Origin of the sequence: Citrobacter sp. Cpo012, from assembly GCF_030333015.1 — a bacterium.
In the GTDB taxonomy this organism is placed as follows: Bacteria; Pseudomonadota; Gammaproteobacteria; order Enterobacterales; family Enterobacteriaceae; genus Citrobacter; species Citrobacter portucalensis.
In genome coordinates this window covers 57672-115342 of record NZ_JAOWGR010000041.1, presented here as the reverse complement: position 1 = coordinate 115342, position 57671 = coordinate 57672, and the positions used below count along the sequence as shown (strand labels likewise).

At 53.5% G+C, this 57671-nt stretch carries 44 protein-coding genes and 2 pseudogenes (2 of these 46 cut by a window edge); 21 read left to right on the top strand and 25 right to left on the bottom strand.

Features of this window, described 5'->3' with window-relative positions; genetic code table 11:
- From tssD to yhhY, 3 genes are all read right to left on the bottom strand, one after another.
- Window positions 1-353: the beginning of a type VI secretion system tube protein TssD gene (gene tssD / locus OGX90_RS16745; RefSeq protein WP_286624337.1), read on the bottom strand. 787 nt of this gene lie to the left of the window's left edge; the window shows 353 of its 1140 coding nt (coding positions 1-353); it begins with the start codon at window positions 351-353; its stop codon lies beyond the left edge, outside the window.
- 268 nt (window positions 354-621) lie between these two features.
- Entirely contained in the window at window positions 622-1506 is an 885-nt protein-coding gene (locus tag OGX90_RS16740; RefSeq protein WP_048236954.1) for a hypothetical protein, read from the bottom strand.
- 46 nt (window positions 1507-1552) lie between these two features.
- The gene (gene yhhY, locus OGX90_RS16735) at window positions 1553-2041 is read right to left on the bottom strand and encodes an N-acetyltransferase (RefSeq protein WP_008786353.1); all 489 of its coding nucleotides are present in this window, start codon (window positions 2039-2041) and stop codon (window positions 1553-1555) included.
- Between the two features lie 471 nt (window positions 2042-2512).
- On the opposite strand from yhhY, the gene OGX90_RS16730 reads away from it, so the two are divergent.
- From OGX90_RS16730 to gntU, 5 genes are all read left to right on the top strand, one after another.
- On the top strand, window positions 2513-3550 hold the full coding sequence (locus tag OGX90_RS16730; RefSeq protein ID WP_071446689.1) for an oxidoreductase: 1038 nt from the start codon (window positions 2513-2515) through the stop codon (window positions 3548-3550).
- Between the two features lie 123 nt (window positions 3551-3673).
- Window positions 3674-4369, top strand: a complete 696-nt coding sequence (gene yhhW, locus OGX90_RS16725) for a quercetin 2,3-dioxygenase (protein ID WP_003023472.1) — start codon at window positions 3674-3676, stop codon at window positions 4367-4369.
- A gap of 297 nt (window positions 4370-4666) precedes the next feature.
- Window positions 4667-5662 carry a gluconate operon transcriptional repressor GntR gene (gntR, locus tag OGX90_RS16720; RefSeq protein WP_008786351.1) on the top strand — a complete coding sequence of 332 codons (996 nt, stop codon included), beginning with the start codon at window positions 4667-4669 and terminating at the stop codon, window positions 5660-5662.
- A gap of 141 nt (window positions 5663-5803) precedes the next feature.
- Window positions 5804-6334, top strand: coding sequence for a gluconokinase (gntK, locus tag OGX90_RS16715; protein WP_003023475.1), 531 nt, complete (start codon window positions 5804-5806; stop codon window positions 6332-6334).
- On the top strand, window positions 6334-7674 hold the full coding sequence (gene gntU / locus OGX90_RS16710) for a gluconate transporter (protein WP_060682883.1): 1341 nt from the start codon (window positions 6334-6336) through the stop codon (window positions 7672-7674). Before gntK ends, gntU begins: the two co-directional genes overlap by 1 nt.
- Here the strand turns inward: gntU and OGX90_RS16705 are convergent.
- The 3 genes and pseudogenes from OGX90_RS16705 to yhgN form a co-directional block, all read right to left on the bottom strand.
- A pseudogene (locus OGX90_RS16705) lies at window positions 7597-7776 on the bottom strand (MarC family protein); the annotation flags it as partial. The gene gntU and the pseudogene OGX90_RS16705 overlap by 78 nt on opposite strands.
- Window positions 7770-8177 (bottom strand): hypothetical protein, encoded by a 408-nt coding sequence (locus tag OGX90_RS16700; RefSeq protein ID WP_286624441.1) that lies wholly within the window; start codon window positions 8175-8177, stop codon window positions 7770-7772. The gene OGX90_RS16700 and the pseudogene OGX90_RS16705, both read right to left, overlap by 7 nt.
- Before the next feature lie 498 nt (window positions 8178-8675).
- A complete protein-coding gene (yhgN, locus tag OGX90_RS16695; RefSeq protein ID WP_003023480.1) occupies window positions 8676-9269 on the bottom strand; it encodes an NAAT family transporter YhgN in 594 nt (197 codons plus the stop codon).
- 190 nt (window positions 9270-9459) lie between these two features.
- Between yhgN and asd the strand changes: the two genes are divergently transcribed.
- The 6 genes from asd to glgP all read left to right on the top strand — a co-directional run bounded on the left by asd (window position 9460) and on the right by glgP (window position 20209).
- A complete protein-coding gene (asd, locus tag OGX90_RS16690; RefSeq protein ID WP_286549248.1) occupies window positions 9460-10566 on the top strand; it encodes an aspartate-semialdehyde dehydrogenase in 1107 nt (368 codons plus the stop codon).
- Between the two features lie 273 nt (window positions 10567-10839).
- Window positions 10840-13023, top strand: a complete 2184-nt coding sequence (gene glgB, locus OGX90_RS16685) for a 1,4-alpha-glucan branching enzyme (protein ID WP_286624334.1) — start codon at window positions 10840-10842, stop codon at window positions 13021-13023.
- Entirely contained in the window at window positions 13023-14999 is a 1977-nt protein-coding gene (gene glgX / locus OGX90_RS16680; RefSeq protein ID WP_153687786.1) for a glycogen debranching protein GlgX, read from the top strand. Before glgB ends, glgX begins: the two co-directional genes overlap by 1 nt.
- A gap of 14 nt (window positions 15000-15013) precedes the next feature.
- A complete protein-coding gene (gene glgC / locus OGX90_RS16675) occupies window positions 15014-16309 on the top strand; it encodes a glucose-1-phosphate adenylyltransferase (RefSeq protein WP_003827621.1) in 1296 nt (431 codons plus the stop codon).
- On the top strand, window positions 16309-17742 hold the full coding sequence (gene glgA / locus OGX90_RS16670; protein ID WP_003827622.1) for a glycogen synthase GlgA: 1434 nt from the start codon (window positions 16309-16311) through the stop codon (window positions 17740-17742). The genes glgC and glgA overlap by 1 nt, the downstream gene beginning before the upstream one ends.
- Window positions 17743-17761: 19 nt before the next feature.
- Window positions 17762-20209 (top strand): glycogen phosphorylase, encoded by a 2448-nt coding sequence (glgP, locus tag OGX90_RS16665; RefSeq protein ID WP_258736591.1) that lies wholly within the window; start codon window positions 17762-17764, stop codon window positions 20207-20209.
- A 90-nt stretch (window positions 20210-20299) separates the two neighbouring features.
- On the opposite strand, the gene glpD is transcribed toward glgP, so the two are convergent.
- A complete protein-coding gene (glpD, locus tag OGX90_RS16660; RefSeq protein WP_008786343.1) occupies window positions 20300-21808 on the bottom strand; it encodes a glycerol-3-phosphate dehydrogenase in 1509 nt (502 codons plus the stop codon).
- Window positions 21809-22006: 198 nt separating this feature from the next.
- Here glpD and glpE point away from each other — a divergent pair, with 198 nt between their 5' ends.
- The 3 genes from glpE to OGX90_RS16645 all read left to right on the top strand — a co-directional run bounded on the left by glpE (window position 22007) and on the right by OGX90_RS16645 (window position 24046).
- Window positions 22007-22333 carry a thiosulfate sulfurtransferase GlpE gene (gene glpE / locus OGX90_RS16655; RefSeq protein WP_003827629.1) on the top strand — a complete coding sequence of 109 codons (327 nt, stop codon included), beginning with the start codon at window positions 22007-22009 and terminating at the stop codon, window positions 22331-22333.
- Window positions 22334-22408: 75 nt separating this feature from the next.
- Window positions 22409-23242 carry a rhomboid family intramembrane serine protease GlpG gene (glpG, locus tag OGX90_RS16650; protein WP_032945236.1) on the top strand — a complete coding sequence of 278 codons (834 nt, stop codon included), beginning with the start codon at window positions 22409-22411 and terminating at the stop codon, window positions 23240-23242.
- Window positions 23243-23287: 45 nt separating this feature from the next.
- Window positions 23288-24046 carry a DeoR/GlpR family transcriptional regulator gene (locus tag OGX90_RS16645; RefSeq protein ID WP_003023499.1) on the top strand — a complete coding sequence of 253 codons (759 nt, stop codon included), beginning with the start codon at window positions 23288-23290 and terminating at the stop codon, window positions 24044-24046.
- Between the two features lie 41 nt (window positions 24047-24087).
- On the opposite strand, the gene malT is transcribed toward OGX90_RS16645, so the two are convergent.
- Window positions 24088-26793 (bottom strand): HTH-type transcriptional regulator MalT, encoded by a 2706-nt coding sequence (malT, locus tag OGX90_RS16640; RefSeq protein WP_003827634.1) that lies wholly within the window; start codon window positions 26791-26793, stop codon window positions 24088-24090.
- 618 nt (window positions 26794-27411) lie between these two features.
- Between malT and malP the strand changes: the two genes are divergently transcribed.
- A complete protein-coding gene (gene malP, locus OGX90_RS16635) occupies window positions 27412-29805 on the top strand; it encodes a maltodextrin phosphorylase (protein WP_234691886.1) in 2394 nt (797 codons plus the stop codon).
- Window positions 29806-29814: 9 nt separating this feature from the next.
- Window positions 29815-31902, top strand: coding sequence for a 4-alpha-glucanotransferase (malQ, locus tag OGX90_RS16630; RefSeq protein ID WP_234691885.1), 2088 nt, complete (start codon window positions 29815-29817; stop codon window positions 31900-31902).
- 87 nt (window positions 31903-31989) lie between these two features.
- On the opposite strand, the gene gntT is transcribed toward malQ, so the two are convergent.
- The 3 genes from gntT to gntX all read right to left on the bottom strand — a co-directional run bounded on the left by gntT (window position 31990) and on the right by gntX (window position 35002).
- A complete protein-coding gene (gene gntT / locus OGX90_RS16625; RefSeq protein ID WP_003023507.1) occupies window positions 31990-33306 on the bottom strand; it encodes a gluconate transporter in 1317 nt (438 codons plus the stop codon).
- Between the two features lie 378 nt (window positions 33307-33684).
- Window positions 33685-34260, bottom strand: coding sequence for a Fe-S biogenesis protein NfuA (gene nfuA / locus OGX90_RS16620; protein WP_003023509.1), 576 nt, complete (start codon window positions 34258-34260; stop codon window positions 33685-33687).
- Between the two features lie 58 nt (window positions 34261-34318).
- Window positions 34319-35002 (bottom strand): DNA utilization protein GntX, encoded by a 684-nt coding sequence (gene gntX / locus OGX90_RS16615; protein WP_234691884.1) that lies wholly within the window; start codon window positions 35000-35002, stop codon window positions 34319-34321.
- A gap of 37 nt (window positions 35003-35039) precedes the next feature.
- Here gntX and bioH point away from each other — a divergent pair, with 37 nt between their 5' ends.
- Window positions 35040-35810, top strand: coding sequence for a pimeloyl-ACP methyl ester esterase BioH (gene bioH / locus OGX90_RS16610; protein WP_198802891.1), 771 nt, complete (start codon window positions 35040-35042; stop codon window positions 35808-35810).
- A gap of 44 nt (window positions 35811-35854) precedes the next feature.
- On the opposite strand, the pseudogene OGX90_RS16605 reads toward bioH, so the two are convergent.
- The 6 genes and pseudogenes from OGX90_RS16605 to greB form a co-directional block, all read right to left on the bottom strand.
- A pseudogene (locus OGX90_RS16605) lies at window positions 35855-36358 on the bottom strand (Rpn family recombination-promoting nuclease/putative transposase); the annotation flags it as partial.
- Between the two features lie 233 nt (window positions 36359-36591).
- Window positions 36592-36828: a [Fe-S]-dependent transcriptional repressor FeoC gene (feoC, locus tag OGX90_RS16600; RefSeq protein WP_003023516.1), complete on the bottom strand. Its 237-nt coding sequence runs from the start codon at window positions 36826-36828 to the stop codon at window positions 36592-36594.
- Between the two features lie 11 nt (window positions 36829-36839).
- On the bottom strand, window positions 36840-39158 hold the full coding sequence (gene feoB / locus OGX90_RS16595; protein WP_286624330.1) for a Fe(2+) transporter permease subunit FeoB: 2319 nt from the start codon (window positions 39156-39158) through the stop codon (window positions 36840-36842).
- An 18-nt stretch (window positions 39159-39176) separates the two neighbouring features.
- Window positions 39177-39404 (bottom strand): ferrous iron transporter A, encoded by a 228-nt coding sequence (gene feoA / locus OGX90_RS16590; protein ID WP_003023519.1) that lies wholly within the window; start codon window positions 39402-39404, stop codon window positions 39177-39179.
- Window positions 39405-39836: 432 nt separating this feature from the next.
- Complete coding sequence (locus OGX90_RS16585) at window positions 39837-42170, bottom strand: Tex family protein (protein ID WP_057067157.1); 2334 nt, start codon at window positions 42168-42170, stop codon at window positions 39837-39839.
- Between the two features lie 98 nt (window positions 42171-42268).
- On the bottom strand, window positions 42269-42742 hold the full coding sequence (gene greB, locus OGX90_RS16580; RefSeq protein ID WP_003023524.1) for a transcription elongation factor GreB: 474 nt from the start codon (window positions 42740-42742) through the stop codon (window positions 42269-42271).
- 225 nt (window positions 42743-42967) lie between these two features.
- On the opposite strand from greB, the gene ompR reads away from it, so the two are divergent.
- Complete coding sequence (gene ompR, locus OGX90_RS16575) at window positions 42968-43687, top strand: osmolarity response regulator transcription factor OmpR (protein WP_128551692.1); 720 nt, start codon at window positions 42968-42970, stop codon at window positions 43685-43687.
- Entirely contained in the window at window positions 43684-45036 is a 1353-nt protein-coding gene (gene envZ, locus OGX90_RS16570; RefSeq protein ID WP_286624324.1) for a two-component system sensor histidine kinase EnvZ, read from the top strand. Before ompR ends, envZ begins: the two co-directional genes overlap by 4 nt.
- Window positions 45037-45823: 787 nt before the next feature.
- Here the strand turns inward: envZ and nadS are convergent.
- The 3 genes from nadS to pckA form a co-directional block, all read right to left on the bottom strand.
- Entirely contained in the window at window positions 45824-46120 is a 297-nt protein-coding gene (gene nadS, locus OGX90_RS16565) for a NadS family protein (protein WP_048236945.1), read from the bottom strand.
- A gap of 52 nt (window positions 46121-46172) precedes the next feature.
- The gene (locus OGX90_RS16560) at window positions 46173-46490 is read right to left on the bottom strand and encodes a type II toxin-antitoxin system RelE/ParE family toxin (RefSeq protein ID WP_047408175.1); all 318 of its coding nucleotides are present in this window, start codon (window positions 46488-46490) and stop codon (window positions 46173-46175) included.
- Between the two features lie 122 nt (window positions 46491-46612).
- Complete coding sequence (gene pckA / locus OGX90_RS16555) at window positions 46613-48235, bottom strand: phosphoenolpyruvate carboxykinase (ATP) (protein ID WP_003023529.1); 1623 nt, start codon at window positions 48233-48235, stop codon at window positions 46613-46615.
- A 378-nt stretch (window positions 48236-48613) separates the two neighbouring features.
- Here pckA and OGX90_RS16550 point away from each other — a divergent pair, with 378 nt between their 5' ends.
- A complete protein-coding gene (locus OGX90_RS16550; protein WP_286624322.1) occupies window positions 48614-50332 on the top strand; it encodes a DUF4153 domain-containing protein in 1719 nt (572 codons plus the stop codon).
- 109 nt (window positions 50333-50441) lie between these two features.
- On the opposite strand, the gene hslO is transcribed toward OGX90_RS16550, so the two are convergent.
- From hslO to igaA, 4 genes are all read right to left on the bottom strand, one after another.
- Window positions 50442-51320 (bottom strand): Hsp33 family molecular chaperone HslO, encoded by an 879-nt coding sequence (gene hslO, locus OGX90_RS16545; protein ID WP_003023531.1) that lies wholly within the window; start codon window positions 51318-51320, stop codon window positions 50442-50444.
- Between the two features lie 24 nt (window positions 51321-51344).
- A complete protein-coding gene (gene hslR, locus OGX90_RS16540) occupies window positions 51345-51746 on the bottom strand; it encodes a ribosome-associated heat shock protein Hsp15 (RefSeq protein ID WP_003837900.1) in 402 nt (133 codons plus the stop codon).
- A gap of 10 nt (window positions 51747-51756) precedes the next feature.
- A complete protein-coding gene (gene yrfG, locus OGX90_RS16535; RefSeq protein ID WP_016157638.1) occupies window positions 51757-52425 on the bottom strand; it encodes a GMP/IMP nucleotidase in 669 nt (222 codons plus the stop codon).
- 62 nt (window positions 52426-52487) lie between these two features.
- Entirely contained in the window at window positions 52488-54623 is a 2136-nt protein-coding gene (igaA, locus tag OGX90_RS16530; RefSeq protein WP_032945218.1) for an intracellular growth attenuator protein IgaA, read from the bottom strand.
- Window positions 54624-54945: 322 nt separating this feature from the next.
- Here igaA and nudE point away from each other — a divergent pair, with 322 nt between their 5' ends.
- The gene (nudE, locus tag OGX90_RS16525) at window positions 54946-55506 is read left to right on the top strand and encodes an ADP compounds hydrolase NudE (RefSeq protein ID WP_048236942.1); all 561 of its coding nucleotides are present in this window, start codon (window positions 54946-54948) and stop codon (window positions 55504-55506) included.
- Between the two features lie 105 nt (window positions 55507-55611).
- On the opposite strand, the gene mrcA is transcribed toward nudE, so the two are convergent.
- Window positions 55612-57671, bottom strand: partial view of a peptidoglycan glycosyltransferase/peptidoglycan DD-transpeptidase MrcA gene (gene mrcA, locus OGX90_RS16520; RefSeq protein WP_003827669.1) — the 3' portion only. It continues 493 nt past the right edge of the window; only the last 2060 of its 2553 coding nucleotides appear in the window; the start codon falls outside the window, past its right edge; it ends in the stop codon at window positions 55612-55614.

The following is a 57671-nucleotide window of genomic DNA, read 5'->3' as shown; positions in this document are numbered from 1 at the left end:
AATTGGTGTTGAATGGCTGATAGAAATGCTCCCCGCAGTTGAATATAATAATATTTCTCCCATCTACCGAACCTATTGATGCGGTAGAAATAAAACTCCATATACAACTGCTCGTTGTTGTTAATAGCGTTTACAAACAATGGGGTGCTTTTATCTATCAGTTTGCAAAATTGCAGTCCGTGAAAATGTGAACCTCTGCCAGTACTGGTTATACTATTAGAGAGCGAAAAAGCAAAAATCTCGTCTTCGTGCCCTGATTGCCAGCGGTTACCCACAGATGCAACGGTTCCACATCCGTCAGAAATAGCACCCTGCTGCTGCCCTGAAACCATCAGATAGACGATATCACTCATGACATCCATATCCTTTTATTACTTACTGTCATAAAAACGGTAAATTGATTTTTGTTTTTATTACGCTTTCTGATGGCGTTCGTATATAGCAGAAATAAAACGTTTCACTTTAAATGAATTTTCTTGAGGGGAATCTGAATATAAATAGCTAAGGGCGTAATTTTTATTTATTTTATAATGGAGGATTATTGATGGGATTTTTATTGATGTTTATTAATCCATATCAACGGCCTACAGCGTTCTGAACGATGTAGGCCTGACCGGTAGGTTATGGCGCATATCGCTGCAGTGATTCGGACCAGCGGAATATTTGGCTGCTTTTATCCTGTAGGCTAACGCGCTCTAAGTCATAAAATCCGTGCGTCTTTGCCGAGCGCATTTTGAGAATGTACTTACTTTCGCTGATGTCGTGCTGCCTTGTGCCGTCTTTATTCCAGTCTCCAGCAATGTCCGAATAGTAATAAACAAGGTCAGAAAACACGTTGATTATCTTGCTGTCTTTGATGGTGTAGAGTTCCAGCACTTCATAAAATGCGCCGCCGCCGGAATACGCATCAGAGTATCCACCCCGCACCCCGAATGCCAGGGTATCGGGTGCTATCCGGTACGGTGCCAGATCCAGCTTTGTATAATAAGCCAGCGGTCTGACGGACTCATCATCGCTCTCTTTTTCAGCGGCTTTATTCCACTCTGAGAGCTGGTTTAACGGTTTTTCCGAGCGTGCAATCGGCGTTAGCTGTGGATTCTGCCAGGAAAAAACGCCGAGATATAATTTATTAGCGCGCCCGTTGCTGTAGTTTTCCGGGCAGGTGTTATCCGCGTATTTTTTTGCTTGCTCGGCGTCAGCCTTATTATCGGCAAAACAAGCAATGCCAATATATTTACCGTCTTTTCCCCAAGATTTAGCACCGGTCAGGATCAGGTTGTCAGGATCTTCATTCGGTGCAACCCAGGCAATCCACTGCTTTTCAGATAAGCCCTGAGGAAGCTCACCAAATCCTTTCGCAGGGGTTGCTCCTGCCATTTGCTCAGCAAAAATCTGTTTACCTTCAGGATGTTGGATGGCACTGGCTACGGAATCGAGATTTTGTACGGTAGTGGCAAAAGCAGGGGAGAGCGAGGCCAGCAAAACCAGGGGAAGAAACTTTTTCACTATTGCGTCCTTTCAATAAGCAGGGCGATAAGGCTCGCCCTTAAATTTATTTCACGCGCGCCATAAAGTAGGCATCAACATACTCACCGTTGCGCAGGCCGTATTTCTTACCGGTGCCTTCGATTTCAAAGCCGTACTTCTTATAGACTGCTACAGCAGGCTCATTATCAACAAATACTGTCAGCTCAATGCGCTCGACGCGCAGCCAGTTGTCGCACATGTCGATCATCGTACGAATCAGCGCGCTGGCAACGCCACGATTGTGCCACCTGCCATCCACGCAGATACCAAAATCGGCCACGTGGCTGCGGCGCGGGCGCTGCGCGACCTCAATACAGAGGTGCCCCACGACGATATCATCAATGCAGGCAACCAGCTGTTTGACACCGGCTTGCTCGGTTAGCCGCGCTTGCCACATTTCGAGAGAAGGATGAGGAACCTGTAGCGTGTTGTGGTACACCTCCGGCTGGGCGTGGATCTGACGAATTGCGTCGTAATCTTTCGGTTCAGCGTGGCGTATCACTATCTCACTCATTCCTTATCTCCTGCAGGGTTAATTGTGCATTTACACTCGCTGAGAAAGAAAAATCCGTCAACTGCATTTTTTTGCAAAAAGAAGTAGACAAGTGCGAATGAGAATGATTATTATTGCTCTGCGTTCAGGGGAACCCCTACGGAGAACCTGAAAGCACGACATTGCTCACATTGCTTCCAGTATTACTTTAGCCAGCTTTTGCTGGCTTTTTTTTTTGGCTGGGTTTCGGGCTAGTTTGCTTGCCAGCTTAATCCCGGGCTGTGCTCGCAATCCTCACGTACTCTGTGTACGCTCCGGTTGCTGCGCGCAGGCCGTGAATAATCTGCCTACGCCACTTACGCCCGATCTTTTGGCTGTATAATGCGGTAGGCCGGATAAGGCAACGCCGCATCCGGCACGATGACAGGATGGATTCAGTCTCCAGCCGCTTTGCGCTATGGTGTAGACAATCACCTTCAAAAGGATCGTCTCATGACCTTACACTGCGCATTTATTGGTTTTGGTAAAAGCACCACCCGCTACCATTTGCCGTACGTCCTAAACCGCAAAAATAGCTGGCACGTCGCGCACATTTTCCGCCGCAACGCCAGGCCGGAAGAGCAGGCGCCGCAGTATTCGCATATTCACTTCACCAGCGACCTCGACGAGATCTTAAACGATCCGCAGGTGAAACTGGTGATCGTCTGTACCCATGCTGATAGCCATTTTGAATATGCTAAACGCGCGCTGGAAGCGGGTAAAAATGTGCTGGTTGAGAAACCCTTCACGCCGACGCTTGCGCAAGCAAAAGAGCTGTTCGAACTGGCGCGAAGCAAAGGACTGACCGTTACGCCGTATCAGAATCGCCGTTTTGACTCCTGCTTCCTCACCGCGAAAAAAGCCATTGAGAGCGGCAAGCTCGGCAAGATTGTTGAGGTTGAAAGCCATTTCGATTACTACCGTCCTGAAGCAGAAACCAAGCCGGGACTGCCGCAGGACGGCGCGTTTTATGGTCTGGGCGTACACACCATGGATCAGATTATCTCGCTGTTCGGACGTCCCGATCATGTGGCCTATGACATCCGCAGCCTGCGCAACAAAGCGAACCCGGACGATACCTTTGAAGCGCAGCTGTTTTACGGCGACCTGAAAGCCATTGTTAAAACCAGTCATCTGGTGAAAATCGACTATCCGAAGTTTATCGTCCATGGCACCAAAGGCTCGTTTGTGAAGTACGGCATCGACCAGCAGGAAACCAGCCTGAAGGCCAATATCATGCCGGGTGAGCCAGGTTTCGCTGCTGATGATTCCATTGGGATGCTAGAGTACGTCAACGATGACGGCATCACGGTAAAAGAAGAGGTAAAGCCGGAAGTGGGGGATTACGGTCGCGTGTATGACGCGCTGTACCAGACGCTGACCACCGGTACGCCTAATTACGTCAAGGAATCTGAAGTTCTTACCAACCTGGAGATCCTCGAACGCGCCTTTGAACAGGCAACGCCTGCCACGATAACCCTCGCCAAATAGCCTGCACAGACTCCTCTGGGCTTGTTCATATTTTTTGAACAGAGGAGTCAATTTTCACCCTCTATGATCCCAGACGGATTGAGTCCACACTTACTCCATCGAAAACATCTGGGGGTGAACACAATGATCTACTTACGCAAAGCTAACGACCGTGGCCACGCTAATCATGGCTGGCTTGATTCATGGCATACCTTCTCTTTTGCCAACTACTATGACCCGAACTTTATGGGGTTCTCGGCACTGCGCGTGATTAACGATGACGTGATCGATGCAGGTCAGGGATTTGGTACTCACCCCCATAAAGACATGGAAATCCTGACTTACGTGCTGGAAGGCGCGGTAGAGCATCAGGACAGCATGGGCAATAAAGAGCAGGTTCCGGCCGGTGAGTTTCAGATTATGAGCGCCGGGACGGGGATCCGTCACTCGGAGTACAACCCGAGCAATACTGAGAAGCTGCATCTGTATCAGATCTGGATCATGCCGCAGGAGAACGGTATTACACCGCGCTATGAACAGCGTCGTTTCGATGCCGCTCAGGGTAAACAACTGGTGCTGTCGCCGGATGCCCGTGATGGTTCACTGAAAGTGTACCAGGATATGGAGCTGTACCGTTGGGCACTGGTCAAAGATGAGCAGTCGGTGCATCAGATTGCCGCGGAACGCCGCGTTTGGATCCAGGTGGTAAAAGGCAACGTGACGATTAACGGCACCAAAGCGACCACCAGCGACGGTCTGGCAATCTGGGATGAACAGGCAATTTCTATTCATGCCGACAGCGACAGTGAAGTGTTACTGTTTGACCTGCCGCCAGTCTAAAAATACACGTCATCCTTCAAGCCGCATCTGTGTTGGCTTTATTACTCGGCCCATCCATAGGCCTCGCCCCTTCGGGGCCGCTGTATGCAGCGTTCAAATCTGCTCCCGGCAGATTTGTCGCTCACCCCGGTCGCGTACTTAATGTACGCTCCCGGGGATTCACTGCGTCGCCGCCTTGATGCAACTCGAATGATTTTGTGTATTTATCACAATAAAAACTCCTTTTTTTCTCTGCAAAGGTTCACGCACGTCCGTGGTAAACTGGGGGAATCTATCCCTTTTTAACGCTTCAGGACGATGAAAAAGAAAAGACCCGTACTTCAGGATGTAGCCGACCGCGTGGGCGTGACCAAAATGACGGTCAGTCGCTTTTTGCGTAACCCGGAGCAGGTCTCCGTGGCGCTGCGGGGCAAAATTGCCGCTGCACTTGATGAGCTGGGTTATATTCCCAATCGCGCTCCTGATATCCTTTCTAACGCTACCAGCCGCGCTATCGGCGTGCTGTTACCGTCTCTCACTAACCAGGTTTTTGCTGAAGTGCTACGCGGCATTGAGGCCGTCACCGACGCCCATGGTTATCAAACGATGCTCGCGCACTACGGCTATAAGCCTGAGATGGAACAAGAGCGCCTGGAATCGATGCTGTCGTGGAATATCGATGGCCTGATCCTCACCGAACGTAGCCACACGCCCCGCACGCTGAAAATGATTGAAGTTGCCGGTATCCCGGTGGTTGAGCTGATGGACAGCCAGTCTCCGTGTCTGGATATCGCCGTCGGTTTCGACAACTTCGAAGCCGCGCGTCAGATGACTGCCGCTATTATCGCCCGCGGGCACCGTCATGTAGCCTATCTTGGCGCTCGTCTTGATGAACGTACTATCATCAAACAGAGAGGCTACGAGCAGGCAATGCGCGATGCCAACCTGGTGCCGTACAGCGTGATGGTGGAACAGTCTTCTTCCTACTCCTCCGGTATTGAACTCATCCGTCAGGCGCGGCGCGAATACCCGCAGCTCGACGGCGTTTTCTGTACCAACGATGACCTGGCGGTAGGGGCGGCTTTCGAATGCCAGCGTTTAGGGCTGAAAATCCCGGATGACATGGCTATTGCCGGATTCCACGGTCACGACATCGGGCAGGTGATGGAGCCGCGTCTGGCGAGTGTGCTCACGCCACGTGAACGGATGGGCAGCATTGGCGCAGAACGCCTGCTGGCGCGCATTCGTGGTGAAGCAGTCACGCCTAAAATGTTAGATTTAGGTTTCACCTTGTCACCGGGCGGATCTATTTAAGCCAACAAGTTTGAAGTAGCTCACACTTATACACTTCGAGCACGAATGGATATTGCTTCTCAATTTATCCGGCTGGACAATGTTACCGATAACAGTTACCCGTAACAATTTCCTGATTCTTGTACCAGTGGGGGCAACGCTTTGAGCACGACTAATCATGATCACCACGTTTACGTTCTGATGGGCGTATCGGGCAGCGGTAAATCTGCTGTCGCCAGCGAAGTGGCGCATCAACTGCAGGCCGCGTTTCTTGATGGCGATTTTCTCCATCCGCGCAGCAACATCATGAAAATGGCTTCCGGTGAGCCACTCAACGATGACGACCGTAAACCGTGGCTACAGGCGCTGAATGACGCCGCTTTTGCGATGCAGCGTACCAACAAGGTTTCGCTGATCGTCTGTTCTGCCTTGAAAAAAGTCTACCGCGACCAGTTGCGCGACGGTAACCCGAACCTCTCATTCATTTATCTGAAAGGGGATTTTGACGTTATCGAAAGCCGTCTGAAGGCGCGTAAAGGCCACTTCTTCAAAACGCAGATGCTGGTTACCCAGTTTGAAGCGCTGGAAGAACCGGGTGCGAATGAAAACGATGTACTGGTGGTCGATATCGATCAACCACTGGACGGTGTGGTCGCCAGCACCATTGAGGTTATTAACCAAGGCAGTAAGTAGTGAGCACATTAACGCTTGTTTTAACAGCAGTAGGGTCCGTTTTATTACTGCTGTTTTTAGTGATGAAGGCGCGTATGCACGCCTTCGTTGCTTTGATGGTGGTATCCATTGGTGCAGGTCTCTTTTCCGGTATGCCGCTCGATAAAATCGCGGCGACCATGGAAAAAGGGATGGGAGGCACGCTCGGTTTCCTGGCGATTGTGGTGGCGCTGGGGGCGATGTTCGGCAAGATTTTGCATGAGACCGGCGCGGTCGATCAGATTGCCGTCAAAATGCTGAAATCCTTCGGTCATAGCCGCGCACATTACGCGATTGGCCTGGCCGGTCTGATTTGCGCGCTGCCGCTGTTCTTTGAGGTGGCGATTGTGCTGCTGATTAGCGTAGCGTTCTCAATGGCGCGCCATACCGGTACTAACCTGGTTAAGTTGGTCATTCCGCTGTTTGCGGGCGTGGCGGCTGCCGCAGCGTTCCTGCTGCCGGGGCCTGCGCCGATGCTGCTGGCCTCTCAGATGCACGCCGACTTTGGCTGGATGATCCTGATTGGCCTGTGCGCCGCGATCCCGGGCATGATTATCGCCGGGCCGCTGTGGGGTAACTTCATCAGCCGTTACGTTGAGCTGCACGTACCGGAAGACATTTCCGAGCCGCATCTGGGCGAAGGCAAAATGCCCTCCTTTGGCTTCAGCTTATCGCTTATCCTGCTGCCGCTGGTGCTGGTTGGTCTGAAAACCATCGCCGCACGCTTTGTTCCGGTCGGTTCTTCAACCTACGAATGGTTCGAGTTTATCGGTCATCCGTTTACCGCGATTCTGGTTGCCTGTCTGGTGGCGATTTACGGTCTGGCGGTGCGCCAGGGCATGCCAAAAGACCGCGTGATGGAAATCTGCGGCCATGCGCTGCAGCCAGCGGGGATTATTCTGCTGGTGATTGGTGCGGGCGGCGTGTTCAAACAGGTACTGGTAGATTCCGGCGTTGGCCCTGCACTGGGCGAAGCGTTAACCGGTATGGGCTTGCCGATCGCTATCACCTGCTTCGTGCTGGCGGCGGCGGTGCGTATCATTCAGGGGTCCGCGACAGTGGCCTGCTTAACGGCGGTCGGTCTGGTGATGCCGGTGATTGAGCAACTGAACTACTCCGGTGCCCAGATGGCGGCGCTGTCTATCTGTATCGCGGGCGGCTCTATCGTGGTCAGCCACGTTAACGACGCCGGTTTCTGGTTGTTCGGTAAATTTACCGGCGCGACCGAAGCGCAAACGCTGAAGACCTGGACTATGATGGAAACCATCCTCGGTACGGTCGGCGCGATTGTCGGTATGATTGCCTTCCAGCTGTTGAGCTGATGGCATTGCCCGGTGGCGCTAGCGCTTACCGGGCCTGGAAACGAGCACATATCGACACCGTAGGCCGGGTAAGGCAAAGCCGCCACCCGGCTTTTTTACAGCACCATCACACCATCCTCGGTTTTCAACCAACGCGGCGCTTTTAACGTATCGGCGAAATAGCCTACCAAATCCTGCAGTAAATCGCCCGCCACGCGTTCCATCTCGTCAGACAGCGTTTTGCTCATCAGTAAATGCGTCAAAAGCTGGCAGTAACGCCCCATCTGATCTGGTTCGGGTTCAAAGAGGGGAGAGCGGGTCGGTAAGGTTTCTACCGGCAGGCTGGCCTGTAGATGCTGCGGTACAGGTTCCGTTAAGGTTGGTTGTAGTAGTGCCAGACAGGCCGACAGGCGCGCACAAATCGCCAGTTTTTCAACAGGGTCATGACATTCAACAAGCCCTTCGACAAAACGCTCACAGTTATCTGCCAGCTCGGTGAAGTCCGTGACATGGCTAAAGGGCAGGGTAAATAAAGAGTGTTAAAAGAGAGGGGTAGTAGCCATAGGGCAGCCTCCGATGAGTGATTTTCATCCACCACTGGAGAGGCTAATCTCACTGGAGGTGGAGCCGAACAGGGTTAGCCTTACCGGCCTCATCGGATACCGGCGCGTCTTGCGACGCCCCCGCCCGGTCCACCATTTGAGTGTACCTAAGCGTGCGACACAAAAATACTTGCGTCACCGATGAAGGAGTTCAGAAGGCTAATTCTGGCACCTGATTTTGCAGGTGCAGCGAGAAGATAATGCTTATCCGTGATGCTGACAAGAGGGCATTCCGGAAGGCGCTTCGCAGAAATGAAAATACGCTTTTTCAGAGACTTAAATGATTGAGGTGTTTCTCACAAACACATTCACGGCGCTGATTGCCCGGTGGCGCTAGCGCTTACCGGGCCTACAAACGAGCACATATCAACACCGTAGGCCGGGTAAGGCGAAGCCGACACCCGGCGTAAAGTGAGTGCGTTACCCCTTCATCCACATCCGCACGCCGTCGAGGAACATCTGGGTTGCCATCATCACCAGAATTAGCCCCATCAGGCGCTCCAGCGCGTTAACCCCTTTCTCGCCCAGCAGACGTAAAAACAGCGAAGACTGCAGCAAAATCACGAATGTACCGCCCCAGGCGATCAGCAGCGCAATCACCAGATGCCCCATCTGGTTTGGGTACTGATGCGACAACAGCATTAATGAGGCCAGGATTGTCGGACCGGCGACCAGCGGAATCGCCAGCGGTACGATAAATGGCTCTTCACCAGCCGGAAGCCCGGTGCTATTCCCGGTGGCGCTGGGGAAAATCATCTTAATGGCGATCAGGAACAAAATGATGCCCCCGGAGATCGATACGGTTTCTGCACGCAGGTTAAGAAATGCCAGAATTTTCTCGCCCGCAAACAGGAATATCAGCATCACCAACAGCGCAATGAACAGCTCGCGAATCATAATCGCGCGACGGCGTTTTGGTTCGGTATGTTTCAATACGGACATGAAAATGGGCAGATTTCCGAGCGGATCCATAATCAGGATCAATAAAACTGCCGCTGAAATGATTTCATTCATAACTCAAATTCCCTGATAATTACCGCGGACTTTCTGCTTGCTTGCGCAGCGGGATAAGTCGCATTACTGATGGCTTCGCTATCATTGATTAATTTCACTTGCGACTTTGGCTGCTTTTTGTATGGTGAAGGATAGGCCAGTAGGATACTGGTTAGCATACACAGCACACATCTCTGCAGGAAAAAACGCTATGAAAAATGTTGGTTTTATCGGCTGGCGCGGTATGGTCGGCTCTGTTCTCATGCAACGCATGGTTGAGGAGCGTGACTTCGACGCCATTCGCCCTGTTTTCTTTTCTACTTCCCAGCTCGGGCAGGTGGCACCGACGTTCGGTGGCACCGCGACCGGCACACTTCAGGACGCTTTTGATCTGGATGCGCTGAAGGCGCTCGATATCATCGTGACCTGTCAGGGCGGCGATTATACCAACGAAATCTATCCAAAGCTTCGTGAAAGCGGTTGGCAGGGTTACTGGATTGACGCAGCCTCTTCGCTGCGTATGAAAGACGATGCCATCATTATTCTCGATCCGGTTAACCAGGATGTCATCACCGACGGCCTGAACAAAGGCATTAAGACCTTTGTCGGCGGCAACTGTACCGTTAGCCTTATGCTGATGTCCCTCGGTGGCCTGTTTGCCAATGACCTGGTTGACTGGGTTTCCGTGGCGACCTATCAGGCGGCTTCCGGCGGCGGCGCGCGCCATATGCGTGAACTGCTGTCTCAGATGGGTCATCTGTATGGCCATGTGGCCGAGGAACTGGCGACCCCTTCCTCTGCTATTCTCGACATCGAACGTAAAGTGACGACCCTGTCCCGCAGCGGCGAACTGCCGGTTGATAACTTTGGCGTACCGCTGGCCGGTAGCCTGATTCCGTGGATCGACAAACAGCTCGATAACGGTCAGAGCCGTGAAGAGTGGAAGGGACAGGCGGAAACCAACAAAATTCTCAACACGTCTTCCGTGATCCCGGTTGATGGCCTGTGCGTGCGCGTCGGTGCGCTGCGCTGCCACAGCCAGGCGTTCACCATTAAACTGAAAAAAGATGTGTCTATTCCGACCGTGGAAGAACTGCTGGCGGCGCACAATCCGTGGGCCAAAGTTGTACCAAACGATCGGGATATCACCATGCGTGAGTTAACCCCGGCGGCCGTTACCGGCACGCTGACCACGCCAGTAGGCCGTCTGCGTAAGCTGAACATGGGACCGGAGTTCCTGTCAGCCTTTACCGTGGGCGACCAGTTGCTGTGGGGTGCTGCGGAGCCATTGCGCCGTATGCTGCGCCAATTGGCGTAATAGTTTGTTAACGATCAAGGGGTGAGGAATCACCCCTTTTTTTGCGTAATACAGGAGTAAGCGCAGATGTTTCATTTTTTACCAGGAGTAAGATAAAGCATTGGCTATTCTTTAAGGGTGACTTAGTACCGGAGGTATTAAGTTGTTGCCTGAAGGTGGGACGACGCAGAGAGGATGCACAATTGTGCTGCGCCGTTCAGGTCAAAAAAAGTGTCACTACCTGATGTCGAAAATCAGTTGGAAGGGGTGACGCCATAAAACAGGATGACAACCATGTCCGTTCGTATCGATAGAGACGTGATTAATGCGCTAATTGCAGGCCATTTTGCGGATCCTTTTTCCGTACTCGGTATGCACCAAACTGATGCTGGACTTGAAGTCCGCGCCCTATTACCTGACGCCACCGAAGTGTGGGTAATCGAACCCAAAACCGGACGCAAAGTCGGCAAGCTGGATTGCCTCGACTCTCGCGGTTTTTTCTGTGCAGTACTTCCCCGCCGTAAAAATTTCTTTCGCTATCAGCTGGCCGTTGTCTGGCATGGACAGCAGAATCTGATTGATGACCCTTATCGTTTTGGCCCGCTGATCCAGGATATGGATGCCTGGCTGTTATCTGAAGGTACGCATCTGCGACCTTACGAAACGCTGGGTGCGCATGCGGATACCATGGATGGCGTAACCGGTACGCGCTTCTCAGTCTGGGCGCCTAACGCTCAACGCGTGTCAGTGGTTGGGCAGTTCAACTACTGGGATGGTCGTCGCCACCCAATGCGCCTGCGCAAAGAAAGCGGTATCTGGGAGCTGTTTATCCCCGGCGCGCAGCATGGTCAGCTGTATAAATACGAGATGATCGATGCGAACGGTAAGCTGCGAATCAAAGCGGACCCTTACGCCTTCGAAGCGCAAATGCGCCCGGAAACCGCGTCGCTTATCTGTGGTCTGCCGGAAAAAGTAGTGCAAAGCGAGGCGCGCAAAAAAGCCAACCAGTTTGATGCACCGATCTCTATCTATGAAGTTCACTTGGGGTCATGGCGTCGTCATACCGATAACAACTTCTGGCTGAGCTACCGCGAGCTGGCGGATCAGTTGGTGCCGTACGCCAAATGGATGGGCTTTACCCACCTCGAACTGTTGCCGATTAACGAGCATCCGTTCGACGGTAGCTGGGGCTACCAGCCTACCGGCATGTATGCGCCGACCCGTCGCTTCGGGACGCGCGATGATTTCCGCTATTTCGTGAATGCCGCGCATCAGGCGGGGCTGAACGTCATTCTCGACTGGGTGCCGGGCCACTTCCCGTCGGACGACTTTGGTTTGGCTGAGTTTGATGGCACCAACCTGTATGAGCACAGCGACCCGCGCGAAGGGTATCACCAGGACTGGAACACGCTGATCTACAACTATGGTCGCCGTGAAGTCAGCAACTACCTGGTGGGCAACGCCCTGTACTGGATTGAACGCTTTGGTATTGACGCGTTGCGCGTGGATGCCGTGGCGTCGATGATTTATCGCGACTACAGCCGCAAAGAAGGGGAATGGATCCCAAACGAATTTGGTGGTCGTGAAAACCTCGAAGCCATTGAATTTTTGCGCAATACCAACCGCATTCTTGGCGAGCAGGTGCCTGGTGCTGTGAGTATGGCGGAAGAGTCCACCGACTTTGCCGGCGTTTCAAGACCACAGGATATGGGCGGTTTAGGGTTCTGGTATAAGTGGAACCTCGGCTGGATGCACGACACGCTGGACTACATGAAGCTGGACCCGATTCATCGTCAGTACCATCACGACAAGCTGACCTTCGGCATGCTGTACAACTACACCGAAAACTTTGTCCTGCCGCTGTCGCATGATGAAGTGGTACACAGTAAAAAATCCATTCTCGACCGCATGCCGGGAGACGCATGGCAGAAGTTTGCCAACCTGCGCGCCTATTACGGCTGGATGTGGGCCTTCCCGGGCAAAAAGCTGCTGTTTATGGGCAACGAGTTTGCGCAGGGACGTGAATGGAACCATGACGCCAGCCTCGACTGGCACCTGCTGGAAGGTGGCGATAACTGGCACCACGGCGTACAGCGTCTGGTGCGCGATCTGAACCACACCTACCGTCATCACAAAGCGCTGCACGAGCTCGACTTTGACGCCTATGGCTTTGAGTGGCTGGTGGTAGATGACAACGAACGTTCGGTGCTGGCTTTCGTGCGTCGTGACAAGGTCGGCAATGAAATCATCGTGGTCAGTAACTTTACGCCTGTGCCCCGCCACGGCTATCGCTTCGGTATCAATCAGCCAGGCAAATGGCGTGAGATCCTCAATACCGACTCGATGCATTACCACGGTAGCAATACCGGCAACGGCGGTGCGGTGCACAGCGATGAAATCGCCAGCCATGGTCGTCAGCACTCACTGAGCCTCACGTTACCGCCGTTGGCAACGATCTGGCTGGTCAGGGAGGGGTAATGACGCAACTGGCAACCGGCAACGCCACCCCCCATGGTGCAACGTATGACGGCCATGGTGTCAATTTCACACTCTTCTCGGCCCACGCTGAACGCGTTGAATTATGCGTATTCGATGAGCAAGGGTGCGAACTTCGCTATGACCTGCCGGGGCGTAGCGGTGATGTCTGGCACGGCTATCTGGCCAACGCCCGGCCCGGTCTGCGCTATGGCTATCGTGTTCATGGCCCATGGCAACCGCAGCAGGGCCACCGGTTTAATCCGGCCAAGCTGCTGCTTGACCCTTGCGCCCGTCGGGTGGATGGCGAGTTAAAAGATAACCCGCTGCTGCACGGTGGGCTAAATGAACCGGATCATCATGATAATGCCACCATCGCGCTGAAGGGCGTGGTGGTATCCGATCATTATGACTGGGAGGATGATACCCCGCCGCGCACGCCGTGGGGCAATACCGTGATTTACGAAGCGCATGTCAAAGGGTTGACGTATTTGCATCCTGAGCTGCCGGAAGAGATTCGCGGAACCTACAAAGCGCTGGGCCATCCAGTGATGATCGATTACTTCAAGCGCCTCGGCATTACCGCGCTGGAGCTGCTGCCGGTGGCGCATTTTGCCAGCGAACCACGGCTTCAGCGGCTGGGGCTGTCGAACTATTGGGGCTACAACCCGGTAGCGATGTTTGCACTGCATCCGGCCTATGCCTGTTCGCCGGAGAGTGCGCTTGATGAGTTTCGCGACGCGGTAAAAGCGCTGCACAAAGCGGGGATTGAGGTCATTCTCGATATCGTTTTGAACCACAGCGCCGAGCTGGATCTCGAAGGCCCCGTCTTCTCGCTGCGCGGAATTGATAACCGTAGCTATTATTGGATCAGGGACGATGGTGATTACTACAACTGGACCGGTTGTGGGAACACCCTCAATCTGAGCCATCCGGGCGTTGTGGAATACGCATGTGAATGCCTGCGCTACTGGGTTGAAACCTGCCATGTGGATGGTTTTCGTTTTGATTTGGCTTCCGTCATGGGGCGTACACCTGCGTTTCGTCAGGATGCGCCACTGTTTACCGCGATCCAAAACTGTCCGCTACTCTCACGCGTTAAGCTGATTGCGGAACCGTGGGATATTGGTGAAGGCGGGTATCAGGTGGGGAATTTCCCCCCGCCGTTTGCCGAGTGGAATGACCATTTCCGCGATGCGACCCGACGCTTCTGGCTCCAGCGTAATCTCTCGTTGGGTGAGTTTGCCGGGCGTTTTGCCGCATCAAGCGACGTGTTTAAACGCGATGGTCGCAAACCCAGCGCGACGGTCAATCTGGTGACTGCGCACGACGGTTTTACGCTACGCGACTGTGTGTGCTTCACAAATAAGCACAATGAAGCGAATGGTGAGGAAAATCGCGACGGCACTAGCAATAACTACAGCGACAATCATGGTAAAGAAGGATTAGGCGGCACGCTGGACCTGATTGAGCGGCGGCGCGACAGCATTCATGCGCTGTTATCCACGCTGTTGCTCTCCCAGGGGACGCCGATGTTGCTGGCGGGCGATGAGCATGGTCATAGCCAGCACGGCAACAATAACGCTTACTGCCAGGATAACGCCCTGACCTGGCTGGACTGGCAGCAGGCAAACAGCGGACTAACCACATTTACCGCTGCCCTGATCCATCTTCGCCAGCAAATTCCTGCACTGACGGGTGATCGCTGGTGGGAAGAGGGCGATGGCAATGTTCGTTGGCTGAATAAGTACGCACAACCCTTAAGTGCGGATGAGTGGCAAAACGGCCCGAGGCAGATGCAAATCCTGCTTTCAGACCGTTTTTTGATTGCAATAAATGCCACGCTTGAGGTGACAGATATCGTTTTACCTGAAGGGGAATGGTGCGCCGTTCCCCCATTTGCCGGAGAGGATAATCCGGTGCTTACGGCTGTCTGGCAGGGACCTGCGCACGGACTGTGTGTGTTCCAGAGAAGATAAAAAAGGAGTTAGTCATGGTGAGTTTAGAGAAGAACGATCGTGTAATGTTGGCGCGCCAGCTGCCATTAAAATCTGTTGCCCTGATCCTGGCCGGTGGCCGCGGTACCCGCTTAAAAGATTTAACCAACAAACGTGCCAAACCTGCTGTGCACTTTGGCGGTAAGTTCCGCATTATCGATTTTGCCTTATCCAACTGTATTAACTCCGGGATCCGCCGTATTGGCGTGATCACCCAGTACCAGTCCCACACGCTGGTGCAGCATATTCAGCGCGGCTGGTCGTTCTTTAGCGAAGAGATGAACGAGTTTGTCGATCTGCTGCCTGCCCAGCAGAGAATGCAGGGTGAAAACTGGTATCGCGGTACGGCGGATGCGGTGACCCAAAACCTGGACATCATTCGACGCTATAAAGCGGAATATGTGGTGATCCTCGCGGGCGATCATATCTACAAGCAGGACTACTCACGCATGCTGATCGACCACGTCGAGAAAGGCGCGCGTTGCACCGTGGCCTGTATGCCAGTGCCTATTGAAGAGGCCAGCGCGTTTGGCGTAATGGACGTGGACGACACCGATAAAATTATCGAGTTCGTTGAAAAACCCGCCAACCCGCCAGCCATGCCAGGCGACCCGACCAAATCTCTTGCCAGTATGGGGATCTACGTTTTCAACGCCGATTATCTGTATGAATTGCTGGCGGAAGATGACCTCGATGAAAACTCCAGTCACGATTTCGGTAAAGACATTATCCCGAAAATCACCGAAGCTGGCATGGCGTATGCACACCCATTCCCGTTGTCCTGCGTGCAGTCTGACCCGGAATCCGAGCCGTACTGGCGTGACGTGGGTACGCTGGAAGCCTACTGGAAGGCAAACCTCGATCTGGCTTCGGTGACGCCTGAACTGGACATGTACGACCAGGACTGGCCAATCCGTACGCACATGGAATCGCTGCCACCGGCGAAATTTGTTCAGGACCGTTCCGGCAGCCACGGAATGACGCTGAACTCGCTGGTTTCTGGCGGATGCATAATTTCAGGTTCGGTGGTGGTGCAGTCCGTTCTGTTCCCGCGAGTGCGGGTGAATTCATTCTGTAACATTGATTCGGCAGTGTTGTTACCTGAAGTGTGGGTGGGACGTTCGTGCCGCTTACGTCGTTGCATTATCGACCGCGCCTGCGTTATTCCCGAAGGCATGGTGATTGGTGAAAACGCGGAAGAAGATGCGCGTCGTTTCTACCGTTCAGAGGAAGGTATTGTGCTGGTCACGCGTGAAATGCTACGCAAACTGCAGATCAAACAGGAGCGATAATGCAGGTTTTACACGTTTGTTCAGAGATGTTCCCCCTGTTAAAAACCGGGGGACTGGCGGATGTTATTGGGGCGTTACCCGCAGCGCAAATAGCGGACGGCGTGGATGCCCGCGTGCTGCTCCCGGCGTTTCCTGATATTCGTCGCGGCATTCCCGATGCGCAGGTTGTAACGCGTCGGGATACCTTCGCCGGACGTATCACGCTGCTGTTCGGGCATTTCAACGGCGTGGGTATTTACCTGATTGACGCGCCGCATCTCTATGACCGCCCCGGTAGCCCGTATCACGACACTAACCTGTTTGCGTATACCGATAACGTGCAGCGTTTTGCATTGCTGGGCTGGGTTGGCTGTGAAATGGCCTGTGGCCTTGACCCATTCTGGCGCCCGGATGTGGTGCATGCACACGACTGGCATGCGGGTCTGGCTCCGGCGTATCTGGCGGCGCGCGGCCATCCGGCGAAATCGGTGTTCACCGTCCACAATCTGGCGTATCAAGGCATGTTTTATGCAAAGCATATGGATGACATCCAATTGCCATGGTCGTTCTTTAATGTGCACGGACTGGAGTTTAACGGGCAGATTTCGTTTCTGAAGGCAGGGTTGTACTACGCCGACCACATTACGGCGGTCAGTCCGACCTACGCGCGGGAAATTACCGAGCCGCAGTTTGCCTACGGGATGGAAGGTCTGTTGCAGCAGCGTCATCGTGAAGGCCGTCTTTCCGGCGTGCTGAACGGCGTTGATGAAAAAATCTGGAGCCCGGAAACCGATCTCCTGCTGGCATCGCGATATACGCGCGACACGCTGGAGGAGAAGGCAGAAAACAAACGTCAGCTTCAGATAGCGATGGGACTTAAGGTCAACGATAAAGTACCGCTGTTTGCCGTGGTGAGCCGTCTGACCAGTCAAAAAGGGCTGGATCTGGTGCTGGAAGCGCTGCCGGGGTTGTTAGAGCAGGGTGGACAGCTGGCATTGCTAGGCGCGGGCGATCCGGTATTACAGGAAGGATTCCTCGCCGCAGCGGCGGAACATCCAGGACAGGTGGGTGTGCAGATCGGCTATCACGAAGCCTTCTCGCACCGCATCATGGGTGGGGCCGATGTGATATTGGTTCCCAGCCGTTTTGAGCCGTGTGGCTTAACGCAGTTGTATGGACTGAAGTACGGCACGCTGCCGCTGGTGCGGCGCACCGGTGGGCTGGCTGATACAGTCTCTGACAGTTCGCTGGAAAACCTGGCGGACGGTATCGCCAGTGGGTTTGTATTTGAAGATAGTAATGCCTGGTCGCTGTTACGCGCGATCCGGCGTGCTTTCGTATTGTGGTCCCGGCCTTCGCTTTGGCGGTTTGTACAACGTCAGGCCATGACCATGGATTTTAGCTGGCAAGTCGCGGCGAAGTCATACCGTGAGCTTTACTATCGCTTGAAATAGATATCCAGGAATCACCTATATGAATGCTCCATTTACTTATGCATCGCCCACACTCAGCGTAGAGGCACTTAAGCATTCTATTGCCTATAAGCTGATGTTCACGATTGGTAAGGACCCGGTCATTGCCAATAAACATGAGTGGCTGAACGCCACGTTGTTCGCGGTGCGCGACCGTCTCGTGGAGCGCTGGCTGCGTTCTAACCGTGCGCAATTATCTCAGGAAACTCGTCAGGTCTATTACTTGTCTATGGAGTTTCTGATTGGCCGCACGCTTTCCAATGCACTGTTATCGCTGGGCATTTATGACGATGTCAAAAATGCGCTGGAAGGTATGGGGTTGGATCTTGAAGATCTGATCGACGAAGAAAACGACCCGGGTCTTGGCAATGGCGGTCTCGGGCGCCTGGCGGCCTGCTTCCTGGACTCTCTGGCAACGCTGGGATTGCCGGGACGCGGTTACGGTATTCGTTATGACTACGGTATGTTCAAGCAGAATATTGTTGATGGCCGCCAGAAAGAGTCGCCGGACTACTGGCTGGAATACGGTAACCCGTGGGAATTCAAACGCCACAACACGCGCTACAAAGTGCGTTTTGGCGGGCGTATTCAGCAGGAAGGTAAGAAAACGCGCTGGATAGAAACCGAAGAGATCCTCGCGGTCGCCTACGACCAGATTATCCCCGGCTACGACACCGACGCCACCAACACGCTGCGTCTGTGGAATGCCCAGGCCAGTAGCGAGATTAATCTCGGTAAATTTAACCAGGGCGACTACTTTGCGGCTGTGGAAGATAAAAACCACTCCGAGAACGTCTCCCGCGTACTGTACCCGGACGACTCCACCTATTCAGGACGCGAGCTGCGGTTGCGCCAGGAGTATTTCCTGGTCTCCTCTACGGTGCAGGACATCCTGAACCGTCATTACCAGCTGCACAAAACCTACGACAACCTGGCGGATAAAATCGCCATTCACCTCAACGACACCCATCCGGTGCTGTCGATCCCTGAGCTGATGCGACTGCTGATCGATGAGCATAAGTTCAGCTGGGATGATGCGTTTGAGGTCTGCTGTCAGGTCTTCTCGTATACCAACCACACTTTGATGAGCGAAGCGCTGGAGACCTGGCCCGTCGATATGCTGGGCAAAATTTTGCCGCGCCATCTGCAAATCATCTTTGAGATCAACGACTACTTCCTGAAGACGTTGCAGGAACAGTATCCGAACGATACCGCTCTGCTGGGGCGGACGTCGATTATCGATGAATCTAACGGCCGTCGTGTGCGTATGGCATGGCTGGCGGTGGTGGTGAGCCACAAGGTTAACGGCGTTTCCGAGCTGCACTCCAACCTGATGGTGCAGTCGCTGTTTGCTGATTTTGCGAAGATTTTCCCGACTCGTTTTTGCAACGTCACCAACGGCGTGACGCCGCGTCGCTGGCTGGCGCTGGCCAACCCATCGCTTTCCAATGTGCTGGATGAGAACATTGGCCGTACCTGGCGCACCGATCTCAGCCAGCTCAGTGAGCTTGAACAGCACTGCGATTACCCACTGGTAAATCAGGCGGTGCGCCGCGCGAAGCTGGAGAACAAAAAGCGTCTGGCCACGCTCATTGCCCAGCAGCTGAACGTGGTGGTGAACCCGAAATCGCTGTTTGATGTGCAGATCAAGCGTATTCACGAATACAAACGCCAGTTGATGAACGTGCTGCATGTGATCACCCGCTACAATCGCATTAAGGCCGATCCTGATGCTGAGTGGGTACCGCGTGTGAATATCTTCGCCGGTAAAGCGGCTTCGGCTTATTACATGGCGAAACACATCATTCACCTGATCAACGACGTCGCCAAAGTGATCAACAACGATCCGCAAATTGGCGACAAGCTGAAAGTGGTGTTTATCCCCAACTACAGCGTCAGCCTGGCGCAGGTGATTATTCCTGCCGCCGACCTTTCTGAACAGATTTCTCTGGCCGGGACCGAAGCCTCCGGTACCAGTAATATGAAATTTGCTCTTAACGGTGCGCTGACCATCGGGACGCTGGACGGTGCCAACGTTGAGATGCTGGAGCATGTGGGCGCAGAAAATATCTTTATCTTTGGTAATACGGCGGAAGAGGTCGAGGCTTTACGCAGCCAGGGCTACAAGCCGCGTGAGTATTACGAGAAAGACGAAGAGCTGCACCAGGTGCTGACGCAGATCGGCAGCGGCGTATTCAGCCCTGAGGAGCCGGGACGCTATCGCGACCTGGTGGATTCGCTGATTAACTTTGGCGACCACTATCAGGTTCTGGCGGATTATCGCAGCTACGTTGATTGCCAGGATAAGGTTGATGAACTGTATCGTCACCCGGAAGAGTGGACCACCAAGTCGATGATTAATATTGCCAACATGGGGTACTTCTCGTCGGACAGGACGATCAAAGAGTACGCCGAAAACATCTGGCATATTGATTCGGTGCGGTTGTAACACACGATGCCGGGGGCGCTTCGCTTGCCCGGCCTACGTTTATGCACTCTTGTAGGCCGGATAAGGCGCTAGCCGCATCCGGCATTTTTATCAGGACGCCAGCGACAGCTGGTGTTTTTCAATGTACTCCGCCAGCCACTGGGTCATACGCGACTGCTGCTCAGCGTTCAGCCACATACCTTCTTTCGTGCGACGCCACAACGCATCTTCCGCACGACGAACCCATTCATGATCGACCAGATATTTCAGTTCGGCCTCATAAAACTCATGGCCAAAGTCTTCACCTAACTCGGCAAGCGAGGTGGCTTCGCCGATAACCCATTCGGTGTTGCTGCCGTAGGTGCGAGAATAATGGCGTGCCAGCGACTCGGTCAGGAACGGGTAGCGGCGGCGCAGTTTGGCCGCGTAATCTTCGCGATCGCCGCCAATGTCACCGCCAGGCAGAATGCACTCTTTCGTCCATGCCGGACCAATTCCCTGATAGTACGATGCCAGTTTTTCCATCGCGTGCTCAGCAAGCTTACGATAGGTGGTCAGCTTACCGCCAAAGACCGACAGCAACGGCGCTTTGCCGTTTTCGTCGTGGATATCCAGCGTGTAATCACGGGTGATCGCCTGCGGTGAGTCAGACTCGTCATCGCACAGCGGACGCACGCCTGAGTAAGTCCAGACGATATCATCACGGCCCAGTTGCTTCTTAAAGTGCGCGTTGTAGACCTTCAGCAGGTAATTGATTTCGCTTTCATCAATTTTCACTGCTTTCGGATCGCCTTTGTATTCAACGTCTGTCGTACCGATGATCGAGAATTCGTCCATCCATGGGATAACAAACACAATACGCTTATCTTCGTTTTGCAGAATATAAGCTTGCTTCTGGGTATGTACGCGCGGCACTACGATGTGGCTGCCTTTAATCAGGCGAATGCCGTACGGTGATGGCAGGTGCATACCGTCGTCGAAGAACTCTTTCACCCACGGACCGGTGGCGTTGACCAGGCCACGCGCCTGCCAGGTGTATTTTTTGCCGGTATCGATATCTTCAGCTTCAACAATCCACAAACCGTTTTCACGGCGAGCAGAAGTGGCGCGAGTGCGGGTTAATACTTCTCCGCCTTTGCGTACGACCATTTGGGCGTTTGCCAAAACCAGTCGCGCATCGTCTACCCAGCAGTCGGAATATTCGAAACCGCGCACAATCTCAGGTTTCATTACGGAATCTGCGCCAAAACGCAAACCGGTAGAACTTGGCAAACTGGTGCGTTTGCCCAGATGATCGTACATAAACAAACCAATGCGGATCATCCACGCCGGACGCAGATGCGGGCGGTGGGGCAGACGAAAACGCATCGGGAAGGCGATATGCGGTGCCATTTTCAACAGCACTTCACGTTCGGCCAGCGCTTCGCTTACCAGACGAAATTCGTAGTGTTCCAGGTAGCGCAGGCCACCGTGGATGAGTTTGGAGCTAGCGGAAGAGGTGGCGCAGGCTAAATCCTGCGCTTCCAGCATCAGCACGGATAAACCGCGTCCAGCGGCATCTGCCGCGATACCGGCACCGTTGATGCCTCCACCTATCACAATCAGATCTTTGGTTTCCATGCTGGCCTCTCGCACTTTCGTTATAGCTCATTAATGTTCGTTATCGAGCATAATAGCAAAGAATCGCGCCATTGGTAACATCGGATAAACAATTTACAGTGATACATATAACATTATGGCGTTTAACTGCCGTCGGGACGTACACTAAGCAGTAACATGTCCGAAAAGCATCACCTGCCATATAAAGAAGAGAGAGCAATGGATCAGTTTGAATGTATTAATGTCGAAGAAGCGCATCAGAAGCTGCATCAGGGGAGCGCGGTGTTGGTGGATATCCGTGATCCGCAAAGCTATGCCATGGGTCATGCCCCGCAGGCGTTTCATCTGACGAACGACACGCTGGGGTCATTTATGCGCGAGCATGATTTCGACACCGCTGTGTTGGTGATGTGTTATCACGGCAACAGCAGTAAAGGCGCGGCGCAATATCTTCTTCAGCAGGGCTATGACGCGGTTTACAGCGTTGATGGCGGCTTCGACGCCTGGCATCGACATTTTCCGGCAGAAGTGGCATACGGTTCGTAAGCTAACAAAGATGCAGCCTGAAACGGGCAGGATATATATACTGTCCTCTTTTGTGTGGAATAAGCGACAGCAACCATGTTGATGATTACCTCTTTTGCTAACCCCCGCGTGGCGCAGGCATTTGTTGATTATATGGCGACACAGGGCGTTATCCTGACGATTCAACAACATCAGCAAACGGATGTCTGGCTGGCGGATGAGTCCCAAGCCGAGCGCGTGCATGCTGAACTGGCGCGATTTCTGGAGAATCCGGGCGATCCGCGCTACCTCGCGGCAAGCTGGCAGTCGGGTCAGACCGACAGCGGTCTGCACTACCAGCGTTATCCGTTCCTGGCCACATTGCGCGAACGCGCAGGCCCGGTAACCTGGTTGGTGATGGCCGCGTGTGTGCTGGTGTTTATCGCGATGAACGTGCTGGGCGACCAGGCGGTGATGCTTTGGCTGGCATGGCCGTTTGACCCTTCGCTGAAATTTGAATTCTGGCGTTATTTCACCCACGCTTTTATGCACTTCTCGCTGATGCATATTCTGTTCAACCTGTTGTGGTGGTGGTATCTCGGCGGTGCGGTTGAAAAGCGTCTGGGCAGTGGAAAACTGATTGTAATTACCGTGATCAGCGCCCTGTTGAGCGGCTATGTTCAGCAGAAATTTAGCGGCCCGTGGTTTGGTGGACTGTCTGGCGTGGTATATGCGCTGATGGGCTACGTGTGGTTGCGCGGCGAGCGCGATCCGCAAAGCGGTATTTTCCTGCAGCGTGGTTTGATTATCTTTGCTTTGATCTGGATTGTTGCCGGCTGGTTTGATCTATTCGGCATGTCGATGGCGAATGGCGCTCATATCGCCGGATTGGCCGTGGGTCTGGCAATGGCGTTTGCCGATACGATGAATGTGCGGAAACGAACTTTGTAGGCCGGATAAGCGTTAGCGCATCCGGCAAAATTTCAGGGAACACTAATGAAGCAAACACAACGACATGACGCGATCATCGAGCTGGTAAAAAAACAGGGATACGTCAGTACTGAAGAGCTGGTGGAGCATTTCTCCGTCAGCCCGCAGACGATTCGCCGCGATCTTAACGATCTGGCCGATCAGAACATGATTTTGCGCCATCACGGCGGCGCGGCGCTGCCATCCAGCTCGGTCAACACCCCGTGGCATGACCGTAAAGCGACGCAGACGGCGGAAAAAGAGCGCATTGCCCGCAAAGTTGCCACGCAAATCCCGAACGGCTCAACGCTGTTTATTGATATCGGAACCACGCCGGAAGCGGTGGCTCACGCGCTGCTTAATCACAGCAATTTACGCATTGTGACCAACAACCTCAATGTGGCGAACACGCTGATGGCGAAAGAGGATTTCCGCATAATCCTCGCCGGTGGTGAACTGCGTAGCCGCGATGGCGGTATTATGGGCGAAGCGACCCTCGACTTTATTTCTCAGTTCCGTCTGGACTTCGGCATCTTAGGGATCAGCGGCATCGACAGCGACGGTTCTCTGCTGGAGTTTGATTATCACGAGGTTCGCACCAAGCGCGCGATCATTGAGAATTCACGGCATGTGATGCTGGTGGTGGACCACTCGAAGTTTGGGCGTAACGCGATGGTGAATATGGGCAGCATCAGCATGGTGGATGCGGTGTATACCGACACGCTGCCGCCTGCTGGTGTGATGCAGGTGATTGCTGACCATCATATCCAGTTAGAGCTGTGCTAAGGTAATTCCAGGCCTGATAAGCGTTGCGTATCAGGCATTAACTAAACGCCGTACCCCATCATCTTCAGCAGCTTCTGCGCATGTTGCACCGCATCCTGGCGATGTGCGACGCCGAGCTTTTGGTACAAATTGCGGATGTGCGTCTTGATGGTCGTTGCCGCGACGGCCAGCTCTCCGGCGATCTGTTCGTTGCTGTAGCCCGAATAAATCAGTCCCAGAACCTGCCATTCGCGCTGGGTCAGCGGGCTGGTGCGGATAAGCTCCGGCACTTCCGGGTGAGTAAGCAGACGCTCAACGAATCCTTCATCGAAGTGGGCAAATTTATGGCGGTGGTGCTGGTTAATCTCACGCAAAATGCGCTGGGCGCGGTGCTGATCGAGTTCCGGTAAGGTATTGAGCTGAATCAGCTGACGCAGTTGTTGCGCCATGGCCTCGCCTTCGATAACAAAGTGGCTGATAAACCCGGTACGGTTCGCCAGCTGTAGGGCGTCGAGTAACACACGCTGGGCGTCATTTTTGCGCCCTGCCTGCCAGTAGAGCTGATTAAGCAGCAACAGGTTGCGGTTCAGATCGCTCATCAGGCGCAGGTTGCGCGCATTTTCATTCAACTCTTCCAGCACAATCTCAGCCGGTTCAAACTCGCCGAGCAGGATTTGTGCACGAGCGATGTTGCGCCACTGGCTTTGCAGGAAGTGGTTATTGGCGAATTCTGGTTTCGGCGTGTGGCGCAGCCAGTTGGCGGCCGAGTTTTTGTCGCCCACCATTTGCCAGTAAATCACCCGCACCTTATCGGCGTTGGAGATCCAGTCGCTGTGATAGTGACCGTTACCCAGCAGGTTTTCCAGGCGGTTGAGCAGGCTGCGAGCGTTATCGAGATCGCCCCGTGCCAGTGAACACTGAACCAGCAACGCCAGACACTGTAGCTGTTGCTGCGGCTGGAAAGTGGAAAGCAGTTCAATACCGCTACGGGCAGAGGCTTCTGATTCGTCCAGACGCGCCCATGCCCACAGTAGTTGTGCGCGAATACGTACCAGGAATTCGTGCATCGGCAGCTGTTCCAGGTGCTGCTCTTTGATCAGCTGGAATGCTTTTTCCTGAGTTTCCCAGGCGGCCTGTAAAAAGCCCTGGGCAAACAAAATTTCGCTTTGCTGGATAAGACTCCACAGCGCGTAATGCCAGACGTCATGATGACGCGCCATTTGCTCGGTTTGCTGCATTAACGCCAGAGAGCGCGTGAGATCGCCCTTACAGTGTAGGACTTCGCCGTGCACCGAGGTGGCGACGATCCGGCTATAGAACCAGGCGATGGGCAACTCATCCAGCGCCAGTTTCGCCAGGCGTTCGGCTTCGTCAGGGTTGCCGTCGTTAATCGCTACCTGCGCCCGTAAAGCGTTGAATTCGGCGTGCAGTGTCGGCTCCATGTCGCCTTTCATTTCCTGCTCTGCGCGCGCCAGCAAGGTGTTAACCTCTCCGTAGCGGTGCTGGCTTTGCATCAGCCAGGCTTGCAGCAGAACCAGACGCGGATTTTCCAGCAGGCTTTCCCACGGCAGGGCTTTCAGCGACTCTTCCAGTAACGTCAGCTCGCTATGGTTAAACAGTCCCCACGCATGATTAAGCAGGATATCGCGTAGCATATGGGCGTCGCCGGCCGCCAGCGCGTGGTGGATAGCTTCGCTGGGGAAGCCTTGCGCCATCCAGCTTTCAGCTGCGGCGCGGTGTATTTCGGGCAGTTCGTTCGCCAGCTCCCATTGGCAGCGCTGGCGTAAAAAGCTACCAAACAGCGGGTGATAACTGAACCACTCGCCAACGTCATCCATCCGTTGCAGGAATAACCCCTGGCGCTCAATTTCTTCCAGCCGCATCTGGCCGTTTTCTTCCCCGGTAACGCGGACGATCAGCGCATCGTTCATGGAACGCAGAATGGCGCTTTTCAGCAGGAAGTGACGGGTGCCGAGGTCGACGCTGTCCAGCACTTCATCAACCAGATAATCGGACAAATGGCTGGCGTTGATCCCCGCGAGGCGTCGTGCTGACTGGTGCGCGGAATGATTGTTCTGGCGGGCGGAAAGGGCGATCAGTTGTAATGCTGTGGCCCAGCCAGCAACGTCATCGCACATTCGGCTGCTTTCAGCCGCTTCGATGGGGGAGGACAAACGTCGGTCGAAAAATTGTTTGGCTTCCTGATGGTTAAAGGCCAGCTGTTGGCTGCCTATCTCCAGCAGTTGATCGCGTACCCGCAGGTTGGCAATACCCAACTGCGGCAGGTTGCGCGACAGCACGACCAGCGTGAGGTTCTCAGGCTGATGACGCAGGAAGAAACGCATTGCTTCGTGAATGGCCGGATTAGAGATCAGATGATAATCATCTACTACCAGGTAGAGCGGGCGGTGCCACTCGGCCAGTTCGATAAATAGTTGGGCAAACAGTGACGTCAGGCTGGCGTATTGGCGCTTTTGCACCATCGCTTCGCTGGTGGTGCAGTGCCCGCCTGTTGCTTGTTGGATAGCGGCGATCAGATAACTGGCAAAGCGCTCTTGCTGATTATCGCCCTCATCCAGAGAATACCAGCCTAAATCATTTTTCCCTGCCGCCCATTGTGAAACCAGCGTCGTTTTTCCATAACCAGCAGGACTTGTTATCAGGGCAAGCCTGAAATTGTTCGCGCCGGAAAGTTTAGCCAACAGGCGCTCACGAACCACCGTATGGTCGAGTCGAACCGGACGACTTAATTTAGACGGAATCAACATAAGTTAGTCACTTCACTGTGTGAAAATAGGGAAGAATGATTTTTTTTGCGCTTCGTAATTAATAGATATAAGGTCGGCCAGATTGGTGTTTTATGCAAGCTAAGCGGACTTTTTGTGTGTCTGATTTTGCACTATGTCACAAATCTATACATCTATTGCAATAAATGCTTTAAAGAGTCGCAACAGGCGTGGCGACTGGATCCGTCGTTATTTTAACTGTGTTGAAAAATCCCTCTCTTTTTATATGGTTACTCAAATAGCTAATGAATATCACCGAATTTTGTGGCCGACTTAAAAGTTTTATGTGAACTATCTTATCCGGCACAGATATTTCAGGTTAGAAACTATTTCCCTATTTACACATTGTTTCTCATCGTCATATTGCTATTTGATATTGTCGATTAATCCTTTGTTACTAATGCGTCATCCGAAGAGCGTTATGCGGGGTTTGCGCGAATTTACGGGCAATTACCTCCCCTTTAAGTGGTGGTGATCACACTTTTATGCTCATCCCCGCTCCTCCTCCCTCCCTAATCCGTGCCAGGATGAGGAATGTCAACAACGAGCCAGGCAAACTAGCGATAACGTTGTTTTATTACCTAAGGATCTGGAACCCCTATGTCACAGCCTACTTTCAACAAAGATCAATTTCAGGCTGCCCTGACGCGTCAGTGGCAGCGCTTCGGTTTACTGTCGGCTCAAGAAATGACGTCGCGCCAGTGGTGGCAGGCAGTGAGTGGGGCGTTGGCTGAGTTACTCAGCGCCCAGCCTGCGGCGAAACCGGCAAAAAATCAGCGTCACGTTAACTACATCTCGATGGAGTTTTTGATTGGTCGCCTGACCGGCAACAATTTACTCAACCTCGGCTGGTATCAGGCGGTGAGCGATGAGCTGAAAGCGCATGACGTCAACCTGACTGATCTGCTGGAAGAAGAGATCGATCCGGCGTTGGGTAACGGTGGATTGGGACGCCTTGCGGCCTGCTTCCTTGATTCGATGGCGACAGTCGGCCAGTCGGCGACGGGCTATGGCCTCAACTACCAGTACGGCCTGTTCCGTCAGTCGTTTGCCGATGGCCAACAAATGGAAGCCCCGGATGACTGGCATCGTGGCAGCTACCCGTGGTTCCGTCACAACGAGGCGCTGGATGTGCAGGTTGGGATTGGCGGCAAGGTCACCAAAGAAGGGCACTGGGAGCCAGGGTTTACTATCACCGGCCAGGCCTGGGATCTGCCGGTTCTCGGTTACCGTAACGGCGTAGCGCAACCGCTGCGTCTGTGGCAGGCCAGCCATGCGCACCCGTTTAACCTGACCAAATTTAATGACGGCGATTTCCTGCGCGCAGAACAGCAGGGCATCGACGCTGAAAAACTGACGAAAGTGCTGTACCCGAACGATAACCACACCGCGGGTAAAAAGCTGCGCCTGATGCAGCAGTACTTCCAGTGCGCATGCTCCGTAGCCGACATTCTGCGCCGCCATCATCTGGCAGGGCGTAAGCTGCACGAACTGGCTGATTACGAAGTCATTCAACTTAACGATACTCACCCGACTATCGCGATCCCTGAACTGCTGCGCGTGCTGATTGATGAGCACCAGATGAGCTGGGACGATGCGTGGGCGATTACCAGCAAGACCTTCGCTTACACCAACCACACCCTGATGCCGGAAGCGTTAGAGTGCTGGGATGAGAAACTGGTGAAAGCACTCCTGCCGCGCCACATGCAAATCATCAAAGAGATTAACGACCACTTTAAGACGTTGGTTGATAAAACCTGGCCGGGTGATGCTGAAGTCTGGGCGAAGCTTGCAGTGGTGCACAATAAACAGGTGCGTATGGCCAACATGTGTGTGGTCAGCGGTTTTGCGGTCAACGGCGTGGCGGCGCTGCACTCCGATCTGGTGGTGAAAGATCTGTTCCCGGAATATCACCAGCTCTGGCCGAACAAATTCCATAACGTCACTAACGGGATTACTCCGCGTCGCTGGATTAAGCAATGCAACCCGGCGCTTGCCGCACTGCTGGATAAATCGCTGAAAAAAGAGTGGGCTAACGACCTCGACCAGCTGATTAACCTGGAAAAATACGCGGACGATGCGAAGTTCCGTCAGCAGTATCGTGACATCAAGCTGGCGAACAAAGAGCGTCTGGTGAAGTTTATTAAAGCGCGTACCGGTATTGAAATAACGACTAACGCTATCTTTGATATTCAGATTAAACGTCTTCATGAGTACAAGCGCCAGCACCTGAATCTGCTGCATATTCTGGCGTTGTACAAAGAAATCCGTGAGAACCCGCAGGCAGATCGCGTGCCGCGCGTATTTCTGTTTGGCGCAAAGGCTGCTCCGGGTTACTACCTGGCGAAAAATATCATCTTCGCCATCAACCAGGTTGCACAAACCATCAATAACGACCCGAAAGTCGGTGACAAGCTGAAGGTTGTCTTCCTGCCGGATTATTGTGTCTCGGCGGCGGAAATGCTGATCCCGGCGGCGGATATCTCTGAGCAGATTTCAACCGCAGGGAAAGAGGCTTCCGGCACCGGTAACATGAAGCTGGCGCTGAACGGTGCGTTAACCGTAGGTACGCTGGATGGTGCAAACGTCGAAATCGCCGAGAAGGTGGGTGACGAGAATATCTTTATCTTTGGTCATACCGTGGAAGAGGTGAAGGCGCTCAAAGCCAAAGGCTACGACCCGGTGAAATGGCGTAAAAAAGACAAAGTGCTGGATGCTGTCCTGAAAGAGCTGGAAAGCGGGAAATACAGCGATGGCGACAAGCATGCCTTTGACCAGATGCTGCACAGTATCGGCAAGCAGGGCGGCGACCCGTATCTGGTGATGGCGGACTTCGCGGCCTACGTTGAAGCTCAGAAGCAGGTTGACGTGTTGTATCGTGACCAGGACGCCTGGACCCGGGCGGCGATTCTGAATACCGCGCGTTGCGGCATGTTCAGCTCGGATCGCTCCATCCGCGATTATCAGGCTCGTATCTGGCAGGCGAAACGTTAAGGAATCGCGATGGAAAGCAAACGTCTGGATAATGCCGCGCTGGCGGCGGGGATCAGCCCCAATTACATTAATGCCCACGGTAAACCGCAGTCTATTGGCGCCGAAACCAAACGGCGTTTGCTTGACGCCATGCATCGCACCACCGCTGCCACTCAGGTGGCGGTAACCCCGGTGCCGAATGTCATGGTCTATACCGCTGGCAAGAAAATGCCGCTGGCGGTTGAGGGAAGCGGAGAGTTTAACTGGCTGCTGACCACCGAAGAGGGCGTGCAGCACAAAGGGCATGCCGTCGGCGGTAAATCTTTTAACCTTCCGGCGAAGCTGCCGGAGGGGTATCACACGTTGACCCTGACCCAGGGCGAGCTGCGTTCCCATTGTCGTATCATCGTGGCACCAAAGCGCTGCTATGAACCGCAGGCGTTGTTAGCCGGGCAGAAGCTGTGGGGCGCATGTGTACAGCTCTACACCCTGCGATCGGAAAATAACTGGGGGATTGGCGACTTCGGCGATCTCCGCACCATGCTGGTGGATGTGGCGCAACGCGGCGGCGCGTTTATCGGGCTTAATCCGATTCACGCGCTGTATCCGGCGAATCCGGAGAGTGCCAGCCCGTATAGTCCGTCGTCACGTCGTTGGCTGAACGTTATTTATATTGATGTTAACGCAGTCGATGATTTCCACCTGAGTAAAGAGGCACAGGCCTGGTGGCAGAAACCTGCGACGCAGCAAGCTTTGCAACGCGCGCGCGATGCCGAGTGGGTTGATTATTCTGCCGTTACCGCACTGAAGATGACGGCGCTACGTATGGCGTGGAAAAGCTTCTCTGCGCGTGATGATGAGCAGATGGCGGCATTTCGCCAGTTTGTGGCTCAGGAAGGGGATAGCCTCTACTGGCAGGCGGCCTTTGATGCGCTGCATGCGCATCAGGTGAAAGAGGACGCATTGCGCTGGGGCTGGCCGGTGTGGCCAGAAGTTTTCCAGTCAGTGGACTCGCCAGAGGTAAAACGCTTCTGCGAAGAACATCGTGATGACGTAGATTTCTACCTGTGGTTGCAGTGGCTGGCGTATACCCAGTTTGCTGACTGCTGGAAAACCAGCCAGGGCTTTGCAATGCCGATAGGGCTGTATCGCGACCTGGCCGTTGGCGTGGCCGAAGGCGGGGCGGAAACCTGGTGTGACCGCGAGTTGTATTGCCTGAAAGCTTCAGTTGGCGCGCCGCCGGATATTCTCGGTCCGCTTGGGCAAAACTGGGGACTGCCGCCGATGGATCCGCACATCATCACGGCACGCGCCTACGAACCGTTTATCGAACTGCTGCGCGCCAATATGCAGAATTGCGGCGCGTTGCGTATCGACCATGTCATGTCGATGCTGCGTCTGTGGTGGATCCCTTACGGTGAAACTGCCGATCACGGTGCCTACGTGCATTATCCGGTCGATGATTTGCTTTCAATTCTGGCGCTGGAAAGTAAACGTCACCACTGCATGGTGATTGGTGAAGATCTGGGTACCGTGCCGGTGGAGATCGTCAGCAAGCTGCGTGACAGTGGCGTCTACTCCTACAAAGTGCTTTATTTTGAGAATGACCATGAGAAAAACTTCCGTGCGCCGAAAGCGTACCCGGAACAATCAATGGCAGTCGCGGCGACGCATGACCTTCCTACGCTTAAAGGTTATTGGGATAGCGGCGATCTGACGCTAGGTAAAGCACTGGGCCTGTATCCGGATGAAGTCGTGCTGCGCGGGTTGTATCAGGACCGGGAACTGGCGAAACAAGGGCTGCTGGACGCGCTGCACAAATACGGCTGCCTGCCAAAACGTGCCGGTCACAAGGCGTCCCTGATGTCGATGACGCCGATTCTGAATCGCGGCATGCAACGCTACATCGCTGACAGCAACAGTGCGCTACTGGGCCTGCAACCGGAAGACTGGCTGGATATGGCTGAGCCGGTCAACATTCCGGGGACCAGCGACCAGTACAAAAACTGGCGGCGTAAGCTCACCGCCACGCTGGAGCAGATGTTTGCCGATGAGGGCGTGAATAAGCTGATTAAGGATTTGGATAAGCGGCGAAAAGCGGCCGCGAAGAAGAAGTAAGAAAGCCGGGGATTTCCCCGGCTTTTTTATGGTGATGGCTCGTAGCACGTAGGCCTGATAAGCGTAGCGCCATCAGGCTCAGTTTTATCAGACCACCATACCCAGCAGCAGACACCCTACCAGACCGCAGACGGAGATAATGGTTTCCAACATTGACCATGACTTGATGGTTTCACCGATGGTCAGGTTGAAGTACTCCTTGAACAGCCAGAACCCAGGATCGTTCACGTGGGAGAAGATGACGGAACCGGAACCAACCGCAATAACCATCAGCTCAGGGCTTACGCCGGTCGTTGCAATCAGCGGTGCCACAATCCCACCTGCAGTAATCGCTGCAACGGTTGCGGAACCCAGTGCGATACGCAGTACTGCAGCGATAGACCATGCCATCAGCAGCGGAGAAACGTTAGAGCCGTGCATCATTGAAGCGATGTATTTGTCTACGCCGCTATCAACCAGAACCTGTTTGAAGGCACCGCCACCACCGATGATCAACAGCATCATCGCGATGATTTTGATTGAGGACACCAGCGTGTCGTTAATCTGATCCATCGAACGTCCGCGGTTCAGACCAAAAGTGAACATCGCAATCAGCACCGCAATCAGCGTTGCCATGACCGGGTCACCGAGGAATTCAGCAACCGTCAGGAAAGCATGACCTTTCGGCAGAATCATCTCCGCCACGGCGCGCATTGCCATCAGGATAACCGGGACCAGAGAGGTCCAGACGCTGACGCCAAAGCCTGGCATCTCTTCTTCAGTGAAGGTTTTTGCGCTGTACAGACCTTCCGGGATTGGCTTATCGATGCCTTTCAGGAAACGCGCGTATACCGGACCGGCGAGAATAACGGTCGGGATTGCCAGAATCGTACCAAACAGCAGAGTTTTACCCATATCTGCGTGGAAAATGGTGGCAATAGCGGTTGGACCCGGGTGCGGTGGCAGGAAGCCGTGAGTAACGGACAGCGCAGCCGCCATCGGCACACCAACGTACAGCAGCGGGATGTTAGCAGCGGCAGCAATGGTGAATACCAGCGGCAGCATCAGCACGAAGCCGACTTCGTAGAACAGGGCAAAACCGACGGTGAAGCCGGTTAATACCACCGCCCACTGAATGTGTTTTTTGCCGAATTTAGCAATCAGCGTGGTTGCGATGCGCTGTGCGCCGCCGCAGTCCGCCAGCATTTTGCCCAGCATGGCGCCAAAACCCATAATCAGGGCGAGGCTGCCAAGGGTTCCGCCGACGCCGGCTTTAATCGAACCGATGACTTTATCCAGTGGCATCCCTTGCATCAATCCGACAGCAAGCGCCACCAGGACGAGAGCGATGAAGCCGTTCATTTTGAAACGGATCATCAGGAGGAGTAACAAGATTACACCGATAGCAACGATGACTAATGGCATGATTTACCTGGCCTTTACTTTGTTATGGGTAACGTCAGTGTTTAGATGACAAATTCCGATTGTCCCGACCGGGAACAGAGTATTCTCAGCACCAATGCTGGTTGCCTTCAAAACTAATCAGTTTAACTGGCTATTATGTGTGTGTTAGGTGCTGACACGAATGATACGGGTAACATGCTACGCTTGAAAATCACCTGGACAGGCAAAATTTAAAATATGAGAAGCTGGTCAAATTATGCGGGGGATTGTTGCAGGATAAATGCGAAGAAATGTTGGGGTGTAAGCCGGAGACCGCGATTACGCTACCACCCGGCATTAATGCCCGATAGCGACGCGGGGCGTCTTATCGGGCCTACGGATACTCTACAGGTTCGGGCGTTAGTAGTAAGAGTGCTCGCCGCGCTGGTGTTCGGTTAAATCGCGAACGCCTTTCAGTTCAGGGAATTCAGCCAGCAGCTGCTTCTCGATACCTTCTTTCAGCGTTACATCTACCATTGAACAGCCGTTACAGCCGCCGCCAAACTGCAGAATGGCGTAGCCTTCATCGGTGATTTCCATCAGAGAGACACGACCACCGTGGCCAGCCAACTGCGGGTTGATCTGCGATTGCAGCATGTACTCCACGCGTTCCATCAGCGGCGCATCATCGGCAACTTTACGCATTTTGGCGTTTGGTGCTTTCAGGGTCAGCTGGGAGCCTAACTGGTCGGTAACGAAATCGATTTCTGCATCTTCCAGATACGGTGCGCTCAGTTCATCAACATATGCGGTCAGCAGGTCAAATTTAATGGCGGTGTCGGTTGCTTCCACGGCGTCCGGCGGACAATAAGAAACGCCGCATTCAGCGTTAGGCGTGCCGGGATTAATCACAAATACGCGGATTTGTGTCCCTTCTTCCTGATTTGCCAGCAGTTTGGCAAAGTGCGCTTGTGCAGCATCGGAAATATGGATCATAGTAATGGCCTAATAGTTGACTATTTTACTTGGTTATAATACGCCCATCATCGAGGCTCTACAAGGTTCGACACAGGCACCATACCTGGACAGTCGCCGCGCCGTTGCGTAAAAGCAGCTGCGCGATTTCCGCGACGGTACTTCCGGTAGTGACGACATCATCCACAATAACCATATGGAGTCCCTGCACCGGCAATTCAAGGCGAAAGGCATTTTTCAGGTTACGTTTACGTAATCGGGCGCTGAGATGGTGCTGTGTGGCGGTTGCCCGAACCCGCGAGATGGTCCGGCTGTCCCAGTCGCAACCCAGCCAGCGTGCCAGCGGACGGCACAGTAAATCGCTCTGATTAAACCCCCTGCGCCAGTGTCGGCGTTGCCAGAGCGGGACGCTGACCAGCCTGTCCGGTAGAAGAAGGCCGCTGGCGCGCCGGGCCTGTAGTACCTCCAGCAACAGCAAACGTGAAAGAGCTGAGGCTGTTTCGCTGCATCTTGAAAACTTGAGCTGGTGGATAAGCCCGCTCAACGGCGGAACATAGTCGCTGACGGTAACCAGCCGCTGCCACGGCGGCGGTTTTTGCAGGCAGCGCCCACAGGGAATGACGGTATGAGCGGCAGGTAGTCCACATTGAGGGCACAGGCTGGCGTGTTGACGCGTTGCCCGCGTACAGACTGAGCAGATCCCCCAATGCCCTAACGTCAGGGGCATTCGGCATAGCCAGCACAATCCCGGTACTGTTAGCATAGATGCATCCTTTCAGGCTAAAAGAGAACAATAACTGATGAATGACATCTGGTGGCAGACCCAGGGTTCGGGAAATTGCCATCTTGTGCTGCTGCACGGATGGGGACTGAATGCGCAAGTGTGGCATTGCATAAGCGAGGAACTGAGCTCGCATTTTACGCTGCATCTTGTCGACTTACCGGGATTTGGTCGTAGCCAGGGTTTCGGTGCAATGTCACTGGAAGAGATGGCTGAGCGGGTATTGAAACAGGCACCGGAGAAAGCTATCTGGCTCGGCTGGAGTCTGGGCGGGCTGGTCGCGAGTCAGGTGGCGTTAACGCATCCTGAGCGTGTTCAGGCGCTGGTGACCGTCGCGTCTTCTCCTTGCTTTAGCGCGCGGGATGAGTGGCCGGGAATCAAGCCAGAGGTGCTGGCAGGCTTCCAGCAGCAGCTGAGCGAAGATTTCCAGCGTACGGTGGAGCGTTTTCTGGCATTGCAAACGATGGGCACAGAAACTGCGCGTCAGGATGCGCGAGCGCTGAAGAAAACGGTACTGGCTTTACCCATGCCGGACGTCGAGGTGCTCAATGGTGGACTGGAGATCCTGAAAACGGTCGATCTGCGAGAACCGCTGTGCGCGGTGGAAATGCCTTTCCTGCGGTTGTACGGCTATCTTGACGGGCTGGTGCCGCGCAAAGTCGTCCCAATGCTGGATGCACTGTGGCCGCAGAGCGAGTCTTTGGTGTTTGCCAAAGCGGCGCATGCGCCGTTTATCTCGCATCCCGACGAATTCTGTGCAGCGCTTGTGGCGTTAAAACAGAAACTATAAATTTGATGTGTTGCCCGGTGGTGCCATGCTCGCCGGGCCTGAGATTAATGGCTGCGCGTAGCCAGATCCTCAGCGGTCAGGCCAGTAATTCTGAAGATGGTTAGTGGGTCTATACCATCAGCCTGCATGGTTGATGCAATACGTAATGCTTCCTCTCGTTTGCCTTGTTGCAGACCCGTTTGTAACCCTTCTTGCAACCCTTTCCTATGGCCTTCCTGAAGACCATTTAGGTGCCCTTCCTGTCGTAATCTTTCGGCGATAGTCATCAACTTGTCCTTATGTTGGGGTAAACGCTCGGCGACTTCATGAAGAAACTCGCCAAAATGTGTGGTGTTACTGGCCTGCATTAAATAATTAAACAAGGCTTTCAACTGGTTGTCATTAGCGTGTCCTTTAACAAGCAGGATGGCCAGTTTTTCTACCAGCCCCATCAAATCGCGTTTACGAATATGCTTTTGGATGAGCTCCAACAGCGCCATCCGGCGATGCTGCATAATCTTGTCATCGGGCACAACGGTGATATCGATCAGTGGAAACGCGGTGCTATACCTGAGAAAAAAGATGACGAGACTCTACTTCCCAGGTTACCAGTAATCATCCACGGATTAATAATGATGCGTGGCTAGCTGGAAGATAGATCTTTTTTGCTGAAGTAATGAAATCTGTGTGGAATCCATTACGCAAAAAAGCCGGATATCAGCGTAAACGCGCTATCCGGCCGGGACGTTTGCATCATTTGTAGGCCGGATAAGCGTAGCGCCATCCGGCAAAGAGCATCTGATTAGCGTAAAGCCCACCACTCGCGCAGGCAGGCTTTACCTTCTGGGCAACTTTTGCAGCTTCCGGAAAGACACCCGTCGGCATCTTCCTGAATCCGCACCGCTTTGCCCATCTTTTCTAACTGATTCAGCATGGCGTCAATCATGGGCTGCGGGGTATGCAGCGTGTGGCTAATTTGTGTAGCCTCCATGCGCCCCCGCAAAGCCAGTAAATCACGAACCTGAATAAGCGATGCCATTGTCGATAACCTTAGTGGCAATCGCCAGTCGTGCTGGAACAGCAGGAACTCGCCGTCCTGTTGGTTGCCAGCAGTGCGAGGTCCACGCGGCTGCGAGCTCGGCGCAGCAGGCCCAGCAACACGATGTTAAACAGGATGACCGCTAAAATGCACACCAGGCTGTAGGTCGGATGCTCTTTGTAGCTGACCGTCTGATAAAACAGCGTCGACAGAGAGTAGGCGATATTCAGGCCCCACAGAATCGAGAAGCTCATCCAGCCACGGCTGGATTCACGTGCGATAGCGCCCATCACTGAAATGCACGGTACATACAGCAGAACAAAGATCAGGTAGCTGTACGCGGCGGCGGAGCTGCCAAATTTCTCGCCCATCACGCCCATTGCACCGGTAGCCATTTCACCGTCGCCCTTGCTGGCTTCGATAGGGTTAGCCAGCACGCTCAGGCTGAAAGTGTCTTTCAGGCTTTGCCAGGTTTCATCTACCGCGCTGAGCAACTCATCACCGAGGTGGAAATCTGCCGGGTTGAACTCTTCTTCCTGAATGTTTTCTGCGGTATAGAGCGTGTTCAGCGTACCGACAACCACTTCTTTCGCCATCGCGCCGGTGAACAGACCTACGGTTGCCTGCCAGTTATCTTCGTGAACACCAATCGGTTTGAAGACTGGGGTAATGACGCGGCTCACGGAAGCCAGAGCTGAGTCGTTGATGTTGTCGACGATTTTCCCGCTCAGTGAGAAGCTGTTAAAGGCACTGAGGAAAATGCTGACGATGATGATGACTTTACCTGCACGCAGAACGAAGCCTTTCAGACGTTGCCAGGTTTGAATGATCAGACTCTTAATGTGCGGTACGTGATATACCGGCAGCTCCATCACGAACGGCGTTGCTTCGCCACGCATGATGGTGTGTTTGAGCATCAGGCCGGTCAACACCGCCATGACGATACCCAGTACGTACAGCGAGAAGACCGCCAGCGCGCCGTTCTGACCAAAGAACGCGGCGGCAAAGACGGCGAAAATCGCCAGACGTGCACCACAGGACATAAACGGCGCCATCATGATGGTCATCAGACGCTCACGCGGGGCATCCAGCGTACGTGCGCCCATCACTGACGGTACGTTACAGCCAAAGCCGACGATCAGCGGGACGAACGATTTGCCCGGAAGTCCCAGCGCCTGCATCAGACGGTCCATCACAAATGCGGCGCGCGCCATGTAGCCGGAGTCTTCAAGGAAGGAGAGGAACAGATACATCATGCCGATTTGCGGTACCAGCGGCAGCACGGTGTTAATCCCGCCGCCAAGGCCCTGGGCCAGGAAGATGGTCAGCCAGTCCGGGAAATGCAGCGTATAGCCAATCCACTGAATACCATGGATAAAGAGTGCCACGGAGCCAACATCAAACAACGGCTGCAGCGCGCCGCCAATGTTGATGGCAAGCAGGAACATCAGGTACATCACGAACAGGAAAATCGGCAGACCGAGGAAGCGGTTGAGGATAATTTTATCTACCGCGGTGGTGAAACGGCTCGGCTCTGCCGTCAGGGTATTACTGACGGTATCGCAGATAGCGGCAATGCACTGGTAACGTGCATCGGCAATATGTAGCGCCGGGTCGTCCATTGTCTCGCTCAGGCGAGCAACAGCGGCATCAAGGTTTTGTGCTGCATCACCGGCGTAAGCACGGCTGTAGATATCGCCTTCGAGCATCTGTAGGCCCAGCCAGCGGCGCTGTTTAAGCGGCATATCTTTGGCCATTGCGTCGGCGAGGGAATCAGCTTCTTGCAGCAGCGGCTGGGCATAATGGACCAGCTCAACGGTGTCGTTTTCTTTGTAGCGATCGATCGCCAGCTTCAGTGCTTCAATGCCGCGGGCGCGGGTGGATACCAGTGGAACCACCGGACAGCCAAGACGAGCGGAGAGGGCGTCGATATCGATACGGATTTGCTGTTTCTCAGCAATATCCAGCATGTTCAGTGCGACGATACAGGGAATACCCAGCTCAAGCAGTTGCAACGTCAGGTAGAGGTTGCGTTCAAGGTTTGAAGCATCGACCACGTTGATCAAGAGATCCGCGTCGCCGCTTAAAATATAGTGGCAGGCAATCTGCTCATCGAGAGAGGTTTGCGATGAGATTGTCGTCAGAGAATAGGTGCCGGGTAAATCGACCAGCGTGACCTGGTGGTCCGTCGTGGCGAAATGGCCTTCTTTACGCTCAACGGTAACGCCAGCCCAGTTGCCTACACGCTGGCGCGCGCCGGTGAGCTGGTTGAATAAAGTTGTCTTGCCGGAATTAGGATTACCAATTAAACCAATGGTTAGTTTTTTCATTTTTATAGACTCACTGTATTAACAGGAAACCGCTTCCACTTCTAATAACGCCAGATCCTTCTTACGCAATACCAGACTTACGCGACGCGTTTCGATATGGATAGGATCGCCGAGCGGGGCGACGCGTACCACGTTGAAGGATGAGCCGGGTAGCATGCCAAGTGACAACAGTTTCTGACGATAAGCCGGGCTGATTTCACGGGCAAAACCGGTAATTTTCCACGCACTGTCAGGAGTGAATTGCATAGGGACCTACTTATATCTCGCTAACTGGATGATAACCTCATGGGGCGACAGGGCGGCATGAGACCAGATGATTAGCCAACGTAAGGAAAGAGTAAATAATCAACAAATCAATGATAATGAGAATGGTTTCTATCATCAATAGAATAAGTGTGACGGAATGTACAATTAGATAATAATTTGAGCCAATTTTGATATTCCTCAATATTTATTCTGGTTGGAAACGAGTGATTCGCGGAAGTAATTATTGGGGATCTTAATGTTTAATTAAGGTTTCATCTGTTAATGAAGTGATAAATATATTGTGGTGCAACGCGGGGCATAGATTAAATATGCCGGATGACGACGTTCATGCGCCTTATCCGGCCTACAAATTAATTGTGATAACCTGGCCGGACAGGGCGTTTACACCACCATCCGGCACACGGTTTAAACTTAGCGTTTTTTACCCATTGCCGCAGCCAGCGCATCCATCATCGCGCTGTTGCCCGCAGGCTGTGCGTCACGGCCACGCGGTTTCGCGGCTTTTGGCGTCGGGCGATTACCCTGAGCGCGATCGTTATTCCCGCCGCCGCGACGCGCATTGGTTTCACCCGGCTGCTCGTCCAGACGCATGGTCAGCGCGATACGCTTACGTTGCAGGTCCACTTCCAGCACTTTCACCTTCACAATGTCGCCTGCTTTCACCACGGTGTGCGGATCTTCGACGAACTTATTCGACAGCGAAGAGATATGCACCAGACCATCCTGATGAACGCCGATATCAACAAACGCGCCGAAGTTGGTGACGTTGGTGACTGCCCCTTCCAGAATCATTCCCGGCAGCAGATCGTTCATGGTTTCTACACCATCGGCAAACTGCGCGGTTTTAAATTCAGGACGCGGATCGCGGCCCGGTTTTTCCAGCTCTTTGATGATGTCGGTGACGGTCGGCACCCCGAAGCGTTCGTCGGTAAAATCAGCGGCTTTCAGATTACGCAGTTCGCTGCTGTTACCCATCAGGTCACGCAACGATTGCTCGGTGGCGGCCAGAATGCGTTCCACAACCGGATAAGCTTCCGGGTGAACGGTTGAGGCATCCAGCGGGTTATCGCCGTGGTTGATACGCAGGAAGCCCGCGCACTGTTCAAAGGCTTTAGGCCCAAGACGGCTGACTTTTAACAGTTGCTGACGGTTCTGGAATTGACCGTTCTCATCGCGCCAGGCAACGATATTCTGCGCCATCATGCGCGTCAGACCAGCAACACGGGTCAGCAGCGGTACGGAGGCGGTATTCAGATCGACGCCGACGGCGTTCACGCAGTCTTCCACCACCGCATCCAGCTTACGCGCCAACTGAGTCTGGCTTACGTCGTGCTGATACTGGCCCACGCCGATAGATTTCGGATCGATTTTCACCAGCTCAGCCAGCGGATCCTGCAGACGACGGGCGATAGACACCGCGCCACGCAGAGATACGTCGAGGTCCGGGAACTCCAGCGCCGCCAGTTCGGATGCGGAGTAAACCGACGCGCCGGCTTCACTGACGATCACTTTCTGCGCGGTCACTTGCGGGAACTGCTTTTGCACGTCGAGGAAGAAACGCTCGGTTTCGCGCGACGCCGTACCGTTACCAATCGCCACCAGTTCAACGTTGTGTTTTTCACACAGCGCCGCAACGGCAACGGCGGCTTTGGCGGCCTGACCGGTATGCGGATAAATGGTGTCGGTCGCGACCAGCTTGCCGGTACCGTCAACCACTGCCACTTTTACACCGGTACGCAGACCTGGATCGAGGCCCATGGTGGCGCGCAGCCCGGCCGGAGCGGCCATAAGCAGGTCATGCAGGTTACGGGCAAAGACGTTGATAGCTTCATCTTCCGCACGTTCGCGCACGGTACCCATCAGCTCCGTTTCGAGGTGCATCAGCACCTTGATGCGCCAGGTCCAGCTAACCACGCCTTTACGCCAGCTGTCTGCTGGGGCATTGTTCAGGCGTAGTCCCAGGTGATCCCGGATAATCTGCTCGCCATGGCTCTCTTTTGGTGGCTCATCGAATTGCGGATCGGCATTCAGTGAAAGTTGCAACACGCCTTCGTTACGGCCACGGAACATGGCCAGCGCACGGTGGGATGGCACGGTAGAAATCGGTTCGTGGTGATCAAAGTAGTCGCGGAACTTAGCGCCTTCCTCTTCTTTACCGCTTACCACGGTGGCGACCAGGTGGGCGTTTTTCCACAAATAATCACGTACTTTCGCCAGCAGAGCAGCATCTTCAGCGAAGCGCTCCATTAGAATGTAGCGCGCGCCGTCGAGGGCGGCTTTGGTATCCGCCACGCCGTTTTCGGCGTTGAGATATTTTGCGGCTTCCGTTTCCGGGTCGTGAGACGGTTCGTTCCACAACAGGTCTGCCAGCGGCTCCAGTCCGGCCTCAATGGCGATCTGCCCACGGGTGCGGCGCTTAGGTTTGTACGGCAGATAGAGGTCTTCGAGTTCGGTCTTACTTAACGTGCCGTTGATCGCTTTCGCCAGATCGTCGGTCAGTTTGCCTTGCTCGCCGATAGATTTCAGGATTGCCTGACGGCGGTCTTCCAGTTCACGCAGATATCCCAGACGGGTTTCCAGATTACGCAGTTGCGTATCGTCCAGACCGCCGGTGATTTCCTTACGATATCGTGCGATAAACGGCACGGTGTTCCCTTCGTCAAGCAGGCGAACGGCAGCTTCTACCTGTTCAGCACGAGCCTGAATTTCACCTGCGATAATGCGGCAGAAAGAATCATTCATCATGGATAGCTTCGTCTATAGGATAAAAAATCAGGGGATAGTTATACGGATTGACTGGCAAAAATGCCAGCCATCTGCCGGGGCTTCGGATTGTTCCGGTCTCACTTCACGTATTCAATCTCATTCACGTACCAGCTGGCTTCGCCACCTGGGGTGTTTACTACTGCGAGATCGCCGACCTCTTTTTTCAATAGCGCCCGCGCCATTGGTGAGTCGATTGAGATGTAATCCTTACGACCGAAGATCTCATCGTAGCCAACAATACGGAATTTGCGGATGTCGCCATCGTCATTTTCAATCTCAACCCATGCGCCAAAGAAGACTTTGCCTTCCTGCTGTGGGGAGTAATCGACGATTTTTAGATTCTCCATGCACTTGGTCAAATAACGGACGCGGCGGTCGATCTCACGCAGGCGCTTTTTATTATACTGGTAGTCGGCATTTTCGCTGCGGTCACCCAGACTTGCGGCCCAGGTAACTTTTTTGGTGACTTCTGGGCGCTCTTCACGCCAGAGATAATTCAGCTCTTGTTTAAGTTTTTCATACCCTTCACGGGTTATCAGGGGCGTTTTCATCTTATTGTTTTACCTTCGACTCTGTGATGATGCGCACAATTAGTATTACGTGAGCATATCAACAGAATAAATAATGTATTGCGAGAAACATTGTATACTTAAGCTGCTGTTTAATATGCTTTGTAACAATTTAGCCTGGAATTCATACCAGAATTCGCTGGTGACTCACGTTAGCTTTCTTAAGAATATACACTTAATTGTTGCGAACCTTTGGGAGTAATAACAATGCAAGAGAACTATAAGATTCTGGTGGTCGATGACGACATGCGCTTGCGTGCGCTTCTGGAGCGTTATCTGACCGAGCAGGGCTTCCAGGTTCGAAGCGTCGCAAACGCTGAGCAGATGGATCGTCTGCTGACCCGTGAGTCCTTTCACCTGATGGTGCTGGATTTAATGCTGCCGGGAGAAGATGGCCTGTCTATTTGCCGTCGCCTGCGCAGCCAGAGCAACCCGATGCCGATCATTATGGTCACAGCGAAGGGTGAAGAAGTTGACCGTATCGTAGGGCTGGAAATCGGTGCCGACGATTACATCCCGAAACCGTTTAACCCGCGTGAGCTGCTGGCACGTATTCGTGCAGTCCTGCGTCGTCAGGCGAATGAACTGCCGGGCGCACCTTCTCAGGAAGAAGCGGTTATCGCTTTTGGTAAGTTCAAACTGAACTTCGGTACGCGTGAAATGTTCCGCGAAGATGAGCCGATGCCGCTCACCAGCGGGGAATTTGCGGTACTGAAAGCGCTGGTAAGCCACCCGCGCGAGCCGCTGTCCCGCGACAAGCTGATGAACCTCGCCCGTGGTCGTGAATATTCCGCGATGGAACGTTCTATCGACGTCCAGATCTCCCGTCTGCGCCGCATGGTGGAAGAAGATCCGGCTCATCCACGCTACATTCAGACCGTATGGGGTCTGGGCTATGTCTTTGTTCCGGACGGTTCTAAAGCATGAGGCGAATGCGCTTCTCACCACGAAGTTCGTTTGCCCGCACGTTATTGCTCATCGTCACCTTGCTGTTTGCCAGCCTGGTGACGACATACCTGGTAGTGCTGAACTTCGCGATTCCGCCGAGCCTCCAGCAGTTTAATAAGGTCCTGGCGTACGAAGTTCGTATGCTGATGACCGATAAACTGCAGCTGGAGGACGGTACGCAACTGGTGGTGCCGCCCGCATTCCGCCGGGAAATTTATCGTGAGCTGGGTATTTCTCTCTATTCCAACGAGGCCGCTGAAGAGGCCGGACTGCGTTGGGCGCAACACTATGAATTCTTAAGCCATCAGATGGCGCAGCAGCTGGGTGGCCCAACGGAAGTCCGCGTTGAGGTAAACAAAAGCTCGCCGGTCGTGTGGCTGAAAACCTGGCTGTCGCCCAATATCTGGGTACGCGTGCCGCTTACAGAAATTCATCAGGGTGACTTCTCGCCGCTGTTCCGCTATACGCTAGCGATTATGCTGCTGGCTATCGGTGGGGCGTGGCTGTTTATCCGTATCCAGAACCGGCCATTGGTGGATCTTGAACATGCGGCGCTGCAGGTGGGGAAAGGTATCATTCCGCCGCCGTTGCGTGAGTATGGCGCTTCAGAGGTGCGCTCCGTAACCCGAGCCTTTAACCATATGGCCGCGGGCGTGAAGCAGCTGGCCGATGACCGTACGCTGTTAATGGCGGGCGTGAGCCACGATTTACGTACCCCGCTGACGCGTATTCGTCTGGCGACGGAAATGATGGGCGAAGAGGACGGTTATCTTGCGGAGTCCATCAATAAGGACATCGAAGAGTGTAACGCCATCATCGAGCAGTTCATCGATTACCTGCGTACCGGTCAGGAGATGCCAATGGAGATGGCAGATCTGAACTCGGTGCTGGGTGAAGTGGTGGCGGCAGAAAGCGGCTACGAACGTGAAATCGAAACTGCGCTGCTGCCGGGCAGCATTCAGGTGAAGATGCACCCGCTGTCGATCAAGCGTGCGGTTGCCAATATGGTGGTTAACGCCGCCCGCTACGGCAACGGCTGGATTAAGGTTAGTAGCGGAATGGAGCAGCATCGCGCCTGGTTCCAGGTAGAAGATGATGGTCCGGGCATCAAGCCGGAGCAGCGTAAGCACCTGTTCCAGCCGTTTGTCCGCGGTGACAGCGCGCGCAGTACCAGCGGTACGGGCCTGGGACTGGCGATTGTGCAGCGTATTATTGATAACCATAACGGTATGCTGGAGATTGGTACCAGTGAACGCGGTGGGTTGTCGATTCGTGCATGGCTTCCGGTTCCCTTCACTCGCGCGCCGGGCAACACGAAAGACGCATAACAAAGAGAGGCGAAATGCCTTAATGCTCGTCAGTTAAGCATGTATGGTGAACATGTGATTCTTGCTCAGGGTTCCGTTCACCTCAGCGATGTCATTTCTCTGAAGCGCTGATGCCCGTGAACGTGCAAGGAAGGCTCACCGCCGCCTCCCTTGCAACCCAGGCTCCCGGCGGGAAAATCGTCGCTGCGCGAGTTATTCGTCTTATGCCGTCTGCCTGTCGGGTCGGGGCCGAGCCTGCATCCATGCAGGCCATCCCCTCTGCCCGCATCCCTGCGGGCAGTCCCGGTCAGCCGTCAACGCCTCATCGATTTTCAGCCGGACCAGGGTGTCGCTTCAGCGCTCTGGCTTTCAGCTATATCCGTTTTGCTGTTCACAGGTATTCAAGTAAAAGCTCAGGTGGTCAGGCGTGGCTGGTCCGGCTGAAAATTGCCGACGTGTTTCCGTAAGGCCGGGAGAGCCAGCATGGATGCTGGCGCAGGGCGCGCTTTGCAGGGACGCTTCCTCGCGCCCGGCCCGGAAGCCTGGAGGAATAAGCGGAGGGTATTGCGTAGCAACAATTTTCCCGCCGGGAGCCGGGATTGTAAAGGGCGTGGCGGAAAACGCCCTTTACACGTTCACGGGAATCCGTGTTTCAGAGAAACAATGAGCATGAGGTGAACGGAACTCTATCTCCGGGATAGCATGTTCTTTACCTCCGCCAGTTTACTGAAACTGAGGCGCTAACTGACTGGCATTAAGGCGAAATGCCTCCCTTTTTGTTTGCGGGATAGGCCGTAAAATAACGGACTTAAATTGCTTTTAATTGATTAATTATAAAAGGATTTCTTTGAATTAATAAAAGCAGTTTTCTGGGTGCCCCTGTGGGCTGGCGTCGTTTCGTTTCCCAGCTTTTAACCAGGTCATAACTCACGCCAACGGCGATGGCAAAATCCTGTTGGCGTAACCCTGTTGCTTCGCGGATGGCTTTAACATCAATTTCGCTAAAGGTATGTACATGTTCAGGCTTAGGTGTTTCTTCACCTTTCTCTATACGCACCATTTCTTCTGCACTGGCCAGCAAATCGGCAAATAATTCGTCTTTCATTTTGGCCTCACCACACCGGATAGCGGTGTCCTGATGATTAAAATTCCCATGATTAAATCAGCATATTGGATAAGTGCATTAAAACTCTTTTTTGCTCTTCGGTTAAATCATCCTGTTCATTTTTAGGATAGAGCAAAGCGAGATAGATTCGACCTTTGCGCGTCACGTTGTAATAAATAACCCTAATACCGCTGCGTTTGCCCATACCAGAGCGGCTCCAGCGAATTTTTCTGAATCCACCTGTACCAGCGATAGTATCTCCAGCCTCAGGGTTCTCTATAAGCGTCTCTTGAAAGGCGCGAAACTCATCGTCAGGCAAAAGTAACGGACGGCGTTTACTAAATCCTTGTAGCTCAATAAATGTGAACATAGCGCGTCCTGCGCATGGGGTTGATAGTACAGATTATAGGTGTACGGAGTACATTTTAAAAGATAGACACAATAAAAAACCCCTTATCCTCTTGGATAAGGGGCTATATAACGAATCAAATATTACAGCTTCGGTCCGGCGCTAACCAGCGCTTCACCTGCAGGGGTGTCGGTATATTTCTCGAAGTTCTCGATAAACAGTTTCGCCAGTGCATTGGCTTTTTCCTGCCACTGCTCCGGAGATGCGTAGGTATTACGCGGATCGAGAATGCGAGTGTCCACACCCGGCAGCTCGGTCGGGATAGCCAGGTCAAACATTGGCAGACGGAACGTTTCCGCGTCATCCAGCGAACCGTTCAGGATGGCGTCGATAATCGCACGGGTATCTTTGATAGAGATACGCTTGCCGGTACCGTTCCAGCCGGTGTTAACCAGATACGCCTGCGCACCTGCCGCCTGCATACGTTTCACCAGCACTTCTGCGTACTGCGTTGGGTGCAGAGACAGGAATGCTGCGCCGAAGCAGGCTGAGAAGGTTGGGGTCGGTTCGGTGACGCCGCGTTCGGTACCGGCCAGTTTGGCGGTGAAGCCAGACAGGAAGTGGTACTGTGTTTGGTCTGCGGTCAGGCGAGAAACCGGCGGCAGCACGCCAAATGCGTCGGCGGTCAGGAAGATTACTTTGGTAGCATGGCCCGCTTTTGACACCGGCTTAACGATATTATCGATGTGATAAATCGGGTAGGAAACGCGGGTGTTCTCAGTTTTTGAACCATCATCGAAATCGATGGAACCATCTTCGCGCACGGTGACGTTTTCCAGCAGCGCGTCACGACGGATCGCGTTGTAGATTTCCGGCTCAGCATCTTTAGACAGTTTGATGGTCTTCGCATAGCAACCGCCTTCGAAGTTAAACACGCCGTCGTCATCCCAGCCGTGTTCGTCATCGCCAATCAGGCGACGTTTCGGGTCGGTGGACAGCGTGGTTTTACCGGTGCCGGACAGGCCAAAGAAGACTGCCACATCGCCTTTTTCCCCAACGTTTGCCGAGCAGTGCATGGAGGCAATGCCTTTCAGCGGCAGCAGGTAGTTCATTACGGAGAACATACCTTTCTTCATTTCGCCGCCGTACCAGGTACCGCCAATCAACTGGATACGCTCAGTCAGGTTGAAAGCCACGAAGTTTTCTGAGTTCAGACCCTGCTCTTTCCACTGCGGGTTGGTGCATTTAGCGCCGTTCATCACGATGAAATCAGGTTTGAAATCAACCAGCTCTTCGTCGCTTGGGCGGATGAACATGTTTTTGACAAAATGCGCCTGCCAGGCAACTTCGGTAATGAAGCGCACGGAAAGACGGGTATCGGCGTTAGCGCCGCAGAAAGCATCAATGATAAACAGGCGCTTGCCGGAAAGTTGCTGGGTGACTAATCCTTTCAGATGCTGCCAGGTTTCCGGGGAGAGCGGTTTGTTGTCGTTCTTACCTTTACCTTTGTCGGACCACCACAGCGTGTCGCGCGTGGTGTCGTCACGGACAATGTACTTATCCTTTGGCGAACGTCCGGTAAAGATACCGGTATCAACGGCAACGGCGCCCAGATTCGTTAACACGCCACGTTCATAACCTTCCAGGTTTGGATCAAGTTCTTCCTGGAAAAGCGTGTCGTAGTCTGGATTGTAAACGATATCCTGAACGTCATTGATACCATAAGCCTTGAGATCTTGCGGGGTTAAACTGTTGTTCACACGCATTTCACTGCTCCTTAGCCAATATGTATTACCTGGAATAGTAAGGTTTTTTAGGGATTGTTAACCGCGACAAGGCTCATAGATTTACGCATCCGGGAAAATCACGGGCGACCGAATGCGCTGCGACTCCTGTCACAAAGAGGCAGATATTATGGCAGGAAACCCTTTTTTGTTGTGGAAAATGTTCTTAAAACGTTAATGGAGAGTGTTTTTGGCGGGAATCTTGTGAGTGTAATCGCATTCACGTAAGAAATGAATGTGGGTTATACATAAACAATATCGATTCACTTCCCGTCGTCGTGGTCTGAAATCGCTCTATCAATGCTCAAAATTGTGAAGTTGATGCGATAATTAGCTTTTCCCTTCATTCTGGATACTGACATGGATAGTGCTGAAATTTCACGTACGACGCGTTGGGGCATGATATTCATCGGCCTGTTGCAGGGGACATTATGCTATCTGCTGATGACATATCTGGTGCCCCATAATGACGGCTGGCTGTTCTATGGCATGCCTGCGACGATTGCGATCACCTCGGCACTTTTGCTTACTGTTGTTTCTTTCAAACAACGCGCGCTGTGGTACTGGATGGCGCTGATCTTTGTTGTGGTGCTGGCGATGAGCGTCTGGCTAAAGTGGCAAGTCGAGGACAGTGATAAGTGGCGGCAACATGAAGTTTTTATGTTCTACGGTTGGCGCTTACTGCTGATGGCGATGCTTGCTTTGCCCTGGATTCAGTACTCGCTTCATGTCTCTCGTGAGCAGGCGCGTTACCCGCATTTTTATCGGCAATTGTGGCTTAATGCGTTGACGTTGCTGATTGTCTTTGTCGCCAACGGTTTGTTCTGGCTGGTGCTCCTGCTATGGAGCGAGATGTTTAAGCTGGTCGGTATTCCCTTCTTCAGCACGCTCTTCTTTGATACCGACTGGTTTGGCTATGTGGCCTTTGGTCTGATTACCGCACTGGCAGTAGTACTGGCCCGCACACAGTCGCGTCTGGTCACGGCGGTACAAAAATTACTGACGTTTATCGCCACCGGTCTGTTACCTCTGGTCGCGCTGTTGGCGCTGATGTTCATACTGACCTTACCCTTCACCGGGCTGGAGGCTATTTCGCAACGCGTGTCTGCTGCTGGGTTGATGTCAACGCTGACGCTGCTCCTGTTGCTGTTGATGGCTATCGTGCGTGAACCGCAAAAAGAGGCGTTACCCTATCCAGGCGCGTTACGCTACCTGATCAAATGCTCTCTGATTGTCGCGCCCATCTATATGCTGATTGCCGGTTGGTCACTGTGGGTGCGAATACAGCAGTACGGTTGGACGCCTGAGCGTTTGTATGGCGTGCTGGTGGTCATGGTGCTGCTGGTATGGTCGTTTGGCTATCTGGCCAGCATTTTGCGCCGCGGGCGCAATCTGCTTGAGCTTCAGGGGCCGGTCATTCTTGGTGTTTCGTTGCTGGCGTTGGGGCTGTTGGTTCTGCTGTCATCACCGGTTATTGATGCCTGGCGCATCAGCGTTAACAGCCATATGGGGCTGTATCACAGCGGGAAAATTAAACCGAATCAAGTCAGCCTGTATATGTTGGATCACAGCGGAAAACCGGGGCGCGCAGCGTTGGAAGCATTACAAAAAGATGTGGCGTTTAATCAAGACAGTAAACGCAGACGCGACTTGAATTCTCTGCTGCAAGGGCGCCGGGATCCGGTTAAAGAGCTAAGCGCAACACAGTTAGTATCGAAGGTTGTGATTGCTCCGGGGAGCCAGAAGCCAGACGATGCGTTCTGGGCGTTTGTCAAAACACAGGGGTATCGCATCACCTCTTGTGCTGAGCAGAATGCGTGCGTACTGGTGAGTCAGGACCTCAATGCGGATGGTCATCCTGAGCAGGTGTTATATGCCTTTGGCGATGGGGAGAGTCTGATCTTCGGCATGCAAAAAAACAAATGGGATTTGTTAGCTGTTGCCACGCTACCTGACGGATTCACTAAGGATAAATTGCTGCAGGCGGTAGCGAATCAGCAACTGGGCTCAGCCCCCAGAATCTGGCGGGATATCACTATTGATGGCAAAAGACTGCCGATGACTTATTACACCGAATGAGTGTGTTGCCGACATCGTTTTTGCCGGATGGCAGCGCGAACGTCTTATCCGGCCTACGACAGATTTTCCGTAGGCCTGATAAGCGCCGTGCCATCAGGCAAGACAGTGATTAATGCACCTGGGGATCGGCAGGGGAGGCATTGCTGCGGATCTCAGCAATATCCATGGCGTTAAACAGATAGTGGCTACCGCAGTAATCGCAGTGCATATCGATCTCGCCTTCTTCCGCCAGAATGCTGTCCACTTCTTCGTCCGGCAACGTTTTCAGTGCGCCTGCGCAGCGTTCGCGTGAACAGGTGCATTTGAACTCAACGTCCTGCGGATCGTAGAGAGTAACCTCTTCTTCGTGGTACAGGCGCCACAGCACTTCGTTGGCCGGCAGCGTCAGCAGCTCTTCGGCTTTGATAGTTTCGGTCAGGGCGGTCAGGTGATCGAAATCATCTGCCTGCGCGTTTTGCGCCGGCATTACCTGCAGCAGCATTCCGCCAGCAGCGGGTTTGCCATCAACGTCGCCAGTGCGGATGAACAGGCGTGTCGGCAGCTGTTCAGAACGCATGAAGTAATCTTCCAGACACGCTGCCAGCGTGTCACCTTCCAGACCGACCACGCCTTGATAACGCTCGCCTTCTTCCGGGGTAATGGTGATCACCAGGTAACCGTTGCCCACCAGCGTTTTCAGATCGGCATCTTCAGGAATATCACCCTGCATGCGGGCCACGCCGCGCATCTGCTGATTGTTGTTGCCGTTGATGACGGCCAGGCTCAGCGGACCATCACCCTGCAACTGCACAGTGATATCACCGGCAAATTTCAGCGTGGCGGTGAGCAGGCTGGTGGCAACCAGCAGCTCAGCCAGTACGTTTTTGACCGGCTGCGGGTAAGTATGATTTTCGAGGATCTGTTGCAGGGTTTCCGAAACGGTCACCAGCTCGCCGCGCACGGCAAAGTTTTCAAACAGATAACGATGTAATTGGTCATGTTGCGGCATAATCATCTCTCTTGCAGGTGACAGTCACTCGCTGTCGCCGTGTTTAAATCGTAACAGGTCGCGGCGCTCTTTCTTGTCCGGTCGTCTGTCCGGGTGCGGCATGGTTAACGCGTTAAGTTTACGCGCCAGCGCCATTTTTTCGCGTTTTTCCACGCTTTCCGCGGTTTCTTCATACAGCGTAACGGCTTCCGTTGCCGGGCGACGCTGCTCGGTAATGGCCTTGATAATGACTGTTCGTTCGTCATTTCCCTGGCGAAGGGTGAGGGTGGCGTTCAGCTCGACAATCTTGCTTGGCTTACTGCGCTGGCCGTTGTAGTGCACCTTACCGCCTTCAACCATTTCGCGGGCTAGCGCACGCGTTTTGTAAAAGCGTGCAGCCCACAGCCATTTATCCAGCCTGACTTCAGCAGAGGGCTTTTCTTTCATGGCGTCTCCTTCACATCAGTGAGGGGATCAGTCGGCGGTAGTCATTCAGTGACGGATGGCGTGCGTACTGTTTTTCGGCGATGCCGGAGTCGGGATTGGTCACGCCGAGGCAGTAACGAATACCGTACAGAGCAGCGGCGTCGAGAATGGGTTCGCTGTCGTCAATAAACAACGTCTTCTCTGCACTCATTCCCGTTTCTTCAGCCACAGCGTGCCATAACCGCTGATCCTCTTTGGGATAACCAAATGTGTGGGTGGAAAGTAATAAATCAAGGTGTGAGGCCAGACCGGTATGCTCAAGCTTCACCGCCAGATTATGCGGATGCGCGTTGGTGAGCAGAATACGGCGTTTGCCGCTGGCTTTTAAGGCATCAAGAAACGGTACGGTATCTTCGCGCAAAACGGCGCGCGGTCCCTGTTCCGTGGTCATGGCGCAAATATCCAGATCCAGGCACTCGCTCCAGTAATCAAGGCAATACCAGTTTAGCGTATGCTGCACGGCATGATACTGCTGACGAATATAGTCCTGAGCTTCCTGAGGAGAGATACCCTGCTTCGCGCCATAGGTTTCCGGCACCAGTTTTTGCCAGAAATAGTTATCGAATGCCAGGTCGAGCAGCGTGCCGTCCATATCTAACAACACGGTGTCGACATCCTGCCAGGCAATATTGATCTGCATGGAAACTCCCCAGAAGAAAACATGATGCGCGACAGGGTAGCATATCCTGTCGCGCGAGCGTGTTATCGAATCAGGCTTTCCGGGTTGTCAATCAGTGTTGGATTCAGACAACTTTCATAGTAGCTCTGAATTTCCGCGATGCGGGTGCGGTGACGCTGGTAGCGTCTGAATGCCTGTATGCTGTTGTAGATAGCGCATCCGAGCATGGAGAACATCAGCAGCGTCGTGCCAAGGTAGCGCCATAATCCTGAACGATCCGGGATACGGTGCAGGCCAATGTGCTGGGTACCATTGGCGTCAGTCGAAATATTGGTGACGATCCCTTCCGCGCGAAACGGCGTCTGCATTAGCATCTGCGCCAGGCGCTGGAAGGCGTTCCACTGTTCCTGAGGTGGATAGTCATATAGCGAGGTCGTCGGCCACGGCTGATCGACCAGATCGCTGCCTTCATCGCTGATAATCAGGAAACCGCCAGGGGCAGGGCTATTCAGCGCCTGGGCTGCTCGCGCAGTCTCGCGTGAAATAAACGGCGCCGTAGAGGTATTCACCAGATTATCCAGTGACTCTGCGCTTACCGGACGCAGCAGCACGTTCACGCCATCCAGTTTGCCTGCGTTTGCTCGCTTCACCAGCGCGGCCCAGTCTTTACTGTTACCGAGGTTAACCAGCGCATTTTTTAAGCGCACACATTCATCTTTGGCTGCACACAGATCGGCCGTTTTCAGGACAATCTCACCAAAATCGTCCAGTAATACCATGCCGGACTTTTGGATTGCTGAGCGTAGCGATGCGCTGACGCGAGAGTCATCGTCAGGTTTGGGATGCAGCTGACGGCTCACGGCCTGTGTGAGCGCGGTAGCCTTGTTCACCAGGTCAGACTCAGGCAGCGGCAATGCGCGCGCGTCATTCCAGATAATTTGCGAGCAATCGAAAGGCATAAACGGCGTGGCAGGCTGCGCATTCCAGCTTCCTTGGGTATGAATGTTACACATACCCGTACCACTCAGGTGTAGCGTGTCACCCACGCGAACGCCCGCGTTTTCGAGCTGTTTAACGCTGGTGGCTTCGATAGTTTGCGCGCCCTTCATCCAGGAGAGCGTGACCTTTATCGGCATATCCAGCGGGATCCAAAACAGCAGCATCAGCAGTACCAGTAACGAGCCGCCTGCGATGACGGCGTTGCGCAGCCAGTGCTGTAACGGGAAGTTTTTCACTTCATCGTGCAGAGATAAAAAACGCCCCTGGCGGGCAACGTGGCGATCGAGATAAATATCGATATCCGTTTGCTGGCCAAGGTCTTGGGCGATGTAAGGTTGCCAGTGAGGTGGGTAGATCAGATCAATAATACCCAGCGAGATATTATTAATTTGTTCCTGGTCGTTTTCGCCAAATAACCCCCAGCGACGCGGCGTACCGCGCAGACAATGAATTTCCCGCAGGGCGCTTTTAGACGGCGGGGCGAACAATCCCCACAGACCCGCAGCTAACAGCAATACCGCGCCACCAACTGCCCACGGAACAAACGTATTCGGGATAACCAAACAGAAAAAGAACAGCAGGAATGATGCGGTTATCAGCAACGCCTCGCGCAATCCCGAAGGGCGGCTGAGCGCATATTCTTCATGGGTTTCCTGGCGAATATTCAGCAGTTCAATCTGCTCACTTTCTTCACCACGAATGGACGCCTGGGTAGAAGCGGTGTGCTGTAACGCATATCCTCGCGCTTCCTGCATATATTCCTGCAGCGTATGGCCGTTCAACGAGATAACCAGCGGTATCGTATTGGTGTGGATTATCTCAACGCTGTTTTCGTCGTTGATGTATTGTTCCCAGAAAGGGGGAAGATGTACCTCAACGGAATCAAGATAGTAGCGCCATTTGTTAGGATCGTCGGTGGTAATGCCGTAACGTGTAATCGAACGAGTAAGCACGATGACGCTATTACTTTGGGCATTCAACGTTAATGAGACAGGCGCAGCACTGGCTCCCGTTGGACCGGGTACTTGCTGAATTTGACTAAGGCTTTCGAGATAGTTTTCGACTGCGCTGCGTTCTTCAGGTGTGAGTTTACGTTTCGAGGCGTCTGAGAAGACGCTGCTCAAGGGTAAATTTTTCTGCCTGGATTTTGATTTGAGTAGCCATCCTGCAAGCAATGAGCAGGCCAGCAAAGCAGCTAAAAAAATCAGAATGGTGCTCATGCTTTCCCCATCTTACTTAGTCTGTCAGGCGTGGTCAGTCGCACCCTGTTCAATATTCGTGATTCTGTGGTTGGCTATCGGCAAGTGTGGAGTCGAACTTGAGCATCTTTAAGTACAGCCCAGTAAATGCGAATCATAGCAAAATCACCAAAAATGGAATATCAGCAAATTCCTGGAGTTATTTCAACCTATTGACTTTTAATTTGAAATAGGGATTAACTTTTAGTACGTTACATAAATGTAAATAAACGGCAATTCACATTGCCGAAACCGTGCGGTATATCGCACAATAACCCCAGATTTCACAGCAAAGATCCTCACAATGAGCAAATCATTACAGAAACCCACGATTTTGAAAGTGGAAACCATCGCCCAATCCCGGCTGTTTAAGGTCGAAAGCGTGGACCTTGAGTTCAGCAATGGCGTACGCCGCGTTTATGAACGTATGCGTCCATCCACGCGTGAAGCGGTAATGATTGTGCCGATTGTTGACGACCATCTCATCCTTATTCGCGAATACGCGGTCGGTACCGAGTCCTACGAACTGGGTTTTTCCAAGGGATTAATCGATCCTGGCGAAAGCGTGTTTGAGGCGGCGAATCGGGAGCTGAAAGAAGAGGTGGGGTTTGGCGCAAAAGATCTGACGTTTTTAAAGAAACTCAGCATGGCGCCATCTTATTTCTCCAGCAAGATGAACATCGTGGTGGCAGAGGACTTATATCCTGAATCGCTGGAGGGTGATGAACCTGAGCCATTACCGCAGGTGCGCTGGCCGCTGGCGCATTTGATGGACCTGCTGGAAGACCCTGATTTTCACGAAGCGCGTAATGTCAGTGCGCTGTTCCTCGTACGCGAATGGCTGAAAGGGCAGGGACGGCTTTAATTACGATTGCCAACTGATACCTTATCCAGCCTACAAAATTCCGGAAGATCAAATAATTGTACCGAAATTGTAGGCCGGATAAGCGAAGCGCCATCCGGCAATCGATCAGAACAGTTCGTGTGTCTCACCATTATCGATAATGGTTGTCCCCACCTCATGCACCGCCTGTTGCGTCGGCTGAGTGCCTTCAATGAAGTACTCTGCGCGGCTATTGCCACCGCTCGCCAGTTGTCCTGTGCTGCGATCGATATTGACCGTCACGATACCCGGCGGTGGCGTCAGCGGCTGTTCAGGCACACCTTCCAGCACGGATTTCATGTAAGCATCCCATGCAGGCTGCGCACTCTTCGCACCGCCTTCGTAGCCGGAGATTTGGTCCTTGATCGCGCCGGAAGCCGTTGTATGACCAAGGTTGCGGCGATGGTCATCAAAGCCGATCCATACCGACGTTACTACCCCTGGTCCGTAACCGGAGAACCACGCATCTTTAGAGCTGTTGGTAGTCCCGGTTTTCCCGCCGATATCATGACGCTGTAAATCGCGACCTGCGCGCCAACCGGTTCCCATCCAGCCTGGTTCACCAAAGATATTGGTGTTCAGCGCGCTTTTAATCAGGAAGGCCAGCGGCGTGTTGATCACGTGCGGAGCGTACTCTTGTGTTCCGCTTTGCGCGACCAGTGCCTGGTTCGCCTGCTCAAGCTGCGGCATAGGCACGGCGGCATTCTGCTGTTCCTGCGAGACGGCGACATCTTCTACGTTACTGTTTTCCAGCACGTTAGATTTCTGGGTATCGCCGTAAATCACCGGAATATCGCATTCCGGGCAGGCAATTTTCGGCTTCGCTTCGAAGATAACGCCGCCCATATCGCTTTCGATCTTACTGATGAAATACGGATCGACCAGGAAGCCGCCATTAGACATCACCGCGTAACCGCGCGCCACCTGCAACGGCGTGAACGAAGCCGAACCCAGCGCCAGTGACTCGGTATGCACAATGTTCTGTGCCGGGAAACCGAAACGTTGTAGATACTCTGCCGCGTAATCCACGCCCATAGCGCGCATGGCGCGTACCATCACCACGTTTTTCGACTGACCCAGCCCCTGACGTAAGCGGATAGGACCGGCGTACTGCGGCGGGGAGTTCTTCGGCTGCCAGTCGGAACCAGCACCGGCATCCCAGCGGGAGATTGGCACGTCGTTGAGCATGCTCGCCAGCGTCAGACCTTTATCCATTGCGGCGGTATACAGGAATGGCTTGATGTTGGAGCCCACCTGGCGTAACGCCTGGGTTGCACGGTTAAACTTGCTCTGGTTGAAGTCAAAACCACCAACCAGCGCCAGCACCGCGCCGTTTTGCGGATTGATGGAGACCAGGGCGGAGTTGACGTCCGGCACTTGCGCCAGCCACCAGGCATCTCCCACCTGGCGTACCCAGATTTGCTGGCCAGTCTGTACTACGTCGGTCACTTTACGCGGCGTCGGGCCTTGTTGAGTATCCGAACGGTAAGGACGCGCCCAGCGCATACCATCCATCCGTAATGACACTGATGTACCATCCGCCAGCGCGGCAATGGCTTCCTGTGGATTGGCGCTGGTAACAACCGCCGGCAGCAGGGGGCCATAAGTCGGCAGCGCTTTCAGCGTATCGGTAATTTTCTTGCTGTCCCAACTGCTTTCGCCCACTTTCCACAGCACGTTCGACGGGCCGCGGTAGCCGTGGCGCATGTCGTAATCCATCACGTTGTTACGTACTGCCTGCTGAGCTGCCTGCTGTACTTTGCGCGTAATGGTGGTGGTGATGCGATACCCGTCTTCATAGGCTTTCTCGCCATAACGGTTATACATCTCCTGGCGCACCATTTCAGACAGATACGGTGCAGAGAAAGCGATTTCCGGCGCGTGGTAGTTAGCGTCAATGGCCTCGCCGCGCGCCTGATCGTACTGGGCTTGCGTGATGTAGTTTTCGCTCAACATACGCGACAGTACAACGTTACGTCGCGCGGTTGCACGGTCCATCGAATAGAGCGGGTTGAAGGTTGACGGCGCTTTTGGCAGACCGGCAATCACCGCAATTTCACTTAAGCTGAGTTGATCCACCGTCTTACCGAAATAGACCTGCGCGGCAGCACCCACGCCATAGGCGCGATACCCCAGATAGATCTTGT

Excerpts from the sequence above, each read along its gene's own strand:
- yhhY (WP_008786353.1), bottom strand. The coding sequence starts at position 2,041 with ATGAGTGAGATAGTGATACGCCACGCTGAACCGAAAGATTACGACGCA.
- OGX90_RS16730 (WP_071446689.1), top strand. The coding sequence starts at position 2,513 with ATGACCTTACACTGCGCATTTATTGGTTTTGGTAAAAGCACCACCCGC.
- yhhW (WP_003023472.1), top strand. The coding sequence starts at position 3,674 with ATGATCTACTTACGCAAAGCTAACGACCGTGGCCACGCTAATCATGGC.
- gntR (WP_008786351.1), top strand. The coding sequence starts at position 4,667 with ATGAAAAAGAAAAGACCCGTACTTCAGGATGTAGCCGACCGCGTGGGC.
- yhgN (WP_003023480.1), bottom strand. The coding sequence starts at position 9,269 with ATGAATGAAATCATTTCAGCGGCAGTTTTATTGATCCTGATTATGGAT.
- asd (WP_286549248.1), top strand. The coding sequence starts at position 9,460 with ATGAAAAATGTTGGTTTTATCGGCTGGCGCGGTATGGTCGGCTCTGTT.
- glgB (WP_286624334.1), top strand. The coding sequence starts at position 10,840 with ATGTCCGTTCGTATCGATAGAGACGTGATTAATGCGCTAATTGCAGGC.
- glgX (WP_153687786.1), top strand. The coding sequence starts at position 13,023 with ATGACGCAACTGGCAACCGGCAACGCCACCCCCCATGGTGCAACGTAT.
- glgC (WP_003827621.1), top strand. The coding sequence starts at position 15,014 with ATGGTGAGTTTAGAGAAGAACGATCGTGTAATGTTGGCGCGCCAGCTG.
- glgA (WP_003827622.1), top strand. The coding sequence starts at position 16,309 with ATGCAGGTTTTACACGTTTGTTCAGAGATGTTCCCCCTGTTAAAAACC.
- glgP (WP_258736591.1), top strand. The coding sequence starts at position 17,762 with ATGAATGCTCCATTTACTTATGCATCGCCCACACTCAGCGTAGAGGCA.
- glpD (WP_008786343.1), bottom strand. The coding sequence starts at position 21,808 with ATGGAAACCAAAGATCTGATTGTGATAGGTGGAGGCATCAACGGTGCC.
- glpE (WP_003827629.1), top strand. The coding sequence starts at position 22,007 with ATGGATCAGTTTGAATGTATTAATGTCGAAGAAGCGCATCAGAAGCTG.
- glpG (WP_032945236.1), top strand. The coding sequence starts at position 22,409 with ATGTTGATGATTACCTCTTTTGCTAACCCCCGCGTGGCGCAGGCATTT.
- OGX90_RS16645 (WP_003023499.1), top strand. The coding sequence starts at position 23,288 with ATGAAGCAAACACAACGACATGACGCGATCATCGAGCTGGTAAAAAAA.
- malT (WP_003827634.1), bottom strand. The coding sequence starts at position 26,793 with ATGTTGATTCCGTCTAAATTAAGTCGTCCGGTTCGACTCGACCATACG.
- malP (WP_234691886.1), top strand. The coding sequence starts at position 27,412 with ATGTCACAGCCTACTTTCAACAAAGATCAATTTCAGGCTGCCCTGACG.
- malQ (WP_234691885.1), top strand. The coding sequence starts at position 29,815 with ATGGAAAGCAAACGTCTGGATAATGCCGCGCTGGCGGCGGGGATCAGC.
- gntT (WP_003023507.1), bottom strand. The coding sequence starts at position 33,306 with ATGCCATTAGTCATCGTTGCTATCGGTGTAATCTTGTTACTCCTCCTG.
- nfuA (WP_003023509.1), bottom strand. The coding sequence starts at position 34,260 with ATGATCCATATTTCCGATGCTGCACAAGCGCACTTTGCCAAACTGCTG.
- gntX (WP_234691884.1), bottom strand. The coding sequence starts at position 35,002 with ATGCTAACAGTACCGGGATTGTGCTGGCTATGCCGAATGCCCCTGACG.
- bioH (WP_198802891.1), top strand. The coding sequence starts at position 35,040 with ATGAATGACATCTGGTGGCAGACCCAGGGTTCGGGAAATTGCCATCTT.
- feoC (WP_003023516.1), bottom strand. The coding sequence starts at position 36,828 with ATGGCATCGCTTATTCAGGTTCGTGATTTACTGGCTTTGCGGGGGCGC.
- feoB (WP_286624330.1), bottom strand. The coding sequence starts at position 39,158 with ATGAAAAAACTAACCATTGGTTTAATTGGTAATCCTAATTCCGGCAAG.
- feoA (WP_003023519.1), bottom strand. The coding sequence starts at position 39,404 with ATGCAATTCACTCCTGACAGTGCGTGGAAAATTACCGGTTTTGCCCGT.
- OGX90_RS16585 (WP_057067157.1), bottom strand. The coding sequence starts at position 42,170 with ATGATGAATGATTCTTTCTGCCGCATTATCGCAGGTGAAATTCAGGCT.
- greB (WP_003023524.1), bottom strand. The coding sequence starts at position 42,742 with ATGAAAACGCCCCTGATAACCCGTGAAGGGTATGAAAAACTTAAACAA.
- ompR (WP_128551692.1), top strand. The coding sequence starts at position 42,968 with ATGCAAGAGAACTATAAGATTCTGGTGGTCGATGACGACATGCGCTTG.
- envZ (WP_286624324.1), top strand. The coding sequence starts at position 43,684 with ATGAGGCGAATGCGCTTCTCACCACGAAGTTCGTTTGCCCGCACGTTA.
- nadS (WP_048236945.1), bottom strand. The coding sequence starts at position 46,120 with ATGAAAGACGAATTATTTGCCGATTTGCTGGCCAGTGCAGAAGAAATG.
- OGX90_RS16560 (WP_047408175.1), bottom strand. The coding sequence starts at position 46,490 with ATGTTCACATTTATTGAGCTACAAGGATTTAGTAAACGCCGTCCGTTA.
- pckA (WP_003023529.1), bottom strand. The coding sequence starts at position 48,235 with ATGCGTGTGAACAACAGTTTAACCCCGCAAGATCTCAAGGCTTATGGT.
- OGX90_RS16550 (WP_286624322.1), top strand. The coding sequence starts at position 48,614 with ATGGATAGTGCTGAAATTTCACGTACGACGCGTTGGGGCATGATATTC.
- hslO (WP_003023531.1), bottom strand. The coding sequence starts at position 51,320 with ATGCCGCAACATGACCAATTACATCGTTATCTGTTTGAAAACTTTGCC.
- hslR (WP_003837900.1), bottom strand. The coding sequence starts at position 51,746 with ATGAAAGAAAAGCCCTCTGCTGAAGTCAGGCTGGATAAATGGCTGTGG.
- yrfG (WP_016157638.1), bottom strand. The coding sequence starts at position 52,425 with ATGCAGATCAATATTGCCTGGCAGGATGTCGACACCGTGTTGTTAGAT.
- igaA (WP_032945218.1), bottom strand. The coding sequence starts at position 54,623 with ATGAGCACCATTCTGATTTTTTTAGCTGCTTTGCTGGCCTGCTCATTG.
- nudE (WP_048236942.1), top strand. The coding sequence starts at position 54,946 with ATGAGCAAATCATTACAGAAACCCACGATTTTGAAAGTGGAAACCATC.